The organism is Pseudomonas syringae group sp. J254-4 (genome assembly GCF_032586855.1).
In the GTDB taxonomy this organism is placed as follows: domain Bacteria; phylum Pseudomonadota; class Gammaproteobacteria; order Pseudomonadales; family Pseudomonadaceae; genus Aquipseudomonas; species Aquipseudomonas amygdali.
This window is the reverse complement of record NZ_JAWHOO010000027.1, coordinates 1-57,671: the sequence shown is the minus strand read 5'-3', so window position 1 is coordinate 57,671 and position 57,671 is coordinate 1. Positions and strand designations below refer to the sequence as shown.

The window sequence follows — 57,671 nt, the reverse complement described above, 5'->3', positions numbered from 1 at the left end:
CAACGTGACCCTGTCGGGCGCGGGCATGGGCGAGACAGTCATCAAGCTTGCGGATGGCTCGGACACAAAGGTCACCGGCATCGTGCGTTCCGCCTACGGCGAAGAGACCCACGACTTCGGCATGAAAAATCTGACACTGGACGGTAACCGTGACGCCACCACCGGCAAGGTGGACGGCTGGTTCAACGGTTACATTCCAGGCTCTGACGGCAAGGATTCGAACGTTACGCTCGACAGCGTCGAGATCAAGGACTGCTCGGGCTACGGCTTCGACCCGCACGAGCAGACCGTCAACATGGTCATCAAAAACAGCGTGTCGCATGGCAACGGCCTGGACGGCTTCGTGGCCGATTACCTGAGCGACAGCGTGTTTGAAAACAACGTTGCGTATAACAACGATCGTCACGGCTTCAACGTGGTGACCAGCACTCACGATTTCACCCTGAGCAACAACGTTGCCTACGGCAATGGCAGCACCGGCATCGTGGTGCAGCGCGGCAGTGAAAACATCCCCTCGCCTGCCAATATCACCATCACCGGCGGCGCGGTCTATGGCAACGGTGCTGAAGGCGTGCTGATCAAGCTGTCCAGTCAGGTCTCTGTCAGTGGCCTGGACATTCACGACAACGGCAATGCCGGTGTGCGCATCTACGGCAGTTCCGGGGTGGATGTGTTTGATAACACCCTGAGCAACAACTCCCTCGGCGCCCCGGTGCCGGAGATTATCATCCAGTCTTACGACGACACCTCGGGTGTTTCCGGCAAGTATTTCAACGGCAGCGACAACCTGATCCGTGGCAACACGATCACCGGCAGCGACAACTCCACCTACGGCGTTGCCGAGCGCAACGAAGATGGCACTGATCGCAACAGCATCGTGGGCAACACCATCAGCCATACCAGCAAAGGCCTGACGCTGGTGTATGGCGATGGCAGCTTTGCGGGCGATGCGTTCCCGCTGGTGACCGTCAATGGCACCGAGGCCAACGACATCATCACCGGTGGCGCGGCCCACGAGCAGATCTTCGGTCTGGCGGGCAAGGACACCTTGAACGGCGGTGCGGGTGACGACATCCTGATTGGCGGTGCGGGAGCCGACAAGCTCACCGGCGGCGCGGGTGCCGATACTTTTCGCTTCGATCAACTGACCGACAGCTATCGTACGGCGACCACCAGCGCCACCGATCTGGTCACTGACTTCGACGTCAGCCAGGACCGCATCGACCTGTCAAACCTGGGCTTCAGCGGGCTGGGCAGCGGCAAGGGCGGCACGCTGAATATCAGCTATAACGCCACACTTGATCGCACTTACGTCAAATCACTCGACGCCGATGCCAGCGGCAACCGGTTCGAACTGGGCCTGAGCGGCAACCTGAAAGACACGCTCAATGCCAGCCATTTCATCTTCCAGCGGGTCATCGAAGGCACTGCGGGCGGCGATACGCTGACCGGCACTGACGGCAATGACGTGATCAACGGTAACGCCGGTACGGACCGTATCGATGGCGGCGCGGGCGCAGACACGATCACCGGTGGAGCCGATGCCGACACCCTGACCGGTGGGGCGGGCGCGGACCTGTTCATCTACAACTCGCGCCTGGACAGCTACCGCAATTACACCGCCAGCGGCACCAAGCAGAGCGACACGATCACCGACTTCAACCCGGCCGAAGACCGCATCGACCTGTCCAGCATCGGCCTGCGCGGCCTGGGCGATGGCAGCGCCAACACCATTTACCTGTCCGTCAATGCCGACGGCAGCAAGACCTACATCAAGACCGATGCGGTCGACAGCACAGGCAATCGCTTCGAGATCGCCTTGCAAGGCAATCTGGCCGACAAACTGAGCGCGTCCAACTTCATCTTCTCTACAGCCTCAGCCGCCAATCAGGCGCCAGTGCTCAATACGCCGCTGATGGACCAGAACGTCACCGAGCTGAAAGCGTTCTCCTACGCAGTACAGCCGGGCAGCTTCAGCGACCCGGACAGCAACACGCTGACCTACAGCGCGACTCTGGCCGATAACAGCGCCCTGCCCGACTGGTTGAAGTTCGACAGTAAGACCCTGACTTTCAGCGGTACACCGGGCGGCACGGCATCGGGGCTTTATTCGGTATTGCTGACCGCGAGCGACGCCACCGGCGCGTCGGTGGCCGACAGTTTTGCCATCAATGTGGGCAACGTCACGCCGGGGACCCTCACCGGCACCGAGAACGCCGAGGCGCTGTATGGCACCGAAGGCAACGACACGATTCTGGGCCTGGGCGGTGACGACACGCTGCGCGGCGATACCGGCGCCGACATCATCAACGGTGGCGCAGGACGCGACGCCCTTTACGGAGGAGCCGATGCCGACACGTTCGTCTACAGCGCCCTGACCGACAGCTACCGCGATTACGACGCTGGCGGGCTGACCGCCACCGACACGATCTATGACTTCACCCCCGGCCAGGACAAGATAGACGTCTCCGCCTTGGGCTTTCTGGGGCTGGGCAACGGCGAAGATCACACGCTGTACATGACCCTCAACGAAACGGGCGACAAGACTTACATCAAGTCCGCCACGGCGGATGCCGACGGCAATCGCTTCGAAATCGCCCTGAGCGGCAACCTGATTAACACCCTGACCGATGCGGACTTTGTGTTCGGCCAGCGCGAGGCGCAGGAGATTCTCTATCTGCCGACGCTGGGCCAGTCCAACGCGCGCCTGCTGCGCATGACCGAAGACGACAACCAGTCCGGCACCTCGGAAATGGTCAAGGACCTGACCCGCTACACCGATTATGACGTGCGTAGCCAGTTCACCGACGCCAACGGTGATGGCATCGACCTGGCCGTAGGCGGCAGCACCGTGGTCGGCTACTCGACCGGCACGCAGGAAGAACAGCGTGTTTCGTGGTGGCTGGTGGATACCGATCAGCCAGGCCCTGCGCTGCTGCGTGCGACCGAACTACTCAAATCGCAACTGGCGTCGCTGACGGCTATCGATAAAGTGACCACCGGGATTATCTGGGGTCAGGGTGAAGAAGCCGCGCAGGAAATAGCCCGCGCCACGGACAAGCAGGCTGCAGCCGACCTGTACAAAGCCTCGACCCTGAAGGTGTTCGATTACCTGCACGCGCAGATCGGCGACTTCACCGTGTACATGGCCGAAACCGGCCACTATCAGACCGAAGCGGCCAAGGCGCGCGGCTACACCGAAGAAAAGATCAACGCTATTGTCGAGGGTGCCGGATACGTCAGAAACGCTCAGGAAGCCATCGCCAATGAGCGTGCCGACGTCAAGCTGGCAGTTGACTACACCGACCTGCCCTTGCGTTACGAGGTCAACCCGCTGGTCTACCCCGATGACGTCTGGCACTTGCACGAAGAGTCCGCCGAAATCGTCGGTCAGCGCCTGGCCGACTTCATTGCCGATGACTTGGGCTTTCGTGGCGATGCCAGCGACAACAACGACCCGGCCGCCATTTTCGAGGGTGGCCAGAACGAAGGCGGCAACATCTTCGGCACCAGTGACGACGACACCCTGGTGGGCAGCGCCGGCAATGACGTGCTGGATGGCGATCAGGGCGCAGATGACATGAGCGGCGGCGATGGCAACGATATCTACGTGGTCGACAACGCTTTCGACACCATCACCGAAAGCAACGACTCGCCCTCGCAGGTCGACACCGTGGTGTCGTCTGTCAGCTGGACGCTGGGCGCAAACCTGGAAAATCTGGTGCTTACCGGCGTGTCTGCCATCAACGGCACCGGCAACGCCGTGAAGAACGTCATCATCGGCAATGCCAGCAACAACATTCTTGACGGTGCTGCAGGTGCTGACATGATGACCGGCGGCGATGGATCGGACAGTTATTACGTCGACGATGCCGCCGACCGGGTGGTCGAGACCAACGCAGATCAGCAGGTGGGCGGCATCGACACGGTGTTCAGTTCGCTGGCCAGCTACACGCTGGGGGCTAACCTGGAAAACATCGTCATCACCGGCACAGGGGCGGCGAACGCAACCGGTAACGCCCTTGATAACCTGATCTACGCAGGCGCTGGCGACAACGTCATGGACGGCCGCGACGGCAATGACACTGTGTCGTATCTGTTCGCCACCGCAGGCGTCACCGTTGCGCTGAACACCAGCGCTCAACAGGCCACCGGCGGTTCGGGCCTCGACACGCTCAAGGGTACAGAGAACCTGACCGGCAGCCAGTTTGCCGACACGTTGACCGGCAACAAAAACGCCAACGTCCTGAACGGCGGCAGTGGCAACGACACCTTGTCCGGTGGCGCGGGTGATGACGTGCTGATCGGCGGGTCAGGCGCTGATACGCTGATTGGCGGCACCGGTGCTGACCGCTACGTGTTCAACAACAGCAACGAGACAGGTCTGGGTGGCCTGCGCGATATCATCAACGGCTTCAAGGCAGCCGAAGGCGACAAGCTGGACTTCACAGGCTTCGATGCCCGACCGCTGACCGATGCCCACGATGCGTTCGTGTTCATAGGCAACGCGGCGTTCAGCGCCAACAACACCGGCGAGCTTCGCTTCGCCGATGGGGTGCTGTACGGCAATCTCGATGACAACATCGGCGCGGACTTTGAAATCCAGCTGACCGGCGTGCAGAGTCTGCAAGCGGCCGATATCATCGTCTGATTGCGCTGAGCGTATTGCACAAGTCCTGAGAGCTCGGAATGCCGAGTTTTCAGGCTTCTGCGCGAAGGGCGTGGGAGCGAAGCGGCGACGCTTCACCTGTTCGCGAAGACGGTGTTTCACCCGATGCATTTTCGGCGATCATACCGGCCCTTTCGCGAACAGGTTCGCTCCCACGGTCTCCGGCCAGAATTGCGTACAACGCAACGGCAACGCCGTTATAAAATCGATTTATCGATTAAAGACTTCAACACCCTCGCTCAACCCATCCATAAATTTGTTTTATCCATAAGAGCGCTCTACTCTCAGGCTGGCTGGCAGGTGAGCCTGATTCGCAACTTGATGATGCTGCGATTGAACGTGGATGAAGCGTCGATACTCTGACCTGCGCCAACCTGCACACGCCGGGTTCGCGGCGCCTCTGGCCCGTTGACGAACACCACCGAACATTTGGCGTCTACATCCCCGTAGTTGCTGACGGTGATTGACCCGATGTTGTGATAGACGTCGTGCGTCACGTAATCGATCTTCACGCCCTGATACTGCTTTTCCACCTCGATGGGGTACGCGAAAGCCGGCACAGGCAACATGACCAGCAGTACATAGCACAGTCGATTCATTCGGCGATCTCCAAAACGGGATTGTCAGAGTAGGACAAATAGCCAGCACATTAAGAGGAATTACAGCATGAAAGCGCCCCGCGTGACTCTCGACCAGTGGCGCACATTGCAAGCCGTAGTCGACCACGGTGGCTTTGCTCAGGCCGCCGAGGCGCTGCACCGGTCGCAATCATCAGTGAGTTACACCGTGGCACGCATGCAGGAACAACTCGGCGTGCCATTGTTACGCATCGACGGACGCAAGGCTGTGCTGACCGAGGCCGGTGGTGTACTGCTGCGCCGCTCACGGCAACTGGTCAAACAGGCCAGCCAACTGGAAGACCTCGCCCACCATATGGAACAGGGCTGGGAGGCAGAAGTGCGGCTGGTGATTGATGCGGCCTATCCTTCGGCACGCCTGGTCAGGGCGTTGACCGCATTCATGCCGCAAAGCCGCGGCTGCCGGGTGCGGTTGCGTGAAGAAGTGCTTTCGGGTGTCGAGGAAGTGTTGCTTGAAGGCGTCGCGGACCTGGCCATCAGCGGCTACAGCATTGCCGGGCATCTGGGCACCGAGATGAGCTCGGTCGAGTTCGTCGCCGTCGCGCATCCGGACCACGCCCTGCACCAGGCCAATCGCGAACTGACCTTTCAGGACCTGGAAAGCCAGTTGCAGGTGGTGATTCGCGATTCAGGCAGACAGCAACCGCGGGATTTCGGCTGGCTGGGCGCAGAGCAGCGCTGGACGGTCGGCAGCCTCGGTACAGCCGCCACCTTCGTCAGCAACGGTCTGGGTTTCGCCTGGCTGCCTCGCCACATGATCGAACGTGAACTGCGCGAGGGGCTGCTCAAGCCACTGCGCCTGGACAAGGGCGGCAGCCGCAACCCGACCTTCTATCTTTACTCCAGCAAGGACAGGTCGCTGGGCCCGGCCACGCAGATTCTGATCGACCTGATCCGCACGTTCGACACCGCACCACTGACCACGGCACTCACTGCTCCCCAACACGCCTGACAGGAGTAGGCACATGGCTTTTTTCGAACACGACGACTGCTCGCTGCACTACGAAGAGTATGGCCGGGGCGAACCCGTCCTGTTGCTGCATGGCCTGGGTTCCAGCTGTCAGGACTGGGAATATCAGATCCCGGCACTGGCCAGGCAATACCGCGTCATCGTCATGGACATGCGTGGCCACGGTCGCTCGGACAAACCCTACGGGCGCTACAGCATTCAGGCCATGAGCAATGACGTGGAGGCGCTGATCGAACACCTTCGTCTGGGTCCGGTACACCTGATCGGCCTGTCGATGGGCGGGATGATCGGCTTTCAGTTGGCAGTCGATCAACCGCACCTGCTCAAGAGCCTGTGCATCGTCAACAGCGCGCCACAGGTCAAGGTCAGAAGCGCAGGCGACCTTTGGCAATTGGCCAGACGCTGGACCCTGTCACGCATCGTCAGCATGCAGACCCTGGGCGAGGCGCTGGGCAAGCTGTTGTTTCCAAAGCCGGAACAGGCCGACCTGCGGCGCAAGATGGCCGAGCGTTGGGGCAAGAACGACAAGCGCGCCTATCTGGCCAGTTTCGATGCCATTGTCGGCTGGGGTGTGGAAAACAAACTGGGGCGCATTACCTGCCCGACGCTGGTCATCGCGGCCGAACACGATTACACACCGGTCTCGCTCAAGGAGGCTTACGTCAAACGCCTGCCCAATGCGCGGCTGGTAGTCATCAACGACTCCCGGCATGCCACTCCACTGGACCAGCCCGAGCAATTCAATCGCACGCTGCTGGAATTCATGGCCAGCATCGGAGTCTGAAAACCTTGTGCAGCCCATAGGTGCGCTGGCTGATGGCATGAAGCCGCGCAAACCCTCTAACACGCTGGGCAAAGAGCGCCAAACGTGGTTACCTTGCCGGTCACAGTCGATATCTCTTACCGAAGGACCTGTTGCCACATGCTGAAAAAAATCGCCCTCACCGCCTGCTCCGTATTGTTCGCTGCCAACCTGATGGCTGCCCCGGATAAAGCCACGCACGTGGTACTCGATACCAGCTTCGGCCAGATTGAAATCGAGCTTGCGGACGCCAAGGCACCGGTCAGCACCCAGAACTTTCTGGGTTACGTCGACAGCGGCTTCTACAGCAACACCATTTTTCACCGTGTGATTCCGGGCTTCATGGTGCAAGGTGGCGGTTTTACCAAGCAGTTGGTTCAGAAGCCGACCAAGGACCCGATCAAGAACGAAGCACAGAATGGTCTGCACAACGTGCGTGGCACCATTGCCATGGCCCGTACTTCGGACGTTAACTCGGCCACCAGTCAATTCTTCATCAACACCAACGACAATGCCATGCTCGACAACGGCACACGTGACTTCGGTTACGCGGTGTTCGGTAAAGTCGTCAAGGGTATGGACGTGGTCGACAACATCGTCAACGCCCGCACCATTACTCAGAAAGGCATGGAAAACGTGCCAATCGACCCGATCCTGATCAAGTCCGCCAAACGCGTCGACTAAGCAGGAAACCTGCACCGCATGAAGCCTTCGGGCTTTGTGCGGTCTGGACGGGAGAGCCTCCACTTATCAAGGAGAACCCACGTCGCGTGGGTGTGATAGCCAATGCTTTATCGTCGTTTTGAAAAACTGATCGATATCTTCAAAGACGCCCCTACCCCTGCCCCGCCCAACACCGTCTTCGCGTTTTACATGTATTACCTGCGTCAGGTATGGCCGACGTTTCTCGCTCTTCTGGTCGTGGGCCTGATCGGTGCGCTGATCGAGGTGTCGCTGTTCAACTACCTGAGCCGCATTATCGACCTGGCGCAAACCACGCCGCCCAAGGATTTTTTCAGCGTGCATGGCCCGGAACTGATCTGGATGGTGGTGGTGGCCCTGCTGCTGCGCCCGATCTTCGTCGGCCTGCACGACCTGCTGGTGCACCAGACCATCAGCCCCGGCATGACCAACCTGATTCGTTGGCAAAATCACAGCTACGTGCTCAAACAGAGCGTCAACTTCTTCCAGAACGATTTCGCCGGGCGTATTGCCCAACGCATCATGCAGACCGGCAACTCTCTGCGCGACTCGGCAGTGCAGTCGGTAGACGCGCTGTGGCATGTACTGATCTACGCGATCAGCGCCATGGTACTGTTCGCCGAGGCCGACTGGCGCCTGATGATCCCGCTGGGCACCTGGATCGTGGCGTTCATACTCTCGCTGATGTACTTCGTCCCGAGGGTCAAGCAACGCTCGGTGGAGTCGTCCGATGCGCGCTCCAGACTCATGGGCCGGATAGTCGACGGCTACACCAACATCACCACATTAAAACTGTTCGCGCACACCAATCATGAGCAGCAATATGCGCGTGAAGCGATGCGTGACCAGACCGAGAAAAGCCAGTTGGCTGGCCGTGTCGTCACGTCGATGGACACCACCATCACCACCATGAACGGCGTGCTGATTGTCACCACCACCGGGCTCGCCCTGTGGTTGTGGACCCAGTCGATGATCTCGGTGGGTGCCATCGCGCTGGCCACAGGCCTGGTGATTCGTATCGTCAATATGTCCGGCTGGATCATGTGGGTGGTCAATGGCATTTTCGAGAACATCGGCACCGTGCAGGACGGCCTGGAGAGCATCTCGCAGCCTGTCACGGTGAATGACCAGCCCGGCGCCCTGCCGCTGAAGATCGAAAACGGCGGCGTCCGGTTCGATGGCGTTGATTTCCATTACGGCAATGGCAACGGGATCATTCATAACCTCAACCTGGACATCAAACCGGGCGAGAAAATAGGTTTGATCGGGCCTTCAGGCGCAGGCAAATCGACGCTGGTGAACCTGCTGCTGCGCATGTATGACGTTCAAGGCGGCAGGATCCTGATCGATGGTCAGGATATTTCTGAAATCACCCAGGAAAGCCTGCGTGCGCAGATCGGCATGATCACCCAGGACACGTCGCTGCTGCACCGTTCCATTCGCGAAAACCTGCTGTATGGCAATCCTGACGCCACTGACGAACAGCTCTGGGAATCGATCCGCAAGGCCCGTGCCGAAGAGTTCATCCCGCAGTTGTCGGATTCCGAAGGCCGCACCGGTTTTGATGCCCATGTGGGAGAGCGCGGCGTCAAGCTGTCCGGCGGTCAGCGCCAGCGAATCGCGATCACCCGTGTACTGCTCAAGGACGCACCGATCCTGATCATGGATGAAGCCACCTCGGCACTTGATTCGGAAGTTGAAGCAGCGATTCAGGAAAGCCTGGAAACCTTGATGCAAGGCAAGACCGTCATCGCCATCGCGCACCGCTTGTCGACCATCGCCCGTATGGATCGTCTGGTGGTACTGGAAAAAGGCCAGATCGCCGAAACCGGCACCCACGCCGAACTGCTGGCCCGCGGCGGGCTGTATGCGCGGTTGTGGCAACATCAGACGGGTGGGTTTGTGGGCGTGGATTGAGTATGGGGGGGTTGCTGGCCTCTTCGCGAGCAAGCTCGCTCCCACAGGATCTTCAGAGGCCAGTGATCTATCCGCTGCCATGTATACCCATGACTATCGTGCCAATGCTCCGCGTTGGCATGCATTTCGTGACGCTCCGCGTCACAAGTCTCGCGCCGATGCTCCACGTGCGAAGGCCTATCCTCCGCTACTCCACCTGCCGATACGGCAACGCACTCCTCGCCTCGTCGGCATACGCCAGTACGCCGACGCGTTCCTGCTCGAGAAACTCGCTGACCGCGTCTTTCAACCCTGGGTGCATCAGGTAATGCCATGACCGGGTGATCTGCGGTTCGAAGCCACGAATCAATTTATGCTCACCTTGAGCGCCGGCATCGAATCGTTGCAGACCATGGGCGATGGCGTAGTCCATGCCCTGATAGAAACAGGTCTCGAAGTGCAGTCGGTCAAACTCGGCCAGGCAACCCCAGTAGCGCCCGTAGAAACTATCGTCACCGATCAGGCTGAAAGCCATCGCCACAGGCCGTGAGCCCTGCAAGGCGATGACCACGCGGATCGATTCGGACATGCGCTCGGCCAGCAGGCTGAAGAATTCGCGTGTCAGGTATGGCGCCTGCCCGCGAATTTCGTAGGTATTGGAATAGCAGGCATAGACGAAGTCCCACAGCACTTCGCTCATCTGCGCGCCTTCTAGCCATTCAAACTCGATGCCCTGCCCGGCTACCTGTTCACGCTCCTTGCGCATCTGCTTGCGCTTGCGCGAACTCAATGCGTCCAGAAAGTCCTGAAAGTCGCGGTAGCCCCGGTTACGCCAATGAAACTGACAACCAAAGCGCTGCAGCCAGCCCGGTTGCGACTCAAGCAAGGCATCGGCAGCCGGGTCGGTGAAGTTCACATGGGCGCTCGACAGCCCCTCACTCTGCAGATAGGCCGGCAGCTCGCTGAGTAGCTCCATGCCGCCTTGAGGCGTTGCACTCAGAATGCGTGAGCCGCCGACCGGGCTGAACGGCACCGCTACCAACAGTTTGGGGTAATAGGCGATTCCAGCGCGGCGGCAAGCATCTGCCCAGGCGTGATCGAACACGTATTCGCCGTACGAGTGCCACTTCCGGTAGGCCGGCAATGCCGCAACCAGTTGATCGTTTTCGTAGTGCAGCACATGTTCGGCACGCCAACCGGAGCGTGGCCCGAGGCTGCCGCTGTCTTCCAGCGCGCTGAGAAAGGCATGCCGCAGGAACGGCTGATTGCCCGGCACCAGTGCGTCCCATTGAGCAGGCGCAACGGTGCTTAGGTTGTCGATAACGTGAACGGGCATGCAGATTCCCCGGATTGTCAGGCGTTATGGAGAGTATCTCTTATTGAGGCCCTGCGTTCACAGCGTCCGAGAGCTGTATGGAAAGTTTGATCGCACACGCCTTGATCGCACGCATGCGTTCCTTGGTGATCTGTTTTACCCGGTCAAGGTATTGTTGATCGGATTGCATGTCCGGCGACAGCTCATCCAGAACGGCGAGACGCTCAGCAAAAGGGCGCTTTACCGGCTCAAACTCGTGGGCGTAGCGGATTTCCAAATAATCCATCCAGAACTCCCTGGCAATCAGTGACTCGAAAAACGCAGGAGTACTTTCACGCGCAATTATCTCGCGGTAGGCGGAATCCAGATCGGCGTCACTCACCCCCGCCAGAGTCCTGAACAGCATGGATCTGGACCGGCTGGCCAATCCAAGCCGTACCTGCAAACCCGTTCGATAGGCCAGTCGTACTTCGGCTTCATCTACCGTTTTATTGCTTGTCATCCTAAGAGCAATATCGCGACGGGCAATTTTTTCCACCTCATCGAGACGGTCGAGACTGCGGGTCATCTTGAACAGCTCCAGTGGCCGTGCGGCTTCCGGCGTGGATGACGTAATCGCGAACACCCCAACGCGAACTTCCATGTCCCCGAATACTAACGCCAGACCATCGCCACAGGTTTGAGGATGGGCGGCAAGATCAAACAATTGCCGACGCAGCTCCCCATTTTCAGCAGCCGCTTCCATCATCGTCCAGACCCGTGTCGTGAGCGCTTTACGATCGTTGAAAAAGTCTGCTGAAGTGGTCAGGTCGCTCAGCACCTGAAAAAAATCCGTAGAACCGGAACAGTCCTGCACGTTATGCCAAAGCTCTGTCCGTGCAGCCAGTTGCTCACCACTCGCACCGCCAAGCCAGGTCTTAAGGGCAGGCGTTTCCTGATGCAACAAGCGGTTATGGCTGATCCCCAAACGTGACTGATACCTTTGCTCACGCAGCACTCTGATCCGTTCATGCGTCTGCACACTCAGCGGATTACCATTCAAATGTATATTCAGACGATTATCGCTGAGGGAGCGATCAATAAGGGCGAGCGCCTGGGTAGTTATGTCCGAGATATGGTTGTCACGAAGGTCGAGAAGCATCAGATCAGAACTGCGCCAGTTCCACTCTGGCACCCTTTCAATACCTGTAGATCGTAAAAAAAGCATGCGCAGTGCGTTGAGCGGACTCAGCCGCGTGCTCCGCCCAAGCGAGCAAAAACTGAGGTCCAGAACTTCCAGTCGGCTCAGATTGCGCAAACCGGCGTTGCACTGGTCGGTCCAGACCAGCGGGTTGTGTCTGAGTGACAACTCTCTGAGTTGAGTCATCCGCCCTATCGACTCTGGCAGGGATTGCAGCGCATTGAAATCCAGGCTCAATGAATGCAGGTTGCTGAAATGCTTAAGTAATACATCAGCCTGTGAATGGGTAAGCCGCATGTTTCGAGCGTTTAAAACCGCCACATGACTGAAGTCAGCCAATACCTGCGGCATGTTTCCTATGCGTAGACCCTCCAGATCAAGCGAATACCCCAAAAACTCACCCTGATAGTTTCTGCAGTGAGCGCTCAGGCGCCTCCAGCAGTTGCGAATTCGCAACGCCGCGATTGCCCTCGGTCTAAGCATTGACGAGGGCTCAGCTTGCAGTACCCAACTGTCCAGGCTGGTTTGCAAAGTGCTCAGTTCCTGAGCGAGGCCTTGCAGCCTTTGTCGAACAAAGTTCGTCAATTGCGAGGCAGAACCTGTGTGCTCTGCACGCAGCGCCTGAAGAAACGTCGTAACCTGCTCTTCGGAAAAATCCGGATACAGGCTTTTTACCGCAAGCTCCGGCGAGTGGCTGGGCGCACCAATGCCGAGCCTGCGGAAGAGGCCACGCAAACGTCCACTCAGGGGATACCCCACACGGCCATCGTGCAGTCGTTGCGGCCATTTGATGCCCGGCTTGATCGGCTGCAACTGCAGGATTTCCGCTATCCGCTCGCGTCTGTCAGAGGCGATACGACACAAAAGACTGCGCAGGTGCTGCTCATCCGCATTCACTGGCAACTCGATGTTGACACGCACCTCATCAGGAAGCGCGTTGAGCAGAGCACTGAAAAAGCTCTGACCGGCCTCACCTATAGACTCACCCAACTGATTGAAGGGCTGAAATACCTCTTCGGTTCGGATCAGAACCCGATGCACGACAGTCGCCTGGTCACTTTCAAGGCTCGCGATCTCATCGCCCTCCAGCGTGTCTTTGAGCAGATCGATTGAAACGTCGCCACGCCAGCCCGGCGTGTACGGCAACATGCCAAGCGCAGCCGCACAGGTGTCCGGATTGCCCGACGAGCGTCGGTAGAAGCCTTCGATGGCCCTGTTTATCCGCAGTTGCTGCTGATACTCACGAGCATGCTCGGCAAGCTCAAGAGGGATGCGTTTTTCCGAGGTCATCCGTGCGGTGTCTGCATCGCTCGCCATCTCGATGAGTTCCAAAGCGATGCTGTCCGGCACACTGCTGAAATCGCGTTGAATCAGCTTGACCAGCGGCTCACTGCTGCGGTTGTGCAGGGCATAAACCTCGTCAAGCAACGGCCCCATGTGAAGTTGCGCACAGTCGGCCAGATAACGTTTGAAACCTTGAACCTGCGAAGTTTTATCTGCACCGCTGGTTCCCGTCAGATGACTGACTTCATCGGGTGTCAGCCCTTCCAGCAATTGGCCGAGCGCCTGCGTGAGGTCTTCTGTCGCGCCCACGACACTGGATGAAAATGTCATATGCGCCCCCACGTTCCAGGCGTCGAGCATGGTTCCGTCTGCGTCTAACACTAACAACCCTCGGCTCTTGTGCCAGCGCGGCGACGACACCAGCAGCTTCATCCATGGCTCGATATGAGTGACAGGCACTGGCGAAGACTCTTCTGCCTTGAGGGCTTCTATGCAGGCTTGCAAGCCCCGCTCGATTTCCATGCGCTGGATGGCATCTCTCAGCAGAGCCGGAAGCGGGTGACTTTCGACATGTATCTGACGCAACAAAGCCTCGTTGCTGCCCGTAATGCTCAAGACCCGCGAGATCTCTTCTTCGGTGAACGCATTACACGTCACATTAAGCCGCCTGAATGCCGTGACTTCATCCCAGCCCATGGGGGTTTCCCACTCGTGACGCCAGGCACCGGCCCCGTTGTGTTCAAGCTTAGGCGAGTAGGCGTGCTGATCCTGCGGGTGCCTGATACGCCAGTTTTTTCCGGTTGCGTCTGCTTCAACGCGGTACAGCTTGCCGCTCATTGGCAGCCACGTCTTGCTGTCGAATTCGTAAAGTCCCAGCGGATTGGCACGCAAACCGTCAGGCAACGTAATCGTATCCGCATAACCGTCAACAGTTGGCTTTCCAAGACGAACCGATCCATCCACCCTCTTCTGCACCAGGCTTTCGATAAACATCGACGGTTCCAGCCGATTGAGCGCGCCAATGGCGCTGCCCACTACCACTGTCTGAGCGACGTTTTCCGCGATGTTGTAAACATGTTGCATGGCCTCTTCCACTTCCCCGTGCGTCCAGTCTTCGTAGGCAACGAACGCTTCGCGGACAAGCTGATAGAGAGCAACCACGGCCATGACTTCACCCAGCACAGGCACAAAGAGCCCGGCCGCATTGAGTATGTCCATGCCACTGTTTTTCAGGTTGTCGAGCAGCGCATCCCTGGCTAGCTGATCAGCCTGCGCAGACGGCACCGCTATGGTCCGTGAATCGCCGTAGGTTTTGGCCAGCAGGTGGTCGTAAAGCAACTCGAACGGGGGCTTCGAAAATGGCTGCGCCTGCAACACCAGGTCGGCATTGACGTCCAGCGTGTGCTCCTGGACCGGGTAGAGCCGCGATTTCAGCTTCGCAAAGAATTCCGGACTTTGGTCAAGCCTGACGAAGCGGCTGAAATAGCGCCTGTAACTGTCACTGTCGAGCGCTGCCACGAGGCTGTCGTTGAAGGCCCTGAGTGACGCGAACTGTTTGAGCGGGTGTGACGGCTCTGAAGGCATATAGACAAGACAAGGCCCACTGTCAGGGTCAGCAATCTCCTGCTGAATCAGCAAAGCCCCGTGCAACAGGCAGCCCGAAAAAGCGTAGGTATCGAGCATATGCAACTGACAATAGCGCAACCCCCTGCCCCCCCATTGCGCATGGACGTCGGGCTTCACTACGCTCAACAGCATCTGGTAAGCGGCTTCGCTGACATCACCCTTCATCATGGCAATGTGCGCAAGCACCTCGACAGCATCGCGCTCACCGTCGATAAAAACAGCAGCAACCGCTTTCGCAGCGTCTGGCGTGGAAGGTTTGAATACACTGTCCAGATGCGTCTGATACTGGCCACCAAGATCCAGTTCATGACAAAAATCAGCGAATTGCTCAAGGTCGATATCAAGACGGTCCTTGTATTCCACCTTGTACCTGCGCTGAGCACTGTCGATCAGCCAGTAACGCAGGCCTCCAGTACGAAGTATTGCCGAGTACGGATCGAAGCGGCTTCGGTTACTGGAGGCGAAGTTCTGCAAGGCGGCCTGCAACAGCGTCTGTTCAAGAGGATTCGGCCTCCAGGAACTGTCGTAACGCCAGGTCATCAGCTGAAAGGCTTCGACATCCAATGGAAGTTCGAAGCGTTCGAAAAACGCTTGCGTCAGCAGAGGCGCTGCGAATGCTTGTGCTGATAAAAGGCGATTGCGAACGGGCCCAAGCGCATGGGTGGAACGCAGGGTTTTCTGATGACTGGCGTGCAGTGCCTGGCGCAAGGTCGCCGGTGCGTTCAAATACCAGTCAGGCAGGTTGCCTCTGATAAATCCGGCATTTGGATGCTCCACGTCGAATGGCGCAGAGTCGAGTTGTCGTGAGGCAGACAGGGAACCAGGCGAGACTGGCGTTTCAGGCGTGGTGTAGGCGTTGAACATGATCGATACCCGTGATGGCTTCGGAAAAAGCCAACACGATAAAGATCCGCCGGGGTGCAGGTGACATAACGGGATATGACAGGCAGCGTCTGATATCCAGACGCTGCCCATAAAGCGCTATCAGCGCTTGCGCAGAATCACGCTGCCAATCGAGTAACCGGCACCGAACGAGCTGAGCACGGCGAGCGCGCCCTTGGCCAAGTCATCCTGATAGGTATGAAACGCAATGACCGAGCCTGCCGAGCTGGTATTGCCATAAGTGTCGAGAATCACCGGCGCTTCCTCGACCGTGGCATCGCGACCCAGCAGTTTCTTGACGATCAACTGGTTCATGCTCAGGTTGGCCTGATGCAGCCAGAAGCGTTTGACGTCAGTGATGTTGATGTCGTTGTCCTGCAAATGCGCAGCGACCAGCTCGGCGACCATCGGGCAGACCTCGCGGAACACCTTGCGGCCTTCCTGCACGAACAGCTTGTCCGGCGCATTCTGGCCCTCGTCCGAGGTACGGTTGAGGAAACCGAAATTGTTGCGGATGTTGTTGGAGAATTTGGTCAGCAAACGGGTGCTGACGATATCGAACTGGTAAGGCGAGGTGGCGAGGTCTGCACGCTCGACCACAACGGCTGTGGCCCCGTCGCCGAAGATGAAATGGCTGTCACGATCACGGAAATTAAGGTGCGCGGTGCAAATTTCCGGGCTGATCACCAGCAAGGCGCGGGCCTGACCCAGCTGCACGCTGTTGCAAGCCGCCTGAATGCCGAAGGTCGCCGAAGAGCAGGCCACATTCATGTCGAAACCATAGCCCGCGATACCCAGCGCTTCCTGAATCTCGATGGAAATCGCCGGATAGGCGCGCTGCAGGTTGGAGCAGGCAACGATTACACCGTCGATGTCGGCAGCGGTTTTGCCTGCACGTTGCAAAGCCTGTTCGGCCGCAGCAACCCCCATCTGGCAGAGGATCGACCATTCATCATTGCCGCGCTCCGGCAGGTTGGGCTTCATGCGCTGCGGGTCGAGAATGCCTTGCTTGTCCATGACAAAGCGGCTTTTGATGCCCGATGCTTTTTCGATGAACGCGGCGCTGGATTCACTGAGTGCTTCCACTTCACCACGTTCGATAGCCGCTGCGTTGTCGCTGTTGAACTGTGCGACATAGGCATTGAAAGACTGCACCAGCTCTTCGTTGAAGATGCTGTTGGCCGGGGTAAACAAGCCTGTGCCGCTGATGACGACGTTGTGCACGGTCGTTCCTCTCTTATTGAGTTGCAGGTAAACACCTGCTCAGGCACGGTTTCCGGAGGCCCACTGTTTTTGGGACCAACGTACCAGTGCGACTGTAAAAGCTGCCCGCAACAGAGAGCAGCATTTCATGACACGGTGAAGACAGGCGCGGAGTGTGCCACAGAGCCCGGTTTTGGCGCTATCGGGCCAATGAATATAGGCCCGATAGCGGCAATTGACTGTACTGAGGGCCGACGCAGGATCAGCCCTCCACCTGACTCCACTGCTTGCTCAACCGTTTGTCCGACACCGGCATTTTGGTGCCTAACTGCTGAGCGAACAGCGACACGCGGTATTCCTCCATCCACCAGCGATACAACGCCAGTTCCGGGTCACGCTTGCCTTCCTGAGCGTGCTTGTCGGCACGTGCCTGGTATTGCGTCCACAGGCCTGCCAGCTCGATGCTCCATACCCGGTCTTTCTGCACCTGACCTGGCAGTTTTTCCAGACGCATCTCGATAGCCTTCAGGTAACGCGGCATTTCCTTAAGCCACACCGCCGGGGTTTCACGCACGAAACCGGGGTACACCAGCTTGCTCAGTTGTGCCTTGATATCGTTGAGGGCAACCGCCTGCGACAGGTCAATCTTGCCTTTGAAGCGCTTTTGCAGACCGTGCCACAGCTTGAGGATTTCCAGTGTCAGCTTCGCCAACCGCTCGGCATGCTCGGTCCAGTCGGCGCGCTTGCGCTCAGCCAGTGACAACAGACCGGCACCGTCGCGCGGCAGCTCGGCCTCGCCTTCCAGTACGCAACTGTCGAGGCTAGCCAGCAGGATGTCCTCGATCAGCGCATCGATGCGGCCCAGCTCGCGGTGCAACAAGGCCAGCTCGGTCTGCCCCGGCAGTTTGTTACGCAGAAACTTCGCCGGTTCAGCCAGCTGTTGCAGCAGCAAACGCTGCAACGCACGGCGATGCTGATATTCAGCTTCGGCCTGCGTGGAGAACCGGCCTTCCTTGACCGCTCCGCCCTCTTCGACCAACGCGGGATAAACCGTCATCGACAACCCGGCGATGTTCTGCTGAGTCTTTTGCGCCACCGCAGCAAAGGCCTTGGCCTGCACCGGCTGCTGGCTTTTCGCGGTTTGAGGTACGGCCAGTGCGGCCTGGCTCGCCTCGGCAAAGCGCGCCGTCAGCTCGGCCAGATCACGCCCCTCACCGAGAAACTTGCCACTGCCATCGACGATTTCCAGGTTCATCTTCAGGTGGCCTTCAAGCTGCTGCGCGGCTTCGGCCCAGCCCTCGTCGCTGACCCGCACGCCGGTCATGCGCAGAAGCTCACGCCCCAGCGCCTGGGGCAATGAGCCCTCGCCGAAGGTAATACGTTGCAAAGCGGCCTTGATGAAATCCGGGACCGGCACGAAGTTCTTGCGCACCGCCTTGGGCAGGTTGCGCACCAGCGCAATGCTCTTGGACTCGAGCAAGCCAGGCACCAGCCACTCCAGGCGCTCGGCAGGCAGCGACAGCAACAGGGGCGCAGGGACGCGCAAGGTCACGCCGTCACGTGGGTGGTTGGGCTCGAAGTGGTAACTCAGCGACAGACTGAGGTCGCCCAGGTGCAAGGTATCCGGATACTGCGCGGCGGTAACTTCACTGGCCTCGCGGGCCAGCACATCCTCTTCGCGCATGATCAGCAGTTGCGGGTTCTTCTGGCTTTCGGTCTTGTACCAACTGTCGAACGTGGCCGTCTGATGAATCTCGGCCGGGATTCGCGCCTCATAGAAGCTGAACAAGGTGTCTTCGTCAGCCAGAATATCGCGACGTCGAGCTTTGGCCTCCAGCTCATCGAGTTGTTCCAGCAGGCGGGTATTGGCACTCAGGCATTTGGCCCGCGACAGGATGTCACCGCGCACCAGGCCTTCGCGAATGAACAGCTCGCGCGACACCACCGGGTCAATCGGCCCGTAATGCACCGGACGGCGACCAACCACGATCAGGCCGAACAGGGTGATCTGCTCGAACGCTACGACCTGCCCGCGCTTCTTCTCCCAGTGCGGCTCGAAATGATTTTTCTTGATCAGGTGGCCAGCCAGCGGCTCGATCCAGTCCGAATCGATCTTGGCCACCATGCGCGCGTACAGCTTGGTGGTTTCCACCAGCTCGGCGGTCATCAACCACTGCGGGCGCTTCTTGCCCAGCCCGGAAGACGGGTGAATCCAGAAGCGCCGCTGCCGTGCACCAAGGTAGTCACCCTCTTCGGCCTTTTGCCCGATCTGGCTCAGCAGGCCGGAGAGAATGGCCTTGTGAAATTTCGGGTAATCGGCCGGTTCCTTGTTGACCGTCAGTTGCAGATCGCGACAGATCAGGCTCAACTGCCGATGAGAATCACGCCACTCGCGCAGGCGCAGGTAATTCAGAAAATTGCGCCGGCACCAGTTACGCAGCGGGCTGGCCGTCAGGGTCTGGCGCTGCTCTTCAAAACCGCGCCACAGATTGACCAGCCCGGCGAAGTCCGAGTCGGCGTCTTTCCATTGCGCATGGGCCTGATCAGCCGCCTGCTGACGCTCAGGTGGACGCTCACGCACATCCTGCACGGACATGGCACTGGCCACGATCAACACTTCCTGCAGGCTGCCCTGCTTCGCAGCTTCCAGAAGCATGCGGCCCATGCGCGGGTCTACAGGCAGGCGCGCCAGCTGACGGCCCAGCGGGGTCAGCTGATTTTCGCGATTGACTGCCGACAGCTCCTGCAACAGGTTGAAGCCGTCGCTGATCGCCTTGCCATCCGGCGGCTCGATGAACGGGAAATCGGTGATCTCGCCCAGACGCAGGTGCAGCATCTGCAGGATAACCGCTGCCAGGTTGGTGCGCAGTATCTCGGGGTCGGTGAATTCAGGTCGACCGTTGAAATCTTCTTCGCTGTACAGACGCACGCATAAACCGGGCTCGACACGCCCGCACCGGCCTTTGCGCTGGTTGGCGCTGGCCTGCGACACGGCTTCGATCGGCAGGCGCTGGACCTTCGCGCGATAGCTATAGCGGCTGATACGTGCAGTACCGGTATCGATCACGTAGCGGATGCCCGGCACGGTCAGCGAGGTTTCCGCAACGTTGGTGGCCAGCACCACACGACGACCTGGATGGGACTGAAAGATACGCTGCTGTTCGGCAGGCGAAAGGCGTGCGTACAGCGGCAGAATTTCGGTGTGCCTGAGCTGCGCCTTGCGCAGTACCTCGGCGGCATCGCGAATCTCGCGTTCGCCGGGCAGAAACACCAGCACGTCACCCGGGCTCTTGCGCTCGCTACGCTCAAAGGCCGCCAGCTCATCCAGCGTGGCCAGAATGGCCTGATCGACTGTCAGGTCTTCTTCGACGCTGTTGCCTTCCTCGTCCTGCTCGCTGGTCAGCGGGCGGTACCAGAGGTCGACAGGGAAGGTACGACCGGACACTTCGATCACCGGCGCATCGTTGAAGTGCTCGGAAAAGCGCTGCAGGTCGATGGTCGCGGAGGTGATGATGACCTTCAGGTCCGGGCGACGTGGCAGCAGGGTTTTCAGGTAACCGAGCAGGAAGTCGATGTTCAGACTGCGTTCATGAGCTTCGTCGACGATGATCGTGTCGTAGCGTTCAAGGAAGCGGTCATGCTGGGTTTCGGCCAGCAGAATACCGTCGGTCATGAGTTTGATCAGTGTGTTGCTGTCGCTCTGATCTTCAAAGCGCACCTGATAACCGACCAGAGCGCCCAGCGGCGTGCCCAGCTCATCGGCCACCCGGCTGGCCACGCTGCGTGCGGCAATCCGGCGCGGCTGGGTATGGCCGATCAGACCGTGCTGACCACGACCGATTTCCAGGCAGATTTTCGGCAATTGGGTGGTCTTGCCGGAGCCGGTCTCACCGGCAATGATCAGCACCTGGTGCTTGAGCAAGGCCTCCTTGATCTCGTCGCGCTTGGCGGCGATGGGCAGGTTGTCGTCATAACGGATCGTCGGCACGCTCTCACGCCGCGCCGTCACCTGCGCACAGGAGGCCTGAACCCGCGCTACCCACTGCGCCAGCTTCGCCTCGTCAGGCTTTTTGCGCAGGTCATGCAACTGACGGCGCAGGCGATGACGTTCGCTGATCATCGCCTGGTCGAGGTTTTTCAGAAGTTGGTCGATAGAGGGCGATTCGTCGGTCATCAGGCGTGCAGGGTCTTTTTTCAAATGGCAGGTGCGGATTGTCGCAGATTGTGGCGGGTCGTGACGAATGGCCTGAGTGTCAGGCTATCCATTGCGGTCATGACGCATCAATTCTGCTCTTGCGCTGACAACCACAAAAAGACCAAAATAATACCCTAAATGGAGTACTAAATTATGCAAAGCATACTTGCGGACGTAGCGGTCAGCGTTTCTGAACTCAAGAAAAATCCTTCGGCCGTCCTGAGTGGCGCTCATGGTTTGCCCGTAGCGGTGCTCAATCACAATAAAGTCATGGGGTACATGGTGCCTGCCGAGGTATTTGAAGCAATGATGGAGAGGCTTGATGACCTTGATCTGGCCGACCTGATCAAGTCTCGCCAACATGAAAAGCCGGTATCGGTAGATATCGATGACCTTTAAGCTCGAGTTCCTGCCTTCAGCATTGAAAGAGTGGAAAAAACTGGGTCATACCGTTCGTGCTCAGCTCAAGAAAAAGCTGCTGGAACGACTCGGACTACCCAGAATTGCAGGAGATGCGCTTCATGGCATGCCAGACCACTACAAAATCAAGCTGCGCAGCGCGGGATACAGACTCGTCTATCGAGTTGAAGAGGATCGGGTAGTAGTGACCGTAGTCGCAGTAGGCAAGCGCGAGCGCGGGGATATCTACGACGCGGCCAAGGACAGGCTGTCTCCTTGAGTCGCTCCTTGCATTACAAGCTGCATGCCAATGCGGGGCATTGGCATGAGAGTCAGCAAGACTTACGGTAACGATAGGCGCGCGCTAAATAAAACCCTACTTCTTCACGCCCAGCTTCTTCAATTCCTCATCACGCAGCTCGCGACGCAGGATCTTGCCGACGTTGGTGGTGGGCAGGACCTCCCGGAATTCCACGCTGCGCGGCACCTTGTAGCCGGTCAGGTTGGCGCGCATGTGCTCCATGACCTGTTCCTTGGTGAGGGTAACGCCCGGCTTGGCCACGACGAAAACCTTGATGGTCTCGCCCGATTTCTCGTCCGGTACGCCGATGGCCGCGCATTGAAGCACGCCGGGAAGTGTCGCCAGCACGTCTTCCAGTTCGTTGGGGTATACGTTGAAACCGGAGATCAGAATCATGTCTTTCTTGCGATCGACAATCCGGATGTAGCCATCGGGCTGGATGATCGCGATGTCACCGGTCTTGAGCCAGCCATCACTGTCGAGCATTTCATCGGTAGCTTCCTGGCGCTGCCAGTAGCCTTTCATGACCTGAGGGCCCTTGATGCACAGCTCGCCGGTTTCACCGAACGCCAGCTCGTTGCCAGCATCGTCGATAACCTTGCACAGCGTCGACGGCACAGGAATACCGATGGTGCCCATCTGCACGTCTTTAGCGGGGTTGACCGTAGCCACCGGGCTGGTCTCGGTCATGCCATAGCCTTCGCAGACCTGGCAGCCAGTGACCTGCTTCCAGCGTTCGGCAGCGGACTGCTGCAAGGCCATGCCGCCGGACAGGGTAACTTTCAACGCCGAAAAGTCGAGATTGCGGAAACCCTCGTTATTGCACAAGGCCACAAACAGCGTGTTAAGGCCGACAAAGCCGCTGAACTTCCATTTCGAAAGCTCCTTGACCATCGCCGGCAGATCACGCGGGTTGCTGATGAGGATGTTGTGATTGCCGAGCAGCATCATCGCCATGCAATGAAAGGTGAAGGCGTAGATGTGATACAGCGGCAGCGGCGTGATTATGATTTCACACCCTTCGCCAAGGTTTGAAGCCATCAGCGCCCGACACTGCAGCATGTTGGCGATCAGGTTGCGATGAGTCAGCATTGCGCCCTTGGCCACGCCGGTGGTGCCGCCGGTGTATTGCAGCACAGCAACATCGACGCTGCCGGGCGACACGTCGGTCACTGGCTGGCCACGCCCCTTGCCGAGCACATCGTTGAATTTGACGGCTTTGGGCAAGTGATAGGCCGGGACCATTTTCTTCACGTATTTGATGACGCTGTTGATCAGCAACCGCTTGAGCGGCGACAGCATGTCGGCCACTTCAGTAACGATGACATGCTTGATCTGCGTTTTGGGCACGACCTTTTCGGCCAGGTGCGCCATGTTTGCCAGACACACCAGCGCCTTGGCGCCGGAGTCGTTGAACTGGTGTTCCATTTCCCGCGCGGTGTACAGCGGGTTGGTGTTGACCACGATCAGCCCGGCGCGAATGGCACCAAAGACGGCAATCGGGTACTGCAACAGGTTGGGTAACTGCACGGCGATGCGATCACCCGGCTGCAGGTCGGTATGTTGCTGGATCCAGGCAGCGAACGCGCCGGACAGCTCATACAGTTCGCCGTAGGTGATGGTCTTGCCCAGATTGCTGAACGCCGGTTTGTCGGCGAAGCGTTGGCAGGACAGCTTCAGGACAGCCTGGACATTGGGATATTCGTCAGGGTTGATATCGGCGGGGATACCAGACGGATATTTGTCCTTCCAGAAGTTTTCAATCATTCAGTCGGCTCCGTAGCGATAGCGAATTCTTCACATCGCCTGAAGCGATGATTTTCTTGTGCTTGGAATTATGCAGTAGACGCTTTTTTCGCTTTATGACTGATCAAAAAGCGCGCCGAGAGTAGCAGCTTTGCCAAACGTCGACCAGAGGCATAAGAAGGCCGAACAGTCACCAAACAGACCATAAACAAAAAATAAGTCATTTTTAAAACTTTAAAAGGATATTTATTATTACCTTGAAAGCACCAGAACAGAGCGGTCGCCCCCCATAATTAAGGGTTTTTCAAAAAACAAGACCCCGCATGCAGCAGTCTGCAAGCGGGGTCATGTACACAAATAGAGACGATTAGGTGACTCAGGCGATGTCACGAAGCTCCCGGCGCAGAATCTTGCCTACCGGCGTCATCGGTAACGATTCCCGCAGGACAATATGCCTGGGCACCTTGTAAGCCGTGAAATTCTCCTTGCAGAAGGCCTTGAGCTCTTCAATGCTCAACCCCGGCTCGCGCGCCACCACAAACAGCTTTACAGCCTCCCCCGAACGCTCGTCCGGCACACCGATACAGGCGCAGTTGGCGACTTTCGGGTGGGCCATGACCACGTCTTCGATTTCGTTGGGGTATACGTTGAAGCCGGACACGATGATCAGGTCTTTCTTGCGGTCGACAATACTGACGAATCCGTCGGCACCAATCACCGCAATGTCACCAGTCTTGAACCAGCCTTGCGCATCCAGTGACTCGGCGGTGGCAGCCGGCTGGTTCCAGTAGCCCTTCATGACCTGCGGCCCTTGGATACACAGCTCGCCTCGCTCGCCGAAGGGCAATTCGGCACCGTCGTCGTCAATAACCTTCATCGCAGTGCCCGGCACCGGAATACCGACCGTACCCAGACGAGCCAGAGCACCGTAAGGATTGGCACTGGCGACAGGCGAAGTCTCGGTCAGGCCATAACCTTCAACGATTGTGCAACCAGTGATCTGCGCCCAGCGCTCGGCCGTGGCCTTGACCAGCGCAGTACCGCCGGAATTGGTGCTTTTCAGCGCCGAGAAATCCAGACTCCTGAACTGCGGATGGTTCATGAGCGCCACGAACAGTGTGTTAAGGCCGATCATGGCGGTGAACTTCCACTTGCCCAGCTCCTTGATGAAGCCGCCAATATCGCGAGGGTTGGTAATCAGGATGTTGTGATTGCCGCTGATCATCATGCACATGCAGTTCGCCGTGAATGCATAGATGTGATAAAGCGGCAACGGCGCGATCATTACCTCTGTGCCCTCCTCAAACAGCGAGCCGCCTTCGGGACGCTGCTGGCGCATGCAGGCATAGACTTGTTGCATGTTGGCGACCAGATTACCGTGAGTGAGCATCGCGCCCTTGGCCAGCCCCGTGGTGCCGCCGGTGTATTGCAGCACGGCAACGTCGTCCAGACCTCGCGGCACGACCTGCATCCGGCTATCACGCCCCAGGCGAAGCGCACGCTTGAAGCCGACGGCCTGGGGCAAATGGAATGGCGGGACCAGCTTTTTGACCTTGTCGACGATGGTATTGACCAGCCACCCCTTGGCAGGTGACTGCATGTCGCCCATCTTCACTTCGATCAGGTGTTCAATTGCAGTGTCGGGGAGCACTTCCTGCACCAGCTTGCCGAACAGGTTGAGGTACACCAGCGCCTTGGCACCAGAGTCCTTGAATTGATGGCGCATCTCGCGTGCGGTGTACAACGGATTGGTGTTGACCACGATCAGGCCGGCGCGCATCGCACCAAATACGGCAATCGGGTATTGCAGGATGTTGGGCATCTGTACGGCAATACGGTCACCCGGCACCAGTTGTGTGTGCTGCTGCAGATAACCTGCGAAGGCGGCAGAGTGACGCTCAAGTTCGGCGTAGGTCAGGGTCACGCCCATATTGCTGAATGCGGGTCGGTCGGCAAACTTTCTGCAGCAGCGCTCAAATAACTCAATGACCGACTGATAGGTCTGTAAGTCCACCTCGGAGTCAACACCTGCCGGACGCTTGTCATCCCAGAAATCACTTTGCATTATTTTTATCCTCTTCCCTGCGTAGGCCTGGCCCGACGTTAGCAGTTAAAACGTCTCAGGCAAATAATCGGCCGAGCGTCATCAGCAGCATGAATCTTGCCTCCGTTCAGACTGAAATCTGCCGACGACGATACACTGCCAATTGCAGGCGGCCCGCTAATCAACAGGCTCTCGATACCGCAACAGCAGTATTCTCATGACATTCGCTTATTATTTGCCTTGAATGTGATCCGGGCAGCCCCGGCAAGCGTCTGAATGATCTTGTCCGCGCAATGGCGGCGGCAGGTCATCAAGTGTTACAAATCAAGGCTAAGTCGGATTGCACGAACCGGCCCGCTTCAATCCATTTTTATTGTCAGGACAGCCACATGACTCAAGTCACCAACACGCCTTACGAAGCCCTTGAAGTCGGTCAGACCGCCAGCTATAGCAAGACTGTGGAAGAGCGTGACATTCAACTGTTCGCCGCCATGTCCGGCGACCACAACCCGGTTCACCTGGACGCCGAATACGCCGCCAAGACCATGTTCAAGGAGCGCATCGCTCACGGCATGTTCAGTGGCGCGTTGATCAGTGCGGCCGTTGCGTGCGAGCTGCCTGGGCCGGGCACCATTTACATCGGTCAGCAGATGACCTTCCAGAAACCGGTAAAACTGGGCGACACCCTGACTGTGCGCCTGGAAATCCTGGAAAAACTGCCAAAGTTCCGAGTGCGCATCGCAACCCGCGTTTTCAATCAGAACGATGAGCTGGTTGTGGACGGCGAAGCCGAGATCCTCGCCCCACGCAAGCAGCAGACCGTCGACCTGACCGTATTGCCCGAGATCACCTTCGGCTGATACCGCGCATGGGCGTGCGCCACACAATGCGTACGCCAGACTCGCCAGTGGCTTGAACAAAAAATTCATGATGCATCCGGAACTGCTTTCCTGCGCTTTCCACTCAGGAAACCAGCGGCACTCTCTATCCGGATCACGAATTGTTCATCCCACAGGCGGGGAAATCAGCCATGAATATGATCAACAGAAACTATTACCCCGTCTCCGGGATTCCTGCGCAGGATGCCACTGCACAGACTGATCAAGCGCAGTCGCAAGGCCAGGGCATCAAGCCGGGCCACAATAGCAACCTGATCGACTTCGGCCTGATACAACAGGCCAACGGCCCGCACTCCTCGTTGAACACACTAAGCTCCAGAGTCCAGCCGACTGATACAAGCGCGTCTTCAAACATGCTGGGCGGTAACGGTGAGCAGGTACTGAACAAACTGGTGGCAGCCATTCGTAGCTTCCTCAAGGAACTGTTCTCTCTTTTACGCGGCAATCAGCAACAGGACGCTACACCGCCTGCACAGACTCAACGCGAACAGACACCGACGCTCGCTCAATCGCCCTCTTCCTCATCGTCGCCTTCGACGCCTCAGGGCAACGCAGAAAAACCCTTTGTGGTGCAGAACGATCACCCATCAGAAAAACCTGTATCACTGCAAAAAAATACAGAGCCGACGCCCGCTGCACCTTCACAAATAGCACCTTCACAAACACCACCGTCACACGCAGCCCCTCGCACCGCCGAGCGAAGCAGTGTCCCTCCAGACAAGACACCGACCAGGCCCGATGCGGTAAAACCAGCAGTGGTCCATGACCCTGCGTTGCCGAAAACCTCGACGGCCACCATCGCCACGCCGGATAACACAGTCAAAGCAGCAAAACCCGCCACACCGGCCGCACACGGCCCGGGCGCGGACATGTCAGGCATTGTGGGTTTCGCCAAAGACGCTGGCACGACCGGCGGTAACGGCGGCCAAGTGGTCACTGTGAATACCGTGGCGGAACTCAAGGAAAATATGGAAGACGACACCGCCCGTACGGTGCGTCTGGGAGCTAACTTGTCTGCCGACAGCAAAGTGACCATCAATTTCGGAGCCAACAAAACCCTGCTGGGCACCGACAAGGGCAACACTCTGCACAACATCTATCTGGCCAGTGGCAAAACCGCGAGCAACGATATTTTCCAGAACCTCAACTTCAACCACGACAGCCGTTACCGTGAAAACGGTGACATGCAGATGTTCATCAGCAACGGCAAGAAGTACTGGATCGATCAGAACACCTACACCGGCACCAAGGATCAGAACCCCAAAGGGCTGGATAAGCTGCTCTACGTGGGCGGGACGGCGGATAAAGTCAGCCTGACCAATTCAAAGTTTCAGAACAACGAATATGGGGTGATTCTGGGCCAGCCCGATGATTCTCCGGCTGCCAAAGCCGCCTACAAGGGCTATCCGCAGATGACCATTGCCAACAACGTCTTCAGCAACCTGGATGTCCGGGCCCCAGGCCTGATGCGTCACGGACAATTTCATGTGTACAACAACTCCATCGACAAATTCCACCTCGGCTTCACTGCGACGGGGGATGCAACGATTCTGTCGCAGTCCAACTATTTCGCAAAAGGCGTAGATGTTTCCAACAAGGCAAGTAACTCCGGCGTGCTGGATGACTACGGCGACGCCCACTTCAAAGACATCGGCAGTAACGTCAGTTTCACCCAGAAATCACCGCTGACCGCCTGGTCGCCGAGCTATAACCGGGACGTGAAAACAGCCGAAGAAGCCCAAGCCTACAACCTGACTCATGCCGGCGCAAAAACAGTGGCCTAAAGGCCTGGACTGAAATACGGACGAAAAAAAGGGCGACCTGGGTCGCCCGAAATGCCTTGCGTGCTCACTGACAGAATGACTGGCCCTGGCCAGTCGTTCTTTTTTGTGCCGCCGATACTGCGCTGGCGACGACTGGCTGGTCGTCGTGTTGCGCCGTATTCGATGGCATCAGGTTAAACGTGGTTGCACGGAGGCACCTTGATCCAGATCAATGATGCAGAAAGGGAGTATCAGCGTTTTTTAGGCTTTTTCTTTGGCTTTTTGCTGCTTAAAGGCATTGCCTGTTCGAAGGCATTGCGCACTTCGTTGAGGCGTTTGTCGTTCAAATCGTGAACGCGCCTGGCGCGCTCTGCGCCCAGGTCGATCAATTTTTCATCGTCGCTCATGGCTTGCCGCTCTCGAACACTGGAAATCAGTGCCAATAATGCTTAATCGCAGCGGCCATGACCAGCGAAGAACCGGGCTTTCCCGCTTATCAGATCTGAATATCCACCCAGAGGCCCTGGCGCGGCTCGTCGTCGATGAGCGGTACCACAGGGACAGTGTTGTCAGCGTTCAGAGAATCCCCTGGAACGACCAGCCCCTGATATTCCTCGGCCTCTTCAGAGGTTCGACCCTGCTGCTGTTGCTGACGCTGCTGTTCTTCACGCAACAACAAGGCGCTGCGTTCGGCATCTTCGTTGCGCAGGTCGATGGATGTCTCGTTGGAGCTTTGCTGCACCGGTGCGACAGGCGGGATATCCGGTATGCGTTTGGCCGGGTCCATCTGTGATGTCACAGGCACCACACTTAACGGAAGCATAGGTTGCAGCATGGTTTTATCTCCTCTTACCGGGGTGTCGGCCGTGCACGAGGCAACTTGAACCGGGCTAAAATAGTCAGAAAATATTTATAAGATCTTTTTCGACCGCTGACAGTGAAATTAGTGTCATGGAACTAAAAATTCGATGGGTTACCAGCGCTGAAGATGAGTTTTTTCACGCTGCCTTTGGCCTTCGGTGCGCGTTCCGTTAACATACTCAGCTTTTTCAAGCGGGAGACAGGCAGCATGGCGCAGCAGTATCAACCGGGGCAACGCTGGATTAGTGACAGCGAAGCCGAGCTGGGTTTAGGCACCGTTCTGGCACAGGACGGCCGCTTGTTGACCGTGCTCTATCCGGCCACTGGCGAAACACGTCAGTACGCACTGCGTAATGCGCCGCTGACCCGCGTGCGCTTCTCCCCGGGCGATGTGATCACACATTTCGAAAACTGGAAGATGACCGTACGCGAAGTCGACGATGTCGATGGCCTGCTGGTCTACCACGGCCTGAACGCGCAGAACGAAGTGGTGACACTGCCGGAAACCCAACTGTCAAACTTCATCCAGTTCCGCCTGGCAACCGACCGTCTGTTCGCCGGCCAGATCGACCAGTTGTCCTGGTTCTCGTTGCGCTACAACACGCTCGAGCACACCAGCCGCCAATTGCAGTCCTCGCTCTGGGGCCTGGGTGGCGTGCGAGCGCAACCCATTGCGCACCAGTTGCACATCGCTCGTGAAGTCGCAGACCGCATAGCGCCACGCGTTCTGCTGGCTGACGAAGTGGGTCTGGGTAAAACCATCGAAGCCGGTCTGGTGATTCACCGCCAATTGCTGTCGGGGCGCGCCAGCCGCATGCTGATCCTGGTCCCGGAAAACCTCCAGCACCAGTGGCTGGTAGAAATGCGTCGTCGCTTCAACCTGCAGGTCGCACTGTTCGACGCCGAGCGCTTCATGGAAAGCGATGCCGGCAACCCGTTCGAAGACACCCAGCTTGCGCTGGTTGCCCTGGAATGGCTGGTCGAAGACGAAAAAGCCCAGGACGCCCTGTTTGCGGCAGGCTGGGACCTGATGGTAGTCGACGAAGCCCACCATCTGGTCTGGCACGAAGACAAGGCCAGCCGCGAATACTCTCTGGTCGAGCAACTGGCCGAAGTCATTGCCGGCGTGCTGCTGCTGACCGCGACCCCTGAACAGCTGGGCCAGGACAGCCACTTCGCCCGCCTGCGCCTGCTGGACCCGAACCGCTTCCACGACCTCAAGGCCTTCCGCGCCGAAAGCGAGAACTACCGTCCGGTGGCTCAGGCCGTTCAGGAGCTGCTCGACAAGGGCAAGCTGTCCGCTGCGGCACAGAAAACCATTCATGGCTTCCTGGGTGCCGAAGGCGATTCCCTGCTGGCGGCCGTGAATACCGGCGACGACGAAGCCAAGGCGCGCCTGATTCGAGAACTGCTGGACCGTCACGGCACCGGCCGCGTGCTGTTCCGCAACACCCGTGCCGCCGTGCAGGGCTTCCCGGAGCGCAAGCTGCATCAATACCCGCTGCCCTGCCCTGTGGAATACCTTGAGTTGCCGGTTGGCGAACACGCCGATCTTTACCCGGAAGTCAGCTTCCAGTCGCAGTCGGAAGTCAGCGAAGAAGAACGCTGGTGGCGCTTCGACCCACGCGTCGACTGGCTGATCGACACACTAAAAATGCTCAAGCGCGTCAAGGTGCTGGTCATCTGTGCCCACGCCGAAACCGCCATGGACCTGGAAGACGCGCTGCGCGTACGTTCCGGCATTCCAGCCACGGTCTTCCACGAGGGTATGAACATCCTTGAGCGCGACCGTGCGGCGGCCTATTTTGCAGACGAAGAATTCGGCGCTCAGGTCTTGATCTGCTCGGAAATCGGCAGTGAAGGCCGCAACTTCCAGTTCTCTCACCATCTGGTGCTGTTCGATCTGCCATCGCACCCGGACCTGCTGGAGCAGCGTATCGGGCGTCTGGACCGGATCGGCCAGAAACACACCATCGAGCTGCACGTACCTTTCCTGGAAACCAGCCCACAGGAACGCCTGTTCCAGTGGTATCACGAGGCGCTCAATGCGTTCCTCAATACCTGCCCGACCGGCAACGCCCTGCAGCATCAGTTCGGCCCGCGCCTGCTGCCGCTGCTGGAAAGCGGTGATGACGATGAGTGGCAAGGCCTGATCGACGAAGCCCGCACCGAGCGTGAGCGTCTGGAAAGCGAACTGCACACCGGTCGCGACCGCTTGCTGGAACTCAATTCCGGCGGTGCCGGCGAAGGCGAAGCGCTGGTTGAAGCCATTCTGGAACAGGACGACCAGTTCAGCCTGCCGATCTACATGGAAACCCTGTTCGACGCCTTTGGCATCGACAGCGAGGACCATTCGGAAAACGCCCTGATCCTCAAGCCAAGCGAGAAGATGCTCGACGCCAGCTTCCCGCTCGGCGACGACGAAGGCGTGACCATCACCTACGACCGCAATCAGGCGCTGTCTCGCGAAGACATGCAGTTCATCACCTGGGAGCACCCTATGGTTCAGGGCGGCATGGACCTCGTGCTGTCCGGCTCGATGGGCAACACCGCCGTGGCGCTGATCAAGAACAAGGCGCTCAAGCCGGGCACTGTTCTGCTGGAACTGATCTACGTCAGCGAAGTGGTTGCTCCTCGCTCGTTGCAGCTGGGGCGCTACCTGCCTCCCGCCGCGCTGCGTTGCCTGCTCGACGCCAATGGCAACGATCTGTCGAGCCGTGTGTCGTTCAACACCCTCAACGATCAGCTCGAAAGCGTACCTCGTGCCAGCGCCAACAAGTTTATCCAGGCACAACGTGACCAGTTGACCCCGAGAATCAATGCGGGCGAAGAGAAAATCACCCCTAGACACGCAGAACGCGTGGCCGAAGCACAGCGCCGTCTGGCAGCCGATACTGAAGAGGAACTGGCTCGCCTGACGGCATTGCAAGCGGTCAACCCGACCGTACGCGACAGTGAACTGGTCGCCCTGCGCACCCAGCGCGAACAAGGCCTGGCCATGCTTGAAAAAGCAGCCCTGCGCCTGGAAGCGATCCGGGTACTGGTAGCGGGCTGAAGCCTTGATACGCTCCGCGTTATCCATAAGCCTTTAGATGACTATCGTGCCGACGCTCTGCGTCGGTACGCCGTTCTGGACGCTCCGCGTCCGATCTTGCGTTTGCGGCGCGGCACACATCTGTGACGCAGAGCGTCACGCACGGCATTCCCACGCGGAGCGTGCGGAACGGCAATACAACTATCGTGCGACGCTCCGCGTCGCATGCCTTTCTGGACGCTCCGCGTCCGATCTTGCGTTTGCGGCGCGGCGCAGATTTGTGACGCAGAGCGTCACGCACGGCATTCCCACGCGGGAGCGTGCGGAACGATAACCTCAACTATCGTGCGTCGCTCTGCGTCGCATGCCTTTCTGGACGCTCTGCGTCCGATCTTGCGTTTGCGGCGTGGCGCAGATTTGTGACGCGGAGCTTCACGCACGGCATTCCCACGCTGGAGCGTGCGGAACGATAACCTCAACTATCGTGCGACGCTCTGCGTCGCATGCCGTTCTGGACGCTCTGCGTCCGATCTTGTGTTTGCGGCGCGGCGCAGTTTTGTGACGCAGAGCGTCACGCACAGCATTCCCACGCGGAGCGTGCGGAACGATGACCTTAACTATCGTGCGTCGCTCCGCGTCGCATGCCGTTCTGGACGCTCTGCGTCCGGTCTTGCGTTTGCGGCGTGGCGCAGATTTTTGACGCAGAGCGTCACGCACGGCATTCCCACGCTGGAGCGTGCGGAACGATAACCTCAACTATCGTGCGTCGCTCTGCGTCGCATGCCGTTCTGGACGCTCTGCGTCCGGTCTTGCGTTTGCGGCGTGGCGCAGATTTGTGACGCAGAGCGTCACGCAAGGCATTCCCACGCTGGAGCGTGCGGAACGATAACCTCAACTATCGTGCGACGCTCCGCGTCCGATCTTGCGTTTGCGGTGCGACGCAGATTTGTGACGCGGAGCGTCACGCACGGCATTCCCACGCTGGAGCGTGCGGAACGATGACCTTAACTATCGTTCTGGACGCTCTGCGTCCGGTCTTGCACCAGCGCAATCACTGCCTGGCCACGACAATCCCCTGCGCCAGCTCTTCCACCGGCTCGTCAGCCGCCATTCTCGCCTTCATCCGCTCGGCATCCCGGCTGAAACAGCGCGAAGCCTGATACAGGAACAGCAAGGTCAGAAACAGCGCTGCCGGGATCAGGTACATGGCATCGTGCAAACCGATGGCCTTGAAGCTTTCGCTCATCATTCCGACACCCGCAACGCCCATCGCTGCGTGGGCAAAGTGATCAGACAGCAAACCGACCACCACCGGCCCCAGCCCTCCACCCAGCAAATAAAGCCCGGCAAAGAACAGCGCCATGGCCGTGGCCCGCAGGCGCGGCTCGATCACGTCCTGAATCGCGGTGTAAACGCAGGTGTAGAAGTTGTAGGCGAACAGCCAGCCCAGACTGAACACACCCACGAACACGCCGATCCCGATCTGCCCTGCATGCAGCGCATAGCCTGTGGCCAGAGCGGCGATCAACATGCTGATGGTCGCAAACAACAGCCGTCCATTGGAAAAGCGCTGATGCAGTTTGTCGGCTATCCAGCCCCCAAGCGTCAGACCGATCAGCCCGGTGACGCCGACGATAACCCCGGTCGCCACCGCAGCTTCCTGCAAGGGCAGCAGAAAGTAGCGCTGCAACATCGGCACCATGAATGAATTGCAGGCGTAGGTCGCAAAGTTGAAGGTCAGACCGCCCAGCACCAGCCAGCGAAAGGTCGGAATCGACAGCACACGGCGAATCGGCTTTTCAATCTTCGCCTCTGACATCCGCACGCTTTCAGCCGCGCCGCGCTTGGGCTCCTTGATGAAAAAGATGAACACAGCCAGCAACAGACCAGGAACCGCAGCGATAAAGAAAGGTGCCCGCCAGCTGTCAAACGCCTTGACCATAGCGCCGATGGTAAAGAACGCCAGTAGCAGACCCAACGGCAGACCCAGCATGAAAAGCCCCATGGCCCGCGCACGCCGATGGGCTGGAAACAGATCACCGATCAGCGAGTTGGCAGCAGGCGCGTAGCTGGCCTCACCTATGCCGACGCCCATGCGCACCAGCAGGAAGGTCCAGAAACTGCCCACCATGCCATTGACCGCCGTCAACCCGCTCCAGACCGCCAGACCACAGCCCATGAGTTTCTTGCGCGACCCGTTATCGGCCATGCGCCCCAATGGCAGACCGGCGACAGCGTAGACCAGCGTGAACGCAGTCCCCAGCAGCCCCAGTTGAAAGTCGCTCAAATGCCATTCCAGACGAATGGGCTCGACGATGATCGCCGGGATAGTGCGATCAAAGAAGTTGAACAGATTGGCCAGAAAAAGCAGGAACAACGCTCGCCAGGCATTGGCAGCCTGAGTAGCGTTTTCAGCCTGGAGCGCGTTCATAAGGCATCCATCCCTTGACTCTCAGTCACTTCAATCTAGAAGCAGAAGCGCTATCTGTCTGTAAACATTCGTAACTACACATGGGACATGATGGCCTTTTATAACTATTCGTTATTGAGTCAATATCAAAATGGCAGCTCGTAGAGGTGGCAGGTTGTAAACAGCTTCTATACTCAGCTCAAACCGCCAGGTCCTGAGGCTTGGCGCTCTTGTAGTGAGAATAGGGCGTGCTATGGAGTGGCTGGGTTTGAACGTATTCGCTGGCCTCCCAGCGGACGGGCAATTATTAATCGACTGCAGTCATAACCTGTTTCTGGTAGCGCTGGCTTACGGTGTGGCTTGCGCCGCATCCTTCGCCACGCTGGATATTGCCGACCGCGTCATTCAGGTCGACGCCATCAAGAGCCGTCGCCTGTGGAAAGCACTGGGCGCGTTATGCCTGGCGGGCGGCGTGTGGGCGATGCATTTCATCAGCATGCTGGCGTTTGAGGCCCCGCTGAAAATCTCTTACGACCTGACAGTCACGCTGGCTTCCCTGCTGATCGTGCTGATCACTGCACTGGTGGCCATGAGAGCCCTGACCATCCCTGAGCTGACGCTCAGGCGCTGTCTGATCAGTTCGCTGGTCATGGGGACCGGCATCAGTGTCATGCACTATCTGGGCATGTCGGCGATGCGCTCCGCTGCCACGCAGTACTACGAACCACGGATGTTCGCGCTGTCGATCCTCGTCGCGGTGCTTTCCAGTATTGCGCTACTGACACTGTCCCGACACCTGCGTCAGTACAACGGCATGTTTCATCAGATGTTCCGCTACGGGGTGAGTCTTCTGCTGGGTGCGGGCTTGCTTACCATGCACTTGATGGGCATGAGGGCACTGCGACTGGTCATGCCCGAAGGCGCTGCGCTGCACATCCCCGGCACCGAAAACAGCCAGCAGCTAGGGCTTACCATTGCCGCCATCACGCTGCTTATCATCGCCGGCAGCATCAGCGCGGCAATGGCCGACAAGAAACTGCAAGGCAAGGAGCATGACCTGCAACGCGTCAACGCGCTGCTCAGCCAGCTGGATCAGGCCCGCGTATCGCTTCAGCAGGTGGCCCATTACGACCCTTTGACCAACCTGATCAACCGCCGGGGCTTCAATCAGATATTTGCCGAAAAGCTGCAGGAGCACACCTACAACAACGGCATGCTTGCGGTAATGTTTCTGGACATCGACCATTTCAAGCGCATCAACGACAGTCTGGGCCATGACGCCGGTGACGAACTGCTCAAGGTGATCGCCGAACGCATCCGCAGCGCCACCCGTGTTCAAGACGTGGTCTCCCGTTTCGGGGGCGATGAATTCTGCATCCTGCTGAGCATTCCGGACTACGAAGAGGCAAGGCACCTGGCCTATCGGGTCATGCAAAAAATGAAGGAAACCATCGCGCTGGCAGGAAGGCGCATGGTCATGACGACCAGTATTGGTATCGCCGTGTTCCCGCGCGACGGTTCGACCTGTGATGAACTGCTCAAACACGCAGACCTCGCGCTTTACCAGTCCAAGGGCAACGGACGCAACAGGGTCAATTTCTTCAGCCCCGCGCTCAAGACCAGGGCCAGCCTGGAACTGCATCTGGAGGAGGAACTGCGCAATGCCCTGCGCGAAGAGACTGGCCTGCAGGTCTACTATCAGCCTATCGTCGACATGCGTACCGGCCACGTTGCCAAGCTGGAAGCACTGGTGCGCTGGAATCACCCGCAACACGGTCTGTTGGCTCCCGGGCGCTTCATCGGCATTGCCGAGGCCAACGGTCTGATCGCCGAGCTGGATAACTGGGTGCTGCGCCGCGCCTGTCACGACCTGCGCACACTGCGTCAGGAAGGGCTGGAACAGCTGATCATCACGGTCAACTGCTCGGCACTCACGCTGGGCCGCGACGAACTGGTCGAAGAGGTCGAGCAGGCACTGGCCGACGCCGACGTTGCACCTGGCCGACTGGAACTGGAGGTGACCGAAAATGCGTTGATGGGCAATATCAGCAACACCATCCTGATGCTCAAGCACATTCGCAGCCTGGGGGTCTCGCTGTCGATTGACGACTTCGGCACCGGCTACTCATCGCTTGCCTATCTTAAGCGGCTGCCACTCGACACGCTGAAGATCGACCGATCATTCATCATTGATATTCCCCAGTCCCCACAGGATATGGAGATCGTCCAGGCGATTATCGTCATGGCTCATACCCTGCACCTGAAAGTCGTCACGGAAGGCGTGGAAACCCCGGCTCAACTGGAGTTTCTCAGCCAGTTCGGCAGTGATTATGTACAAGGTTACCTGTTCAGCAAGCCACAACCACTGGAGCGAATCCTGCCCCTTGCCAGGCAGATGAACGAGCGCGAACCGACTACCCGTTGGTCTGCCCTGCCACCACCGCACATGCACGGCCCGGACGTTGATGTTTCAGAACCTGACGACGTGTTCGCCGACCAGCCCGACAATGACGAATTTGCCATTCACAGGCCCATCCGCACCTGACGCCCGGCTTCACAGTCGCTGGTCGGCAGGTGTGGTTTTACGCTACGCCGACGTCGGCACAGTTACCTTCCAACTCACTCCGACAAATCGCAACGCACCAAAATAGTACGCAAATCAATTCTGCGCTCTGTTTTGAATCAGAACCCAAGGTGCCACTACTACAGCCCAGAGCGCAGGATCGGTCTCCACCAGCTCAAGCGCCTTGCTTTCCGAGACCTTGCCAACCTGCCCTTCAGCCAGCCATGCAGACACCCGTGCTGCATCATTTTCGGCCACTGCCTCGGCGACTTCGATCAAATCCAGGGGCAGTTCGACCCACAACAGGGCACCCTTGGCAAAGAATGGTTGCAATTCAGTCCAGGTGATTGATGCAGTTTCGCCAAGCAGTTTGGCATAGAGGGTGCTAGGTTCTTGCGTCATGGGTTTTCACCAGAAAGAAAATCGGCGCAATGATAGCGCCGCCTTTCCCATCGGCAAGCCCAGAAGCAGGTGATTTATCGCGGGAAAGTGCAGATAACCTTATGGATCTGAAGCGATTTCAGGGCCTCAGGCGGTTTGATTCTGTAACTTTCTTTCGATTAAGCGACACGCATCGGTTTGTCCCCAAACGCCCGGCTTTCCAAGCCAACGAGCGGCACTCTAAACTGTTCCGGTACAGTTGGCGGCGTGGGAGAACCGGTGATCGAATCCGGTCCTGGAGCCTTGGCCATCAGGATTATAAAAACTACAACGCAAGAGTGGAGCATCATGACTAAGGGTACCAATAAGCTTTCAAGGCTGTTTGCCGCACTGGTTATGGCGGGGGTTGCCAGCCATTCGTTCGCAGCTGACACCATCAAGATCGGCATCGCCGGCCCCAAGACCGGCCCGGTTGCCGAATACGGCACCATGCAGTTCAACGGCGCCAAGATGGCCATCGAGCAGATCAACGCCAAAGGCGGCGTGGATGGCAAAAAGCTTGAAGCCGTCGAATACGATGACGCCTGCGATCCGAAACAGGCCGTTGCGGTCGCCAACAAGGTGGTCAACGACGGCGTGAAATACGTGGTCGGTCACCTGTGCTCCAGCTCCGCCCAGCCAGCGTCCGACGTTTACGAAGACGAAGGCATCATCATGGTGACCCCGGCTGCCACCAGCCCGGAAATCACCGCACGCGGCTACAAACTGGTATTCCGCACCATCGGTCTCGACAGCGCTCAGGGCCCGGCCGCAGGCAACTACATTGCCGACGTCGCCAAGCCGAAAATCGTTGCTGTGATTCACGACAAGCAGCAGTACGGCGAAGGTATCGCGACAGCAGTCAAGCAGACGCTGGAGAAAAAAGGCGTCAAGGTTGCTCTGTTCGAAGGTATCAACGCAGGTGACAAGGACTTCTCGTCGCTGATCGCCAAGCTCAAGCAAGCCAACGTCGACTTCGTTTACTACGGCGGCTACCACCCGGAGCTGGGTCAGATCCTGCGTCAGTCCAAGGAAAAAGGCCTGAACGCGAAGTTCATGGGACCTGAAGGCGTGGGCAACGAGTCCATCTCGCAAATCGCCGGCGATGCGTCCGAAGGCCTGCTGGTCACCCTGCCGAAATCCTTTGACCAGGACCCGGCCAACCAGGCGCTGACCGAAGCCTTCAAGGCCAAGAAAGAAGACCCGAGCGGCCCGTTCGTTTACCCGTCCTACTCCGCCGTTCAGGTCATTGCTGATGGCATCGCCGCCGCCAAGTCCGAAGACACCGCCAAGGTGGCTGCTGCCATCCATGCTGGCACGTTCAAGACCCCTATGGGCGAGCTGAGCTACGACGACAAAGGTGATCTGAAGAACTTCCAGTTCGTGGTTTACGAGTGGCACTTCGGCAAACCCAAGACCGAAGCCGCCAAATAAGCTGCTTGCGTTAACCCTCAAAGCCCACTGCCAGCGCAGTGGGCTTTGTTTTACGAATCCAGGCCCGTACGCACATTTCGGCGACCCGAACTGCATGCACGAGGCCCCCTGAAAATCTTAAAACCGTCAACAGCGGTTCCCTGACAGCGCGACAGGCTACGCATCGACAGAATGCCACCCCGGCGCAGGTCAGAGAAATGCAGATCAGGTTTTTAGGAGCGCGGTAAATGCCCGAGTTATTCCACTACATGCAGCAGCTGGTCAATGGCCTGACCATTGGCAGTACGTATGCATTGATCGCCATCGGCTACACGATGGTGTACGGCATCATCGGAATGATCAACTTCGCCCATGGCGAGGTGTACATGATCGGTTCCTATGTAGCTTTCATGGCACTCGCCGGTCTGGCGATGCTGGGTATTCACAGCCTGCCGTTGCTGATGATTGCCGGTTTCGCCGCAGCCATCGTCGTAACCAGTGCCTACGGATACAGCATCGAGCGTGTGGCCTACCGTCCGTTGCGCAACAGCAACCGTCTGATTCCACTGATTTCTGCAATCGGCATGTCGATCTTCCTGCAGAACTCGGTTCAGCTTTCCCAGGGCTCCGGCAACTTCGCCATCCCCAACCTGCTGCCCGGCAGCCTGTCGTTCGGGCCCGGTGGCGCTCAGGAAGTGCTGATCTCCTACATGCAGATCGTGGTCTTTGTCGTCACCCTGCTGGCCATGACCGGCCTGACCCTGTTCATCTCCCGCTCACGCATGGGCCGTGCCTGCCGTGCCTGTGCCGAGGACATGAAAATGGCCAACCTGCTGGGGATCAACACCAACAACATCATTGCCCTGACCTTCGTGGTCGGTGCTGCACTGGCTGCCGTCGCGGCGATGCTGCTGAGCATGCAGTACGGCGTGATCAACCCGAGCGCCGGCTTTCTGGTCGGCCTAAAAGCGTTCACTGCTGCCGTACTGGGCGGTATCGGTTCGATCCCGGGCGCTGTGCTCGGTGGCCTGGTACTGGGCGTCGCCGAAGCCTTCGGTGCCGATATTTTTGGTGATCAGTACAAGGACGTCGTGGCCTTCGGCCTGCTGGTTCTGGTACTGCTGTTCCGACCGACCGGCATCCTGGGTCGTCCGGAGGTTGAGAAAGTATGAGCAAGTCTTTCAAACAGGCGCTGTTCAGCGCCGCACTGGTCTGGGCCGTGGCCTACCCGGTGTTCGGCCTGAAACTGGCCTTTTCCGGCGTCACCCTGCAAGTGCAGAACGCCAGCCCGCTGACCCTGACCATCATTGCCTTCTGTTCGGTCATGCTGTTCTTGCGCGTACTGTTCGCAGAACAGATCGGCAGCATGCGCCGCGGTACCGAAAAGCCGTTGATCTCGCAGAAGACCAGCGATTTCCTGACCCAGCCGAAAACCCAACGCTGGGGCCTGGCCGCATTGATCGTGCTGGCGTTCATCTGGCCATTCTTCGGGTCGCGCGGTGCGGTGGACATCGCCACGCTGATCCTGATCTACGTCATGCTCGGCCTGGGCCTGAACATCGTGGTCGGTCTGGCCGGTCTGCTGGACCTGGGCTATGTCGGTTTCTATGCAGTCGGTGCCTACAGCTACGCCTTGCTGTCCCACTACTATGGGCTCGGCTTCTGGATCTGCCTGCCGATTGCGGGCCTGATGGCGGCGCTGTTCGGGTTCTTGCTGGGGTTCCCGGTGCTACGCCTGCGCGGTGACTATCTGGCCATCGTGACACTGGGGTTCGGCGAGATCATCCGCATCTTCCTGCGCAACCTCACCGAGCTGACCGGTGGCCCGAACGGCATCAGCAATATCGACAAGCCGACCTTCTTCGGCCTGACGTTCGAGCGCAAGGCTGCCGAGGGCATGCAGACCTTCCACGAGTTCTTCGGCCTGCCTTACAACTCGATCAACAAGGTCGTCTTCCTTTACCTGATCGCCCTGCTGCTGGCGCTGGCGGCGTTGTTCGTCATCAATCGCCTGCTGCGCATGCCGATCGGACGGGCCTGGGAGGCGCTGCGTGAAGACGAAATCGCCTGTCGTGCGCTGGGGCTGAACCCGACCGTGATCAAGCTCTCGGCCTTCACCCTTGGCGCTGCGTTCGCCGGTTTCGCAGGCAGCTTCTTTGCCGCACGTCAGGGTCTGATCACCCCGGAATCGTTCACCTTCATCGAGTCGGCAATCATCCTCGCCATCGTCGTGCTCGGCGGCATGGGCTCGCAGCTGGGCGTGATCCTGGCCGCCATCGTGATGATTCTGCTGCCTGAACTGATGCGTGAGTTCAGCGACTACCGCATGTTGATGTTCGGCGCGCTGATGGTGCTGATGATGATCTGGCGTCCTCAAGGCTTCCTGCCCATGCAACGGCCTGAAATGAAATTGAAAACGGAGCTGCCGAAATGAGCCGCCCATTACTGCAAGCCACCGGCTTGAGCATGCGTTTTGGCGGCCTGCTGGCGGTCAATGGCGTTGCCCTCACCGTCAATCAAGGGCAGGTCGTGTCGATGATCGGCCCCAACGGCGCGGGCAAGACCACCGTCTTCAATTGCCTGACCGGTTTCTACCGGCCAAGCGCAGGCACTATTCTGCTGGACGGCGAGCCCATTCAAGGCCTGGCCGGTCACCAGATTGCTCGCAAGGGCGTGGTGCGTACGTTCCAGAACGTGCGCCTGTTCAAGGAAATGACCGCTGTAGAGAACCTGCTGGTTGCCCAGCATCGGCACTTGAATACCAACTTCCTCGCCGGATTGTTCAAAACCCCGGCGTTTCGCCGCAGCGAACGCGAAGCCATGGACTACGCCGAGCACTGGCTGGAAGCCGTCAACCTCAAGGAATTCGCTAACCGCCCTGCCGGTACGCTGGCCTACGGTCAGCAACGCCGTCTGGAAATCGCCCGCTGCATGATGACGCGCCCGCGCATTCTGATGCTCGACGAACCGGCAGCCGGGCTGAACCCCAGAGAAACCGACGACCTGAAAGCCCTGATCGGCGTGTTGCGCAGCGAGCACAACGCTACGGTCTTGTTGATCGAGCACGACATGAAACTGGTGATGAGCATTTCCGACCACATTGTGGTGATCAATCAGGGCACGCCTCTGGCAGACGGTACGCCGGAACAGATTCGTGACAATCCTGACGTGATCAAAGCCTATCTGGGGGAAGCGTAAATGCTGCAGTTCGAAAACGTTTCCACTTTCTACGGCAAGATCCAGGCGCTGCACAGCGTCAACGTTGAAGTACGTCAGGGCGAAATCGTCACCCTGATCGGCGCCAACGGCGCAGGCAAGTCCACGCTGCTGATGACCCTGTGCGGCTCACCACGCGCGCACAGCGGCAGTATTCGCTACATGGGCGAAGAACTGGTCGGGCTGGAGTCGTCGATCATCATGCGCAAGAGCATTGCCGTGGTGCCGGAAGGCCGTCGCGTGTTTGCGCGTCTGACCGTTGAAGAGAACCTGGCGATGGGCGGTTTCTTCACGGAAAAGGCTGATTATCAGGAGCAGATGGACAAGGTCCTGCAGCTCTTTCCGCGCCTCAAGGAACGCTTCAATCAACGCGGTGGCACCATGTCCGGTGGCGAACAGCAGATGCTGGCCATCGGTCGTGCGTTGATGAGCAAGCCCAAGCTGCTGTTGCTCGACGAGCCTTCGCTGGGCTTGGCTCCGATCATCATCCAGCAGATTTTCGAGATCGTTGAACAGTTGCGTCGCGATGGTGTGACGGTGTTTCTGGTCGAACAGAACGCCAATCAGGCGCTGAAAGTCGCCGACCGCGCTTATGTACTGGAAAACGGTCGTGTGGTGATGCAAGGCACCGGCGAAGAACTGCTGGTCGATCCGAAAGTGCGGGATGCGTATCTGGGCGGGTAAGCGCTGCGAAGCGCATTAACGTTCAGAACCAGGATGGGCCACGATGATTCTCATTACCACGCTCTGCGTGGTAATGCCTTTCGTGACGCTCCGCGTCACACTGCGGCGCAGGTCTGGCCGTTCCCCCTTGTGATGCACCTCCAGTCTGAGTAACGTGGCGACACTTGTCTGGAGACCACACCATGTTTGCTGCCCGTTCCGTCCTCGTATTTGCCCTTCTGCCACTGTTCGCCGGGTGCCAACTGCTCGGCAAACAGACCGAGGAACCCAAGGTTTCCACGGCAGGCATGCTTCGTATGCAGGGCGACCTGACGGGCAGCAATGGCCAGTTGCTGTTCAAACCGTGCAACGAGCAGCGGCGCTATGTGGTCAAGGATCGCGGCAATACCGGCATCTTGCAGGAAGCTGCTTCACTGGCAGACAGCAAGGGCACGGTATTCGCCGATCTGCGCGGTAACTTTGCTGCGAGCAAAGCGGCCAACAGCGATGGTCAGCTGGACCTGCATCAGCTGTACCGCGTCGAGCGTCCCGGCCAGGCCTGTGAAGACGCCAATTTCAAACGTCTGACCTTGCACGTCAATGGCAATAAACCCGCCTGGAACGTCAACGTCAGTGGCAAGGGCATGGTGCTGGAGCGCGAAGGTCTTGCACCGCTTGCCTTGCCTTACGTGGAAGAGAAACTGCCCGACGGCAGCTTCAGCGTCAGCAGCGAAGCCAACAACCAGCGCATCGAGATCTGGGTGGCGCCACAACGCTGCGTTGACAGCGTCAATGGCTCGGTACAACACCTGACGGCCGAACTGCGTATCAACGGCCAGGCCCAGCGTGGCTGCGGTTATTATGGCGGTTCGCGCGACGAGTGATCAGGCAGGCTCGCCGCCAAAGGGGTTCAGCGCTTATAATCGCCGGTCTTGTAGTGCTGTCGGGCTGAACCTGCGGCCCGAAAACTGGACCCCTTAATGTTACGAATCACCGAACTCAAGCTGCCGATCGATCACCCGGAAGAAGACCTGCGCGTTGCACTCCTGCAGCGCCTGGGCATCGACAGCAGCGAACTGCTGGACTTTACCCTCTTCAAACGCAGTTACGACGCGCGCAAAAAGTCATCCGAGCTGTGCTTCATCTACACCATCGACTTTCAGGTCAGTGATGAACAGGCACTGCTGCGCAAACTGGGCGATGACCGCCACGTCGGCCCTGCACCTGATGTCAGCTATAAAGTGGTCGGTCACGCTCCCGAGGGGCTGACAGAGCGCCCGATCGTCGTGGGCTTCGGGCCCTGCGGTATCTTTGCCGGCCTGCTGCTCGCGCAGATGGGCTTCAAGCCGATCATCCTTGAGCGCGGCACCGAAGTTCGCCAACGCACCAAGGACACCTGGGCGCTGTGGCGCAAAAACGTGCTCAACCCCGAGTCCAACGTGCAGTTCGGTGAAGGCGGTGCCGGGACCTTTTCCGACGGCAAGCTTTACAGCCAGATCAAGGACCCGAAATTCATCGGCCGCAAGGTACTGCACGAGTTCGTGAAAGCCGGTGCGCCGGAAGAAATCCTCTATGTCAGCAAGCCGCATATCGGCACGTTCCGCCTGACCGGCGTGGTCGAGAACATGCGTCATCAGATCGAAGCGCTGGGCGGCGAAGTACGTTTTCAGCAGCGCGTGACCGACCTGATGATCAAGGACGGCCAGTTATTGGGTGTCCAGCTCGACAGCGGTGAGCAGATCGAATCCCGGCACGTCATTCTGGCCCTGGGCCACAGCGCCCGTGACACCTTCCGCATGCTGCACGGCCGTGGCGTGTTCATGGAAGCCAAACCGTTCTCGGTGGGCTTCCGCATCGAACACCCGCAATCGTTGATCGACCGCGCGCGACTGGGCAAATATGCCGGTCACCCGAAGCTCGGCGCAGCCGATTACAAACTGGTGCACCACGCCAGCAACGGCCGCTCGGTCTACAGCTTCTGCATGTGCCCTGGCGGCACGGTCGTGGCAGCCACATCAGAGCCCGGCCGAGTGGTCACCAACGGCATGAGCCAATACTCACGCAACGAGCGCAATGCCAACTCGGGCATCGTGGTCGGTATCTCGCCGGAACAGGACTACCCTGGCAGCCCGCTGGCCGGTATCGAGTTGCAGGAGCGCCTGGAGTCTCATGCGTATCTGCTCGGCGGCAGCAGTTATGAAGCACCGGCGCAGTTGGTTGGCGACTTTATCGCTGGCAGGGCCTCGACAGCACTGGGCAGCGTTGAGCCGTCATACAAGCCGGGCGTGAAACTGGTGGACCTGGCCGACGCCCTGCCCGCCTTTGCCATTGAAGCCATTCGTGAAGCATTGCCTGCGTTCGACAAGCAGATCAAAGGCTTCTCGCTGCACGATGCGGTGCTGACCGGCATCGAAACCCGTACCTCGGCCCCGCTGCGCATTACCCGCGGACCGACCCTGCAAAGCCTGAACACCAAAGGCCTTTACCCGGCCGGTGAAGGCGCTGGCTATGCGGGCGGGATTCTCTCGGCTGGCGTGGACGGCATTCGGGTTGCCGAAGCGCTGGTGCGCGACATGCTGGGGATCGAGGGCTGACCTCAGAATGACCATCGTTATACATAAGTCTTGTGGGAGCGAGCTTGCTCGCGAAGAGGCCACGACACCCCCAGGAAATAGGGCGTTCGATACATCGTCTTCGTGAGCATTGGCACGACATTCACGTCCATTCACGTCTGGCAATAAAAAACCCCGAGCATTGCGGCTCGGGGTTTTGCTGTGCGGTGTTACAGATCAGTGGGTGACGCGGCTTGTGCCGTTGACACTCATGATGCGTACGCGCTCGCCGACCCGGAAAATCTCGTTTTCCTGAACCTGCTGCACATAGGCACGCATGCTGCCGTCATCTTCACGCACGGTGATTTCAACACCCTGCGTACGGGTCAGGCCTTCTTCGGTCGCTGAACCCAGCAGACCACCGGCCACCGCGCCGATTACCGCAGCCACGATGCTGCCGCGGCCGCCACCGATAGCGCTGCCACCTACGCCGCCGACGACCGCACCCGCAGCCCCGCCAATCGGCGTCTTGGTGCCTTCGATTTTAACCGGACGCAAGGATTCGATAGTGCCCATGCGGACGGTCTGTACGGTCCTGGCCTCATCGCGGGAATAGGAATCACCGGTCAGGTTCGAGGCACAGCCGCCCAGCATCAATGCCATGGCAGTGAACGAAGCAACCAGAAGAGCAGACTTGCGCATAAGGGAATCTCCAGAGGAATCAGTGGCCATTAGACTACCTGACAAAGGTGCTGTCACGGCCCCGATCCTGCAATTTAAGTTCATTCAGGCGGCATACAGCGGCCCACCTGCATAACGCTCAGACGATGCGCCGGGCGAATAATTCAATCAGGGCGCAAGGCGCTCGCGCGTCCACCTGCCGTCTACCGAACGATAGTTCAAACGGTCGTGAAGTCGACTGGAGCGCCCCTGCCAAAACTCGATTCGCTCAGGCAAAAGGCGGTAGCCCCCCCAGTGCTCGGGGCAGTGTGGCTGGGTCTCTGCGAAGCGTTGTTCCGTCTGTCTGATCAAACCTTCCAGCTCGTCACGATCTGCGATCACGCGACTTTGTGGTGAGGCCCATGCCCCCAGACGGCTGCCCAGAGGACGCACCTGGTAATAAGCATCGGATTCCTGCGCGCTGACTTTCTCGACCCGACCTTCGATACGCACCTGACGCTCCAGCGTCGGCCAGAAAAAGGTCATGGCCGCGAATGGACGTGCAGCCAGTTGCTGGCCCTTGGCGCTTTCGTAGTTGGTGAAGAACGTGAAACCCTGCGTGTCCAGCCCCTTGAGCAGCAAGACACGACAATGCGGACGTCCTTGCTCATCGACCGTCGCCAGGGTCATGGCATTGGCCTCGACCGGCGGCTGCTCGGTTTTTACAGCGTCGTCAAACCAGGTATGGAAGAGCGCGAAGGGCTCGTCCGGTGATTGCGCTTCGGTCAACCCGTCGCGGGTGTAATCACGGCGCATGTCGGCCAGGGTCTGAGTCATGGTTTCGTTCCTGCGCAGGTTTTACGTGGTGCTTAGACAGGTGATCATCGTGCCAATGCTCCGCGTTGGCATGCATCCCGTGACGCTCTGCGTCACAAATCTGTGCTGCAATGCGCACTCAGGATCGGACGCAGAGCGTCCAGAACGGCGTACCGACGCAGAGCGTCGGCACGATAGTCATCTACGATGCATGGTCACAAGTAACGCATCAAGCCTCAGTTACTGGCCTGGCTGTCATCTTTCTTGGCGGGCGCCTTGGCCGGGGCCTTGGTCGCTGCCGGTTTTTTAGCTGCTGCGGTGGTCTTGGCAGGCGCGGCCTTTTTGGCATTGCTGGCCTTGGCCGGCGCTTTCTTGGCAGTGTCTTTCTTCGCCACGGCGGCTTTCTTGGCAGGCGCGGCAGCAGGTGCTGGCGCTACTGGCTTGACGTCCTGGGTGGCAACCATGACTGGAGCAACCGGCGGCAACGCATAACGGGCCATCAGGGCGCGCATGGTGTCCTGCGGCGTCATGAGGATTTCAACACGACGGTTGAGTGCACGGCCTTGCAGGCTGTCGTTGGCGGCACGTGGCATCACGGCACCCATCCCACGCTGGCTCAGACGATTACGCTCCAGGCCACTGAGACGGAAAATCGCGGCAACAGACTGCGCGCGTTCCTGGCTGATCTTCTGGTTGGCTTCGGTAGGACCCGAAGTGTCGGCATGACCGAGAATCAGCACGGCAGTTTTCTGATCGCCTTCGACCACCTTGGCCAGTCGCGTGATCGGGCCCAGCGTGTTGGGCAGCAGCATCGCAGGACGGTCAGGGTTGAACGAGCTGTCGACCGGTGCAGTGATTGCCAGCAGGTCTTCGCGACGCTCCAGCTGGAACGGGCTGTCCTTGATTGCAGCACGCAGACGCGGCTCGTACTCGTCCAGCCAGGCCTGGGTCACTTTCGGATCAGGCATCGGCAGCGCTTTAGGCTCATCCTTCTTGCCCTCGCTACCGAACGGCCACCACCACTTGCTGTCGGTTTCCGACTTGGCTACCAAGGCAGGCGCAGCCGGCTTGTCGGCAGGCTTGTCGGCCACGGCATCAGGTTTGACCTGCGCGTTATCTTTCGAGCCGAACGGCCAGTACCAAGGCGCGCTGTTTTCAGCGCCAGCCGCAGGTGCTGCCGGTGCTGCCGCGGCCTTGGCGACCGGAGCAGGTGCCGGGCTTGGTGCCGGAGCCTTTGCAGCAGTACCTGCATCAGCAGACTCGCTGCCTGAACCGAACTGCCACCAATGGCCTCCGGTTGCAGCAGAGTCGGATTGAGGGGTTTGAGCACAGCCGGTAACGGCGATACACAGGGCGAGAACGAGGCTTTTATTAGACGACATGGATAACCCGCAACGGTTTTGATCAGACAGAAGGACGTGACTACGCCGGTATAACATGCATAAAGATGCAGTTGGAAAAAGAAACCGTCGTACGGTTCCTGTTACAGCCATTTAACTGACAGTCGGTATGAAACAAGCACTTATGGCCGATACTTACTGCAAACACTCACGCAGGATCCCGACCAGTTTCTGCGCACGTGGGTCCATCAGAATGTACGGACCCAAGGTGTTGGTGACGAAGCCAAAAGCAACCTCGTAATCAGGATCGGCGAACCCGACCGAACCGCCTGCCCCGGGATGGCCAAACGCCTTGGGGCCAAGACCATAGGTCGCGTTGGCAACGGTCGGCTGGTCAAGCATGCAGCCCAGGCCCAGACGGGTCGAGGTCAGCAGAGTCCTGTCCTGACCGAGGCTGTGCTCACGGGTCAGCTCGTTGAGCATGTCTGCTTCAAGCAGGCTGCCATCCAGCAAACCGTTATAGAAACCGGCAAGACTGCGCGCATTGCCGTGGCCGTTGGCCGCTGGCTGCTGCATGCGGCGCCATTCGGGTTTGTTGGTGCTGGTCATGATCGACGGCGGATTAGTGAACGCCTTGGCAGTGATGGAGGCTGGCTCGCGCATCGTGGCTTGCAGTACGCGCTGAGCGGCATCGTCACCGGTGTTGCCTTTGCCTCGAGCGATATGGGCAACACGATGAAACTGGTCATCCGCCAGGCCCACATGAAAATCCAGCCCCAGCGGGCGAGAAATACGCGCGGCAATGGATTCCCCAGGGCCTCGACCGTCGGCCCGACGCAGCATCTCGCCCACCAGCCAGCCATAGGTGATTGCCGCGTAACCGTGACCCTGCCCCGGCGTCCACCAAGGTTCTTCGGCCGCCAGCGCCGCCGTCATGGTGTCCCACTGGTAAAGCGCTTCGGCAGGCAATTGCTCGCGCAGCGCAGGCAAACCGGCCTGATGGCATAGCAGCTGACGCAAAGTGATCGATGCCTTGCCCGCCGCGGCAAATTCGGGCCAGAGCCTGGCGACGGGTTCGTCCAGCTTCAACTTGCCTTCTTCAACCAGCTGCAATACCGCCACGCTGGTAAAGGTCTTGGTGCAGGAGAACAGGTTGAGAATGGTGTCGGTGTGCCACGCCTCGGCACCGTCCTTGTCGGCCGTGCCCGCCCACAGATCGATGACGGTCTGGCCGCCGACCTGAATGCACAAGGCAGCGCCGCGCTCCTGAGGGTCGTCAAAGAGCGCCGCAAAGGCTTCACGTACTGCTTCGAATTGAAGTTCGTAATGACCCTGGATCTGCAACGGCTGACTCCTGACTGGCAACATGAGCCTGGCGACAGGCTAAATGGCGCGTATTGTTTCAGCGATCGAGCGCTTTGGGAACAGATGTGAAACGCTCTTCATCTTTGGCTCAGGTTATTTCCCGGCGGAACGGTGGCAGCGCATTGAGAATCGCCTTGCCGTAACGCTGGGTGACGACACGTCGGTCCAGCAACGTGATAGTGCCGCGGTCCTCTTCGGTACGCAGCAAGCGGCCACAGGCCTGTACCAGACGCAAAGAGGCATCCGGCACGGCGATCTCCATGAACGGGTTGCCACCACGCGCTTCGATCCACTCGGCCAGAGCGGCCTCGACCGGGTCGTCGGGCACCGCGAACGGAATCTTGGCGATGACCACGTGCTCGCAGTACGCACCGGGCAAGTCCACACCCTCGGCGAAGCTGGCCAGTCCGAACAGTACGCTGGACTCGCCGCTGTCGACCCGCGCCTTATGCTTGTTGAGGGTTTCCTGCTTGGACAGGTTGCCCTGGATGAACACCTGCTTGCGCCAGTCACGGTCCAGGCCGTCGAAAACGTCCTGCATCTGCTTGCGCGACGAATACAGCACCAGCGTGCCTCGCGAACCTTCCACCAGCCCGGGCAGGTCACGAATGATCGCTGCGGTATGGGCCACCGAGTCACGCGGGTCGGCCTTGAGGTCCGGCACGCGCAGCACACCGGCATCGGCGTGATGGAACGGGCTTGGCACCACGGCGGTAACCGCCCCTTTGGGCAGGCCGGCACGCATGCGGTAACGATCAAACTTGCCCAGCGCGGTCAGGGTCGCTGAAGTCACCAGCGCCCCGTAGGCGATGTTCCACAAGTTGCGACGCAGCATTTCCGCCGCCAGGATCGGGCTGGCATTGACCTCGATATCGAACATTGCACCGCTGTCGGCCAGGGTCAGCCAGCGCGCCATGGGCGGGCTGTCTTCCGGGTCTTCGGCGGTAAAGGCGGTCCACAGTTCCCAGTTACCGTGGGCGCGGGCCAGCAGGCTGCCGAACAGCGGGTACCACTCTTCAGCCTGATGGCTGGCGATACCGATGTTGACTTCGCCATCCATGCCTTCCTTGAGCAGCTCGGTCAGGCGCGTGAACAGGTCGTCCAGGCGCGCAAAGCCCTTCTTGAGCTCGATGCCCATCTCGCGGATGTGCTCGGGGATCACACCGCCGACAAAGCGGTGACGGGGCCGCTCGCGACCCTGCATGTCTTCACCGGCGCGGAAATCTGCCAGTTGCTCGCAGGCACCGAACATGAACTGCTGATGCCCCTTGATCTCGCGGGCCAGCTCCGGCACCTGCTCGATCAGCTTGCCCAGATCGCCGGGCAGCGGGTGTTGGGCCAGCAGCTTGGCGAGGTTCTTGGCTGTCTGTTCAAGCCAGTCAGCGGTGGACTTCAGTCGGGTGTAATGAGCGAAGTGGCCGATGGCCTTGTCGGGCAGGTGATGGCCTTCGTCGAACACGTACAGCGTGTCACGCGGGTCGGGCAGCACGGCGCCGCCGCCCAGCGCGAGGTCCGCCAGCACCATGTCATGGTTGGTGACAATCACGTCAACCTTGCCCATGCCTTCGCGCGCCTTATAGAAAGCGCATTGCTGAAAGTTCGGGCAATGCCGGTTGGTGCACTGGCTGTGATCGGTGGTCAGCCGCGCCCAGTCCTGATCGGCGAGTTCCTGAGGCCAGCTGTCGCGATCACCGTCCCACTTATTGCCCGCCAGCTTCTGCAGCATGCTGGTGAACAGCTTCTGACTGGCTTCATCGACCTCGATCTTGAAGCCTTCTTCCTCGAAAAGCTGCGCAGTCGCGTTGGTCGCGTCGCTCTCCTGCAGCAACGCGTCGAGTTTCGACAGGCACATGTAACGGCCGCGGCCCTTGGCAAGCGCGAAGGTAAAATTCAGACCGCTGTTGCGCATCAGGTCCGGCAGGTCCTTGTAGACGATCTGCTCCTGCAAGGCGACGGTCGCGGTGGCGATTACCAGCCGCTTGCCTGCCGCCTTGGCGGTGGGGATCGACGCAATGGCATACGCCACGGTCTTGCCGGTGCCCGTCCCGGCCTCGACGGCCACTACCGCAGGATCGCCCGAACGACGGCCCTCTTCATCGGTGTCAATGTCCCCCAGCACCTTGGCAACTTCAGCGATCATCAATCGCTGGCCATAGCGTGGCTTGAGGCTCTTGGCTTCGAGGAAACGCGAGTAAGCGCCCTGGATCTGGGTTTTGAGTTCGGTACTGATCATTGGCTTCGGTTCGGGGGCACGGCTAAAAAGGCTGGATAAATTTTCAGTAGTTCTGAGTGGGCGCTATCATAGCGCGCTAAATCCATCCGCGCAGAACGGAGTGTCCGATGACCGCTTTTTCTACTGTCTATACGCTGCATCTGCTGGCTGCCCTGGTGTGGGTTGGCGGGATGTTTTTCGCCTGGATGGTCTTGCGTCCAGCAGTCATTGCAGCACTTGAAGGCCCTTCTCGCTTGAAAGTGTGGGTCCAGGTGTTTCCACGCTTCTTCGTCTGGGTCTGGGCAGCCGTGGTGCTGCTGCCGATTACCGGCATCGGCATGATCCAGCTGAACTTCACCGGCTTTGAAACTGCGCCGCGCTATGTGCAGATCATGATGGGCCTGTACGTGGTGATGGTTGCGCTGTTCCTGCGTATCCATTCATTGCAGTTGCCGGAGTTGCGTCGCGCCGTGGACGCCGAACAATGGGCCGAAGGCGCAGCAGCACTCGGTCACATTCGCCGGCTGGTCGGCATCAACCTGATTATCGGCCTGGCAGTGGTGATATTGGCAGCCGCCCGTCCGGGCCTTTGAGGCAAAACGGAACATCGCGGGGCACTGGCGGTGACACCGCGCACAGCTTGCGGGCAGTTTCCTGCCCGATCGGTCATCTTCTGTGCCTGATATCCAAGCCATTCAACATCTTGAAACACTTTGGCATGGGCTGTGCAAACGTTTGCGATCAGCAGTACGCGCCCACGAAAAGGAGCTTCAATGCCACAGCCGCCATTCACTCGATCCGCAACGCCCTCAAGATTCCTCATGCCTCTGTTGTTCGCCGCCGCTGCGGCGTTGCCATGCACCAGCGTCCTGGCACAGCCCGCTGCCGAAGACTCGGCTCAAGGCGAAGCACTCAGCCCGCCCGCCTCGCCCAAGGAAGGCAAAGGCGCGTACTTTTCAGACTGGTTCAACCAGGACCTGACGCTGATCGGCAGCAAGGACATCAGCTTCGGCCCCAAGCCCAACGATGACATTTATCTAGAGTATGAGTACTTCGGCCGCAAGGGGCCGTTTGAGCTCTATGGCTATGTCGACGTACCGAAGATTCTCGGCATCGGCAATGATAATGACAAAGGCGTCTGGGATCATGGCTCGCCATTGTTCATGGAGCATGAGCCACGTATCTCCATCGACTATCTGGCCGGGCGCAGTCTGGCCGTCGGGCCGTTCAAGGAATGGTACGTCGCCTTTGACTGGATCTACGACCACGGCAGCAACTCGGCCAACCGTGCAAACACCCTGTACAGCGGCCTTGGCACTGACATCGACACCCACTCGCGGGTCAATCTGTCGGCCAACTTCTATGGCCGCTACCAGTGGGAGAACTACGGTGCCAGCAACGAATATTCGTGGGATGGCTATCGCGCCCAGCTCAAATACATCGTACCGATCAGCAAATTCGACAACGGCGCTTCGCTGACGTACATCGGCTTCACCAACTTCGATTTCGGTTCGGACCTCAAGAACGATCCGGCACGCACTGGCAACTCCACAGTCGCCACCAACGTGCTGCTTTACGCCTTCACGCACCTGCGCTTCACCCTGGTGGGTCGTTACTTCCACAACGGCGGCAACTGGCAGGACGGCAGCGAGCTGAACTTCGGCGAAGGCAACTTCCGTGCGCGCTCCGACGGCTGGGGATATTACGCAGGCGTGGGTTACCAGTTCTGAAACTGATTATGACGACAGGAGTTTTCATGAAACACATCACCCGCAACACACTTGGCGCCACATTGGCCCTGCTTAGCCCTGCCCTCTGGGCAGCCACCGCGCCGGTTACGCCAGTCACGCCCAAGGTCATGCTGGTCGCCATGTTTGCGCCCGAAGCGCAGAACTGGATCGACCGGCTGCATCTGACCAAGGAGATCCAGGTGCCCGGCCTTGCCGCCGAGTATCCGGCCATCCGCTGCAACGCTCAGGACGTGTGCCTGATGGTCACCGGCATGGGTCAGACCAATGCCGCAGCATCGACTCTGGCCCTGGCCCTGTCGCCGCAATTCGACCTGCGCAAGACTTACTTCATCGTCGCGGGCATTGCCGGCATCAACCCGCACCACGGCACGCTCGGCACCACCGCGTGGGCGCATTATCTGGTGGAGTTCGGCACGCAGTGGGAAATCGATTCGCGCGACGTGCCCAAGGACTGGCCGACCGGTTACCTGGGTATCAACACCAAGGGTCCGAACGAAAAGCCGCCGCTGGACTACAAGACTGAAGTCTTCGAGCTGAACCCCAAACTTCAGGCCAAGGCCTTCGCCCTGTCGCAAAAAGTGACGCTCAGCGAGAGCAAGGAATCCGCCGCCTGGCGCGTCAAGTACCCTTACGCCCCGGCCAATCAGCCGCCGCAGGTGACGCAGTGCGATACGCTGGCGGGCAACACGTGGTTTTCCGGAACGCGTCTGAGTGAGCGGGCGGAAGTCTGGACCAAGCTGCTGACCGACGGCAAAGGCGTGTATTGCACCACCCAGCAGGAGGACAACTCGACGTACGAAGCCCTGTTACGCGCCAGCAAGGCAGGCAAGGTAGACGTCAATCGACTGGCCGTGGTGCGCGCAGGTTCCGATTTCGACCGTCCGTATCCGGGTTACAGCGAAGTGGACAATTTGCTCAAGTATGCCGACCAGGGTGCCTTCGTACCGGCACTGGAAAACCTGTACCGCACCGGTAATCCGCTGGTGCAGGCCATTGTCGGCGACTGGAAGAACTGGGAAAAAGGCGTACCGCAGTAAGCGCGCTGCCGTGATGACTGCCCGGATCATGGCCTTGCGCCTGATCCGGGCTGCCTCTCAAGGATGACAGCTGTTGAAGATTACAGGCGCTGCAGAATCAAACTGCCTGCTGGCCCTGCAACGCCTGGCAGGCCAGGTTCGCCCGGTCTGCCTGGCTTGCCGCCGTCCGCGCGGTAGACGATGCAGCCCTTCGAAGCGCCGCCTTTGCCTGCCTTGCCGCCTTCACCACCCTTGCCTGCCGCGCCACCCGCAACATTCACCTTGATACGCTCGGCCGGAAAGCTCTGTGGCAGCTCCAGACGAACCTGCGCACCTGCTGCGCCGTCGTGGCCGTTGCCGCCACTATCACCGTTGTAACCACGCCCGGCCTGGCCCCAGGTGCAGCCCGGCTCTTCGCCCGTGCCGCCATCGAGCCCGACATAGCCTGGGCTGCCCGCGCCGCCGCGTGCATCGATCGACAGTTGTTCGGCATTCAGGCTCTGTAGACGCAGGGTCAGATTGCGCCCCGGCAGTGCAGGCTTCTCGAACGTGCCCGGAGCGCCTCGCGCAGTGATCTGGCTGCCGGTGCCGAATTCACCATGCACCACGACGAGGTTGAACGCCTGTACACCGGGGACGATGGCAATCCGCGCTTCGTGCCCTAGCACCAGTTCGCCGATCTTCACGTCATCGATACCGGCCGGGATCAGCAGGGTGCCGTAGTCGGCCACTTCAAGGCGCTCGACCTGCAGAACGCTGCTGTTGCCAGGCAGACGCATGAGCGAGTGTGGCGCGACAATAATCGCCTGAGCCATGGCCAGAGGGCTGAACAGTGCTGCCAACAGAACGAGCTTACGCATGAGAGTGCCCTGTGGCCGAACGGCCGATGGATTGAACATGAAAAATGCCGAACAGGATGATTTTGCCCCGGTCGCGCCAGGGATGCCTGCGACCGCGCAGGCTGCCGTTGAACAGGATCAGTTCGAGCAAGTGAGTCAACAACAGTACGGCACCCGCCATGTCGATCATCACGCCAAACGGGCTGGGCGCTTCAATGACCGCATTGGCCAGGACTACCAGCCAGAAGCCCAGCATCAAGATTTTTCCCAGCCCCCAAAACACCTTCATCGCCTGCCCCCTTGTCATGATCCGTTACGAAAGCGCAGTCTGCGCGCGCTTTTCGTCGCCGCACAGTAGACGTGCTGTACGCCGAATATGCCAGCAGTGTATTGAAAAAGATCAAGCATAGATCGTTGTCATCAGTCTGTGGGCGTTCGCCTGATACTGACGACTGTTCAGAGCGGGTCCGGCAGGCTAGTCTTGTCAATCAACCAGAGGACTTTCGATGACCGTCGGCTACTCATCCCGCACGCCGCAGCAAGCGCTGGCGGCCCTGCTCGACCGTTACGCCCCCCAGCGTCTGCTGTTGATCGGCGCTCAGGCGTTCCCTGCGTTGCAAGCCTTTCAGGAAGCACACCCGCAGACCGAGGTGGCGCTGGCCGAACCCGGCCCCCTGCCCGCAAATCTGGCGGCGCAACGTTTCGACCTGGCGCTGGTGGTCGATTGCCTGGAGCACATCCCCAAGCGCACCGGTCTGGAGCTGCTGGGCGGTATCCGCAACCTTAACGCCAGCCGCATTGCGGTGCTGGCCGACTTGCAGGCCTGCGGCTGGCAGGAGACCGACTTTTTCTCGCTGGCCCTGCAATCCAGCGAACGCTTCACCCGCGACGAACAGGTGCTGAACCTGTTCACCTACGACCTGCGCGAATACAAACAGGTGCCCGACTGGCTGAACGCGAAGTATTGGGCCAACCCGGAGAATTTTGGAAAGTATTGGTGGTGACCTATGAGTAGTGCTATTTGCCCGTGCGGCAGCGGCGATCTGTTGCTGGCCTGCTGCGGTCGCTATCACGCAGGTCAGCCTGCGCCTTGCGCGGAAAAGCTGATGCGCTCGCGCTACAGCGCCTACGTGCTGGGGCTGACTGATTATCTGGTCCAGACGACATTGCCTGTTCAGCAAAGCGGGTTGAACCGTGAGGCCATTGCCCAGTGGAGCGCGCAGAGCACCTGGCTGGGGCTGGAGGTAGAAAGTTCTGAGGTATTCGGCGGCAAGCCCGAGCATGCTTTTGTGACCTTCACTGCCCGCTGGCACGACGGTAACGGTGAACACAGTCACAAGGAACGCTCGTCGTTCGTGCAGAATCAGGGCCGCTGGTACTTTATCGATTCCACCGTCCCGCTCAAGGCCGGACGCAATGACGCGTGTCCGTGTGGCAGCGAACAGAAATTCAAGAAATGCTGCTCGCCTTATGTGGTTTGAGATAGTCGAGATGATCGTTCCGCACGCTACAACGTAGGAATGCCGTGCGTGAGCCCTGCGCCGCACCATCACGCTCAAGACCGGACGCAGAGCGTCCAGAACGGCATGCGACGCGGAGCTTCGCACGATAGTTGAGATTATCGTTCCTCACGCTCTGGTATGACCCCCGAAGGTTGGACAATTATCCACCTACGCTGCCTTGGCGGCCTGCATTCTGTATTCCACAGGACTCAGGCCGTTAAGCTTCAGTTTTATGCGTGAGTGATTGTAATACTCAATGTACTCTTCGATACCCGCTTGAAGCTCATCCAGATCGTTAAATTTGTTCAGGTAGAAAAACTCGGATTTCAGCGTGCTAAAAAAGCTCTCTATAGCCGCGTTGTCATAGCAGTTACCCTTGCGCGACATGCTGGCTGTGATCGAATTCTCATGGAGCAGTCGCTGGTAAATAGGCATCCGATATTGCCAGCCCTGGTCAGAATGCAAAATCGGCTTTTCATCCGGTCCAAGCCGCTTGAATGCTCCTTCAAGCATTTCGTCGACCA

42 protein-coding genes and 1 pseudogene (1 of these 43 running past the window's edge) are annotated in these 57,671 nt (G+C 59.0%); 24 read left to right on the top strand and 19 right to left on the bottom strand.

The features are described from left to right. Positions 1–4,651 carry the 3' portion of a M10 family metallopeptidase C-terminal domain-containing protein gene (locus RYB09_RS23925; protein WP_410478327.1) on the top strand. Its footprint begins 182 nt before the window's first position, so the window shows 4,651 of its 4,833 coding nt (coding positions 183–4,833); the start codon falls outside the window, past its left edge; its stop codon occupies positions 4,649–4,651. A gap of 302 nt (positions 4,652–4,953) precedes the next feature. Here RYB09_RS23925 and RYB09_RS23920 read toward each other — a convergent pair whose 3' ends face one another. Next, positions 4,954–5,268: a hypothetical protein gene (locus tag RYB09_RS23920; protein ID WP_058400105.1), complete on the bottom strand. Its 315-nt coding sequence runs from the start codon at positions 5,266–5,268 to the stop codon at positions 4,954–4,956. Positions 5,269–5,335: 67 nt separating this feature from the next. On the opposite strand from RYB09_RS23920, the gene RYB09_RS23915 reads away from it, so the two are divergent. The 4 genes from RYB09_RS23915 to RYB09_RS23900 all read left to right on the top strand — a co-directional run bounded on the left by RYB09_RS23915 (position 5,336) and on the right by RYB09_RS23900 (position 9,698). Then, complete coding sequence (locus RYB09_RS23915) at positions 5,336–6,259, top strand: LysR family transcriptional regulator (RefSeq protein WP_058408524.1); 924 nt, start codon at positions 5,336–5,338, stop codon at positions 6,257–6,259. 13 nt (positions 6,260–6,272) lie between these two features. Further along, positions 6,273–7,061 (top strand): alpha/beta hydrolase, encoded by a 789-nt coding sequence (locus RYB09_RS23910; RefSeq protein ID WP_316890539.1) that lies wholly within the window; start codon positions 6,273–6,275, stop codon positions 7,059–7,061. Positions 7,062–7,199: 138 nt separating this feature from the next. Beyond that, the gene (locus RYB09_RS23905; protein ID WP_122258852.1) at positions 7,200–7,763 is read left to right on the top strand and encodes a peptidylprolyl isomerase; all 564 of its coding nucleotides are present in this window, start codon (positions 7,200–7,202) and stop codon (positions 7,761–7,763) included. Between the two features lie 102 nt (positions 7,764–7,865). Continuing rightward, a complete protein-coding gene (locus RYB09_RS23900) occupies positions 7,866–9,698 on the top strand; it encodes an ABC transporter ATP-binding protein (RefSeq protein WP_005732280.1) in 1,833 nt (610 codons plus the stop codon). Positions 9,699–9,885: 187 nt separating this feature from the next. Here RYB09_RS23900 and RYB09_RS23895 read toward each other — a convergent pair whose 3' ends face one another. From RYB09_RS23895 to hrpA, 4 genes are all read right to left on the bottom strand, one after another. Then, positions 9,886–11,013: a GNAT family N-acetyltransferase gene (locus tag RYB09_RS23895; RefSeq protein WP_316890537.1), complete on the bottom strand. Its 1,128-nt coding sequence runs from the start codon at positions 11,011–11,013 to the stop codon at positions 9,886–9,888. 40 nt (positions 11,014–11,053) lie between these two features. Then, positions 11,054–15,946: an NEL-type E3 ubiquitin ligase domain-containing protein gene (locus tag RYB09_RS23890; protein WP_316890534.1), complete on the bottom strand. Its 4,893-nt coding sequence runs from the start codon at positions 15,944–15,946 to the stop codon at positions 11,054–11,056. A gap of 120 nt (positions 15,947–16,066) precedes the next feature. Further along, complete coding sequence (locus RYB09_RS23885) at positions 16,067–17,188, bottom strand: beta-ketoacyl-ACP synthase III (protein ID WP_316890532.1); 1,122 nt, start codon at positions 17,186–17,188, stop codon at positions 16,067–16,069. 241 nt (positions 17,189–17,429) lie between these two features. Next, entirely contained in the window at positions 17,430–21,341 is a 3,912-nt protein-coding gene (hrpA, locus tag RYB09_RS23880) for an ATP-dependent RNA helicase HrpA (RefSeq protein ID WP_058408530.1), read from the bottom strand. Positions 21,342–21,515: 174 nt separating this feature from the next. Between hrpA and RYB09_RS23875 the strand changes: the two genes are divergently transcribed. Then, positions 21,516–21,761, top strand: a complete 246-nt coding sequence (locus RYB09_RS23875) for a type II toxin-antitoxin system Phd/YefM family antitoxin (protein WP_058400097.1) — start codon at positions 21,516–21,518, stop codon at positions 21,759–21,761. After that, the gene (locus RYB09_RS23870) at positions 21,751–22,041 is read left to right on the top strand and encodes a type II toxin-antitoxin system RelE family toxin (protein ID WP_058400096.1); all 291 of its coding nucleotides are present in this window, start codon (positions 21,751–21,753) and stop codon (positions 22,039–22,041) included. Before RYB09_RS23875 ends, RYB09_RS23870 begins: the two co-directional genes overlap by 11 nt. Before the next feature lie 96 nt (positions 22,042–22,137). Here the strand turns inward: RYB09_RS23870 and fadD1 are convergent, their stop codons facing one another. Then, positions 22,138–23,829 carry a long-chain-fatty-acid--CoA ligase FadD1 gene (gene fadD1 / locus RYB09_RS23865; RefSeq protein WP_058408531.1) on the bottom strand — a complete coding sequence of 564 codons (1,692 nt, stop codon included), beginning with the start codon at positions 23,827–23,829 and terminating at the stop codon, positions 22,138–22,140. Positions 23,830–24,184: 355 nt separating this feature from the next. After that, positions 24,185–25,873 carry a long-chain-fatty-acid--CoA ligase FadD2 gene (gene fadD2 / locus RYB09_RS23860; RefSeq protein WP_122258856.1) on the bottom strand — a complete coding sequence of 563 codons (1,689 nt, stop codon included), beginning with the start codon at positions 25,871–25,873 and terminating at the stop codon, positions 24,185–24,187. Positions 25,874–26,241: 368 nt separating this feature from the next. Between fadD2 and RYB09_RS23855 the strand changes: the two genes are divergently transcribed. Together RYB09_RS23855 and RYB09_RS23850 are read left to right on the top strand one after the other, a co-directional pair. Then, the gene (locus RYB09_RS23855; RefSeq protein WP_005743244.1) at positions 26,242–26,712 is read left to right on the top strand and encodes a MaoC family dehydratase; all 471 of its coding nucleotides are present in this window, start codon (positions 26,242–26,244) and stop codon (positions 26,710–26,712) included. A 170-nt stretch (positions 26,713–26,882) separates the two neighbouring features. Further along, positions 26,883–28,535, top strand: a complete 1,653-nt coding sequence (locus RYB09_RS23850) for a type III helper protein HopAK1 (RefSeq protein ID WP_122280407.1) — start codon at positions 26,883–26,885, stop codon at positions 28,533–28,535. A gap of 230 nt (positions 28,536–28,765) precedes the next feature. Here the strand turns inward: RYB09_RS23850 and RYB09_RS23845 are convergent, their stop codons facing one another. Beyond that, positions 28,766–28,921 (bottom strand): hypothetical protein, encoded by a 156-nt coding sequence (locus tag RYB09_RS23845; protein WP_005743242.1) that lies wholly within the window; start codon positions 28,919–28,921, stop codon positions 28,766–28,768. An 89-nt stretch (positions 28,922–29,010) separates the two neighbouring features. Continuing rightward, positions 29,011–29,349: an aspartate-semialdehyde dehydrogenase gene (locus tag RYB09_RS23840; protein ID WP_122280408.1), complete on the bottom strand. Its 339-nt coding sequence runs from the start codon at positions 29,347–29,349 to the stop codon at positions 29,011–29,013. A gap of 234 nt (positions 29,350–29,583) precedes the next feature. Here RYB09_RS23840 and rapA point away from each other — a divergent pair, with 234 nt between their 5' ends. Further along, positions 29,584–32,430 carry an RNA polymerase-associated protein RapA gene (gene rapA / locus RYB09_RS23835; RefSeq protein ID WP_122280431.1) on the top strand — a complete coding sequence of 949 codons (2,847 nt, stop codon included), beginning with the start codon at positions 29,584–29,586 and terminating at the stop codon, positions 32,428–32,430. 1,030 nt (positions 32,431–33,460) lie between these two features. Here rapA and RYB09_RS23830 read toward each other — a convergent pair. Then, complete coding sequence (locus RYB09_RS23830; RefSeq protein ID WP_122280409.1) at positions 33,461–34,840, bottom strand: spinster family MFS transporter; 1,380 nt, start codon at positions 34,838–34,840, stop codon at positions 33,461–33,463. 232 nt (positions 34,841–35,072) lie between these two features. On the opposite strand from RYB09_RS23830, the gene RYB09_RS23825 reads away from it, so the two are divergent. Further along, a complete protein-coding gene (locus tag RYB09_RS23825) occupies positions 35,073–37,364 on the top strand; it encodes a putative bifunctional diguanylate cyclase/phosphodiesterase (protein WP_122280410.1) in 2,292 nt (763 codons plus the stop codon). Between the two features lie 114 nt (positions 37,365–37,478). On the opposite strand, the gene RYB09_RS23820 is transcribed toward RYB09_RS23825, so the two are convergent. Then, a complete protein-coding gene (locus RYB09_RS23820; protein WP_122280411.1) occupies positions 37,479–37,784 on the bottom strand; it encodes a DUF2288 domain-containing protein in 306 nt (101 codons plus the stop codon). 29 nt (positions 37,785–37,813) lie between these two features. Here RYB09_RS23820 and RYB09_RS23815 point away from each other — a divergent pair. The 8 genes and pseudogenes from RYB09_RS23815 to RYB09_RS23780 form a co-directional block, all read left to right on the top strand. Further along, a pseudogene (locus RYB09_RS23815) lies at positions 37,814–38,035 on the top strand (hypothetical protein); the annotation flags it as partial. A gap of 76 nt (positions 38,036–38,111) precedes the next feature. Continuing rightward, the gene (locus RYB09_RS23810) at positions 38,112–39,236 is read left to right on the top strand and encodes a branched-chain amino acid ABC transporter substrate-binding protein (RefSeq protein ID WP_002554803.1); all 1,125 of its coding nucleotides are present in this window, start codon (positions 38,112–38,114) and stop codon (positions 39,234–39,236) included. Positions 39,237–39,463: 227 nt separating this feature from the next. Continuing rightward, positions 39,464–40,387, top strand: a complete 924-nt coding sequence (livH, locus tag RYB09_RS23805) for a high-affinity branched-chain amino acid ABC transporter permease LivH (RefSeq protein ID WP_002554804.1) — start codon at positions 39,464–39,466, stop codon at positions 40,385–40,387. Beyond that, a complete protein-coding gene (locus tag RYB09_RS23800) occupies positions 40,384–41,649 on the top strand; it encodes a high-affinity branched-chain amino acid ABC transporter permease LivM (RefSeq protein WP_002554805.1) in 1,266 nt (421 codons plus the stop codon). The genes livH and RYB09_RS23800 overlap by 4 nt, the downstream gene beginning before the upstream one ends. Next, positions 41,646–42,413: a high-affinity branched-chain amino acid ABC transporter ATP-binding protein LivG gene (gene livG / locus RYB09_RS23795; RefSeq protein ID WP_002554806.1), complete on the top strand. Its 768-nt coding sequence runs from the start codon at positions 41,646–41,648 to the stop codon at positions 42,411–42,413. Before RYB09_RS23800 ends, livG begins: the two co-directional genes overlap by 4 nt. Next, positions 42,414–43,115, top strand: a complete 702-nt coding sequence (locus RYB09_RS23790; RefSeq protein WP_002554807.1) for an ABC transporter ATP-binding protein — start codon at positions 42,414–42,416, stop codon at positions 43,113–43,115. 182 nt (positions 43,116–43,297) lie between these two features. Then, complete coding sequence (locus RYB09_RS23785; protein WP_002554808.1) at positions 43,298–43,978, top strand: COG3650 family protein; 681 nt, start codon at positions 43,298–43,300, stop codon at positions 43,976–43,978. 96 nt (positions 43,979–44,074) lie between these two features. After that, positions 44,075–45,688 (top strand): NAD(P)/FAD-dependent oxidoreductase, encoded by a 1,614-nt coding sequence (locus RYB09_RS23780; protein WP_058402139.1) that lies wholly within the window; start codon positions 44,075–44,077, stop codon positions 45,686–45,688. Positions 45,689–45,883: 195 nt separating this feature from the next. Here the strand turns inward: RYB09_RS23780 and RYB09_RS23775 are convergent, their stop codons facing one another. The 5 genes from RYB09_RS23775 to dinG all read right to left on the bottom strand — a co-directional run bounded on the left by RYB09_RS23775 (position 45,884) and on the right by dinG (position 52,060). Next, a complete protein-coding gene (locus RYB09_RS23775) occupies positions 45,884–46,348 on the bottom strand; it encodes a glycine zipper 2TM domain-containing protein (protein WP_004657512.1) in 465 nt (154 codons plus the stop codon). A gap of 147 nt (positions 46,349–46,495) precedes the next feature. Then, positions 46,496–47,143 (bottom strand): pyridoxamine 5'-phosphate oxidase, encoded by a 648-nt coding sequence (gene pdxH / locus RYB09_RS23770; RefSeq protein WP_058402138.1) that lies wholly within the window; start codon positions 47,141–47,143, stop codon positions 46,496–46,498. A 215-nt stretch (positions 47,144–47,358) separates the two neighbouring features. Then, positions 47,359–48,504: an OmpA family protein gene (locus RYB09_RS23765; RefSeq protein WP_316890511.1), complete on the bottom strand. Its 1,146-nt coding sequence runs from the start codon at positions 48,502–48,504 to the stop codon at positions 47,359–47,361. A gap of 153 nt (positions 48,505–48,657) precedes the next feature. Next, the gene (locus tag RYB09_RS23760) at positions 48,658–49,806 is read right to left on the bottom strand and encodes an EstA family serine hydrolase (protein ID WP_005779325.1); all 1,149 of its coding nucleotides are present in this window, start codon (positions 49,804–49,806) and stop codon (positions 48,658–48,660) included. Between the two features lie 109 nt (positions 49,807–49,915). Then, on the bottom strand, positions 49,916–52,060 hold the full coding sequence (gene dinG / locus RYB09_RS23755) for an ATP-dependent DNA helicase DinG (protein ID WP_003402334.1): 2,145 nt from the start codon (positions 52,058–52,060) through the stop codon (positions 49,916–49,918). A gap of 107 nt (positions 52,061–52,167) precedes the next feature. On the opposite strand from dinG, the gene RYB09_RS23750 reads away from it, so the two are divergent. The 3 genes from RYB09_RS23750 to RYB09_RS23740 all read left to right on the top strand — a co-directional run bounded on the left by RYB09_RS23750 (position 52,168) and on the right by RYB09_RS23740 (position 54,827). Next, positions 52,168–52,632, top strand: a complete 465-nt coding sequence (locus tag RYB09_RS23750; protein WP_005732258.1) for a CopD family protein — start codon at positions 52,168–52,170, stop codon at positions 52,630–52,632. A 228-nt stretch (positions 52,633–52,860) separates the two neighbouring features. Then, positions 52,861–53,769 (top strand): nucleoside-specific channel-forming protein Tsx, encoded by a 909-nt coding sequence (locus tag RYB09_RS23745; RefSeq protein WP_369812041.1) that lies wholly within the window; start codon positions 52,861–52,863, stop codon positions 53,767–53,769. A 26-nt stretch (positions 53,770–53,795) separates the two neighbouring features. Further along, complete coding sequence (locus RYB09_RS23740; RefSeq protein WP_005732255.1) at positions 53,796–54,827, top strand: purine-nucleoside phosphorylase; 1,032 nt, start codon at positions 53,796–53,798, stop codon at positions 54,825–54,827. Between the two features lie 80 nt (positions 54,828–54,907). Here RYB09_RS23740 and RYB09_RS23735 read toward each other — a convergent pair whose 3' ends face one another. Both RYB09_RS23735 and RYB09_RS23730 read right to left on the bottom strand, forming a co-directional pair. Then, a complete protein-coding gene (locus tag RYB09_RS23735; protein ID WP_122258781.1) occupies positions 54,908–55,666 on the bottom strand; it encodes a collagen-like protein in 759 nt (252 codons plus the stop codon). Further along, on the bottom strand, positions 55,659–55,934 hold the full coding sequence (locus tag RYB09_RS23730; RefSeq protein WP_004657499.1) for a DUF1145 domain-containing protein: 276 nt from the start codon (positions 55,932–55,934) through the stop codon (positions 55,659–55,661). Before RYB09_RS23730 ends, RYB09_RS23735 begins: the two co-directional genes overlap by 8 nt. Positions 55,935–56,151: 217 nt before the next feature. On the opposite strand from RYB09_RS23730, the gene RYB09_RS23725 reads away from it, so the two are divergent. Both RYB09_RS23725 and RYB09_RS23720 read left to right on the top strand, forming a co-directional pair. Beyond that, entirely contained in the window at positions 56,152–56,649 is a 498-nt protein-coding gene (locus RYB09_RS23725) for a DUF6231 family protein (protein ID WP_005732254.1), read from the top strand. Between the two features lie 3 nt (positions 56,650–56,652). Beyond that, positions 56,653–57,126, top strand: coding sequence for a YchJ family protein (locus RYB09_RS23720; RefSeq protein ID WP_004664098.1), 474 nt, complete (start codon positions 56,653–56,655; stop codon positions 57,124–57,126). Between the two features lie 189 nt (positions 57,127–57,315). Here RYB09_RS23720 and RYB09_RS23715 read toward each other — a convergent pair. Then, a partial coding sequence (locus tag RYB09_RS23715) for an IS3 family transposase (RefSeq protein ID WP_316890505.1) occupies positions 57,316–57,671 on the bottom strand: 356 nt, incomplete at its 5' end.

Coding starts and splice junctions, on each gene's coding strand:
- RYB09_RS23920 (WP_058400105.1), bottom strand. CDS start 5,268: ATGAATCGACTGTGCTATGTACTGCTGGTCATGTTGCCTGTGCCGGCT.
- RYB09_RS23915 (WP_058408524.1), top strand. CDS start 5,336: ATGAAAGCGCCCCGCGTGACTCTCGACCAGTGGCGCACATTGCAAGCC.
- RYB09_RS23910 (WP_316890539.1), top strand. CDS start 6,273: ATGGCTTTTTTCGAACACGACGACTGCTCGCTGCACTACGAAGAGTAT.
- RYB09_RS23905 (WP_122258852.1), top strand. CDS start 7,200: ATGCTGAAAAAAATCGCCCTCACCGCCTGCTCCGTATTGTTCGCTGCC.
- RYB09_RS23900 (WP_005732280.1), top strand. CDS start 7,866: ATGCTTTATCGTCGTTTTGAAAAACTGATCGATATCTTCAAAGACGCC.
- RYB09_RS23895 (WP_316890537.1), bottom strand. CDS start 11,013: ATGCCCGTTCACGTTATCGACAACCTAAGCACCGTTGCGCCTGCTCAA.
- RYB09_RS23890 (WP_316890534.1), bottom strand. CDS start 15,946: ATGTTCAACGCCTACACCACGCCTGAAACGCCAGTCTCGCCTGGTTCC.
- hrpA (WP_058408530.1), bottom strand. CDS start 21,341: ATGACCGACGAATCGCCCTCTATCGACCAACTTCTGAAAAACCTCGAC.
- RYB09_RS23875 (WP_058400097.1), top strand. CDS start 21,516: ATGCAAAGCATACTTGCGGACGTAGCGGTCAGCGTTTCTGAACTCAAG.
- RYB09_RS23870 (WP_058400096.1), top strand. CDS start 21,751: ATGACCTTTAAGCTCGAGTTCCTGCCTTCAGCATTGAAAGAGTGGAAA.
- fadD1 (WP_058408531.1), bottom strand. CDS start 23,829: ATGATTGAAAACTTCTGGAAGGACAAATATCCGTCTGGTATCCCCGCC.
- fadD2 (WP_122258856.1), bottom strand. CDS start 25,873: ATGCAAAGTGATTTCTGGGATGACAAGCGTCCGGCAGGTGTTGACTCC.
- RYB09_RS23855 (WP_005743244.1), top strand. CDS start 26,242: ATGACTCAAGTCACCAACACGCCTTACGAAGCCCTTGAAGTCGGTCAG.
- RYB09_RS23850 (WP_122280407.1), top strand. CDS start 26,883: ATGAATATGATCAACAGAAACTATTACCCCGTCTCCGGGATTCCTGCG.
- RYB09_RS23845 (WP_005743242.1), bottom strand. CDS start 28,921: ATGAGCGACGATGAAAAATTGATCGACCTGGGCGCAGAGCGCGCCAGG.
- RYB09_RS23840 (WP_122280408.1), bottom strand. CDS start 29,349: ATGCTGCAACCTATGCTTCCGTTAAGTGTGGTGCCTGTGACATCACAG.
- rapA (WP_122280431.1), top strand. CDS start 29,584: ATGGCGCAGCAGTATCAACCGGGGCAACGCTGGATTAGTGACAGCGAA.
- RYB09_RS23830 (WP_122280409.1), bottom strand. CDS start 34,840: ATGAACGCGCTCCAGGCTGAAAACGCTACTCAGGCTGCCAATGCCTGG.
- RYB09_RS23825 (WP_122280410.1), top strand. CDS start 35,073: ATGGAGTGGCTGGGTTTGAACGTATTCGCTGGCCTCCCAGCGGACGGG.
- RYB09_RS23820 (WP_122280411.1), bottom strand. CDS start 37,784: ATGACGCAAGAACCTAGCACCCTCTATGCCAAACTGCTTGGCGAAACT.
- RYB09_RS23810 (WP_002554803.1), top strand. CDS start 38,112: ATGACTAAGGGTACCAATAAGCTTTCAAGGCTGTTTGCCGCACTGGTT.
- livH (WP_002554804.1), top strand. CDS start 39,464: ATGCCCGAGTTATTCCACTACATGCAGCAGCTGGTCAATGGCCTGACC.
- RYB09_RS23800 (WP_002554805.1), top strand. CDS start 40,384: ATGAGCAAGTCTTTCAAACAGGCGCTGTTCAGCGCCGCACTGGTCTGG.
- livG (WP_002554806.1), top strand. CDS start 41,646: ATGAGCCGCCCATTACTGCAAGCCACCGGCTTGAGCATGCGTTTTGGC.
- RYB09_RS23790 (WP_002554807.1), top strand. CDS start 42,414: ATGCTGCAGTTCGAAAACGTTTCCACTTTCTACGGCAAGATCCAGGCG.
- RYB09_RS23785 (WP_002554808.1), top strand. CDS start 43,298: ATGTTTGCTGCCCGTTCCGTCCTCGTATTTGCCCTTCTGCCACTGTTC.
- RYB09_RS23780 (WP_058402139.1), top strand. CDS start 44,075: ATGTTACGAATCACCGAACTCAAGCTGCCGATCGATCACCCGGAAGAA.
- RYB09_RS23775 (WP_004657512.1), bottom strand. CDS start 46,348: ATGCGCAAGTCTGCTCTTCTGGTTGCTTCGTTCACTGCCATGGCATTG.
- pdxH (WP_058402138.1), bottom strand. CDS start 47,143: ATGACTCAGACCCTGGCCGACATGCGCCGTGATTACACCCGCGACGGG.
- RYB09_RS23765 (WP_316890511.1), bottom strand. CDS start 48,504: ATGTCGTCTAATAAAAGCCTCGTTCTCGCCCTGTGTATCGCCGTTACC.
- dinG (WP_003402334.1), bottom strand. CDS start 52,060: ATGATCAGTACCGAACTCAAAACCCAGATCCAGGGCGCTTACTCGCGT.
- RYB09_RS23750 (WP_005732258.1), top strand. CDS start 52,168: ATGACCGCTTTTTCTACTGTCTATACGCTGCATCTGCTGGCTGCCCTG.
- RYB09_RS23745 (WP_369812041.1), top strand. CDS start 52,861: ATGCCTCTGTTGTTCGCCGCCGCTGCGGCGTTGCCATGCACCAGCGTC.
- RYB09_RS23740 (WP_005732255.1), top strand. CDS start 53,796: ATGAAACACATCACCCGCAACACACTTGGCGCCACATTGGCCCTGCTT.
- RYB09_RS23735 (WP_122258781.1), bottom strand. CDS start 55,666: ATGCGTAAGCTCGTTCTGTTGGCAGCACTGTTCAGCCCTCTGGCCATG.
- RYB09_RS23730 (WP_004657499.1), bottom strand. CDS start 55,934: ATGAAGGTGTTTTGGGGGCTGGGAAAAATCTTGATGCTGGGCTTCTGG.
- RYB09_RS23725 (WP_005732254.1), top strand. CDS start 56,152: ATGACCGTCGGCTACTCATCCCGCACGCCGCAGCAAGCGCTGGCGGCC.
- RYB09_RS23720 (WP_004664098.1), top strand. CDS start 56,653: ATGAGTAGTGCTATTTGCCCGTGCGGCAGCGGCGATCTGTTGCTGGCC.